The sequence below is a fragment of the Pandoraea sp. genome (genome assembly GCF_041919235.1).
Lineage (GTDB): Bacteria > Pseudomonadota > Gammaproteobacteria > Burkholderiales > Burkholderiaceae > Pandoraea.
Genome location: NZ_JAYRUC010000026.1, coordinates 1 through 57,671 on the forward strand (window position 1 = coordinate 1; position 57,671 = coordinate 57,671).

The 57,671-nt window shown below is 60.2% G+C and carries 52 protein-coding genes and 1 pseudogene (1 of these 53 running past the window's edge); 25 read left to right on the forward strand and 28 right to left on the reverse strand.

Features of this window, described 5'->3' with window-relative positions; translation table 11 throughout:
* From ACE3UG_RS18835 to ACE3UG_RS18895, 13 genes and pseudogenes are all read left to right on the forward strand, one after another.
* Nucleotides 1–726: pseudogene (locus tag ACE3UG_RS18835) on the forward strand (IS3 family transposase); the annotation flags it as partial.
* A gap of 95 nt (nt 727–821) precedes the next feature.
* Nucleotides 822–1,679, forward strand: a complete 858-nt coding sequence (locus ACE3UG_RS18840) for a DUF5131 family protein (RefSeq protein ID WP_374626718.1) — start codon at nt 822–824, stop codon at nt 1,677–1,679.
* Nucleotides 1,680–1,708: 29 nt separating this feature from the next.
* Nucleotides 1,709–2,980 carry a three-Cys-motif partner protein TcmP gene (locus ACE3UG_RS18845; protein WP_374626720.1) on the forward strand — a complete coding sequence of 424 codons (1,272 nt, stop codon included), beginning with the start codon at nt 1,709–1,711 and terminating at the stop codon, nt 2,978–2,980.
* A 387-nt stretch (nt 2,981–3,367) separates the two neighbouring features.
* Complete coding sequence (locus tag ACE3UG_RS18850) at nt 3,368–3,919, forward strand: DUF4433 domain-containing protein (protein WP_374626722.1); 552 nt, start codon at nt 3,368–3,370, stop codon at nt 3,917–3,919.
* A gap of 16 nt (nt 3,920–3,935) precedes the next feature.
* Entirely contained in the window at nt 3,936–5,063 is a 1,128-nt protein-coding gene (locus ACE3UG_RS18855; RefSeq protein WP_374626724.1) for a macro domain-containing protein, read from the forward strand.
* Between the two features lie 466 nt (nt 5,064–5,529).
* Nucleotides 5,530–5,778: a hypothetical protein gene (locus ACE3UG_RS18860; protein WP_150586914.1), complete on the forward strand. Its 249-nt coding sequence runs from the start codon at nt 5,530–5,532 to the stop codon at nt 5,776–5,778.
* Nucleotides 5,779–6,591: 813 nt separating this feature from the next.
* Nucleotides 6,592–6,900 carry a cellulose synthase gene (locus tag ACE3UG_RS18865; protein ID WP_374626727.1) on the forward strand — a complete coding sequence of 103 codons (309 nt, stop codon included), beginning with the start codon at nt 6,592–6,594 and terminating at the stop codon, nt 6,898–6,900.
* Between the two features lie 604 nt (nt 6,901–7,504).
* Nucleotides 7,505–7,750, forward strand: coding sequence for a hypothetical protein (locus tag ACE3UG_RS18870; RefSeq protein WP_374626729.1), 246 nt, complete (start codon nt 7,505–7,507; stop codon nt 7,748–7,750).
* Between the two features lie 422 nt (nt 7,751–8,172).
* Entirely contained in the window at nt 8,173–9,600 is a 1,428-nt protein-coding gene (locus tag ACE3UG_RS18875; protein WP_374626731.1) for a hypothetical protein, read from the forward strand.
* A gap of 7 nt (nt 9,601–9,607) precedes the next feature.
* A complete protein-coding gene (locus ACE3UG_RS18880; RefSeq protein ID WP_374626733.1) occupies nt 9,608–9,907 on the forward strand; it encodes a DUF2523 family protein in 300 nt (99 codons plus the stop codon).
* Between the two features lie 5 nt (nt 9,908–9,912).
* On the forward strand, nt 9,913–10,971 hold the full coding sequence (locus ACE3UG_RS18885) for a zonular occludens toxin family protein (RefSeq protein WP_374626735.1): 1,059 nt from the start codon (nt 9,913–9,915) through the stop codon (nt 10,969–10,971).
* Nucleotides 10,968–12,635, forward strand: coding sequence for a type II secretion system protein GspD (locus ACE3UG_RS18890; RefSeq protein WP_374626737.1), 1,668 nt, complete (start codon nt 10,968–10,970; stop codon nt 12,633–12,635). Before ACE3UG_RS18885 ends, ACE3UG_RS18890 begins: the two co-directional genes overlap by 4 nt.
* A gap of 154 nt (nt 12,636–12,789) precedes the next feature.
* Nucleotides 12,790–13,569: a hypothetical protein gene (locus ACE3UG_RS18895; RefSeq protein WP_374626739.1), complete on the forward strand. Its 780-nt coding sequence runs from the start codon at nt 12,790–12,792 to the stop codon at nt 13,567–13,569.
* A gap of 378 nt (nt 13,570–13,947) precedes the next feature.
* Here ACE3UG_RS18895 and ACE3UG_RS18900 read toward each other — a convergent pair whose 3' ends face one another.
* Nucleotides 13,948–14,949, reverse strand: a complete 1,002-nt coding sequence (locus ACE3UG_RS18900) for a tyrosine-type recombinase/integrase (protein WP_374626741.1) — start codon at nt 14,947–14,949, stop codon at nt 13,948–13,950.
* An 826-nt stretch (nt 14,950–15,775) separates the two neighbouring features.
* On the opposite strand from ACE3UG_RS18900, the gene ACE3UG_RS18905 reads away from it, so the two are divergent.
* The 3 genes from ACE3UG_RS18905 to ACE3UG_RS18915 all read left to right on the forward strand — a co-directional run bounded on the left by ACE3UG_RS18905 (nt 15,776) and on the right by ACE3UG_RS18915 (nt 20,404).
* Entirely contained in the window at nt 15,776–16,414 is a 639-nt protein-coding gene (locus ACE3UG_RS18905; RefSeq protein ID WP_374626743.1) for a type III secretion system chaperone, read from the forward strand.
* A 125-nt stretch (nt 16,415–16,539) separates the two neighbouring features.
* On the forward strand, nt 16,540–17,919 hold the full coding sequence (locus tag ACE3UG_RS18910) for a hypothetical protein (RefSeq protein ID WP_374626745.1): 1,380 nt from the start codon (nt 16,540–16,542) through the stop codon (nt 17,917–17,919).
* Nucleotides 17,920–18,166: 247 nt separating this feature from the next.
* Nucleotides 18,167–20,404, forward strand: a complete 2,238-nt coding sequence (locus ACE3UG_RS18915) for a pentapeptide repeat-containing protein (RefSeq protein ID WP_374626747.1) — start codon at nt 18,167–18,169, stop codon at nt 20,402–20,404.
* Between the two features lie 78 nt (nt 20,405–20,482).
* Here the strand turns inward: ACE3UG_RS18915 and ACE3UG_RS18920 are convergent, their stop codons facing one another.
* The 8 genes from ACE3UG_RS18920 to ACE3UG_RS18955 form a co-directional block, all read right to left on the reverse strand.
* On the reverse strand, nt 20,483–21,283 hold the full coding sequence (locus ACE3UG_RS18920; protein ID WP_374626749.1) for a class I SAM-dependent methyltransferase: 801 nt from the start codon (nt 21,281–21,283) through the stop codon (nt 20,483–20,485).
* A gap of 338 nt (nt 21,284–21,621) precedes the next feature.
* Nucleotides 21,622–22,989 carry an ATP-binding protein gene (locus ACE3UG_RS18925; protein WP_374626751.1) on the reverse strand — a complete coding sequence of 456 codons (1,368 nt, stop codon included), beginning with the start codon at nt 22,987–22,989 and terminating at the stop codon, nt 21,622–21,624.
* Nucleotides 22,986–23,651, reverse strand: a complete 666-nt coding sequence (locus ACE3UG_RS18930) for a response regulator transcription factor (protein ID WP_374626753.1) — start codon at nt 23,649–23,651, stop codon at nt 22,986–22,988. Before ACE3UG_RS18930 ends, ACE3UG_RS18925 begins: the two co-directional genes overlap by 4 nt.
* A 23-nt stretch (nt 23,652–23,674) precedes the next feature.
* Nucleotides 23,675–24,433: a hypothetical protein gene (locus ACE3UG_RS18935; RefSeq protein ID WP_374626756.1), complete on the reverse strand. Its 759-nt coding sequence runs from the start codon at nt 24,431–24,433 to the stop codon at nt 23,675–23,677.
* Nucleotides 24,430–25,026 carry an undecaprenyl-diphosphatase gene (locus tag ACE3UG_RS18940; RefSeq protein ID WP_374626758.1) on the reverse strand — a complete coding sequence of 199 codons (597 nt, stop codon included), beginning with the start codon at nt 25,024–25,026 and terminating at the stop codon, nt 24,430–24,432. The genes ACE3UG_RS18935 and ACE3UG_RS18940 overlap by 4 nt, the downstream gene beginning before the upstream one ends.
* Before the next feature lie 369 nt (nt 25,027–25,395).
* Nucleotides 25,396–25,956: a cytochrome b gene (locus ACE3UG_RS18945; protein WP_374626760.1), complete on the reverse strand. Its 561-nt coding sequence runs from the start codon at nt 25,954–25,956 to the stop codon at nt 25,396–25,398.
* 165 nt (nt 25,957–26,121) lie between these two features.
* Nucleotides 26,122–26,532: a DUF4148 domain-containing protein gene (locus ACE3UG_RS18950; protein ID WP_374626762.1), complete on the reverse strand. Its 411-nt coding sequence runs from the start codon at nt 26,530–26,532 to the stop codon at nt 26,122–26,124.
* Between the two features lie 276 nt (nt 26,533–26,808).
* A complete protein-coding gene (locus ACE3UG_RS18955) occupies nt 26,809–27,060 on the reverse strand; it encodes a hypothetical protein (RefSeq protein WP_374626764.1) in 252 nt (83 codons plus the stop codon).
* A 357-nt stretch (nt 27,061–27,417) separates the two neighbouring features.
* Here ACE3UG_RS18955 and ACE3UG_RS18960 point away from each other — a divergent pair, with 357 nt between their 5' ends.
* A complete protein-coding gene (locus tag ACE3UG_RS18960) occupies nt 27,418–27,966 on the forward strand; it encodes an aspartate carbamoyltransferase (RefSeq protein ID WP_374626766.1) in 549 nt (182 codons plus the stop codon).
* A gap of 66 nt (nt 27,967–28,032) precedes the next feature.
* On the opposite strand, the gene ACE3UG_RS18965 is transcribed toward ACE3UG_RS18960, so the two are convergent.
* Complete coding sequence (locus ACE3UG_RS18965) at nt 28,033–28,584, reverse strand: antibiotic biosynthesis monooxygenase (RefSeq protein ID WP_374626768.1); 552 nt, start codon at nt 28,582–28,584, stop codon at nt 28,033–28,035.
* A gap of 557 nt (nt 28,585–29,141) precedes the next feature.
* Between ACE3UG_RS18965 and ACE3UG_RS18970 the strand changes: the two genes are divergently transcribed.
* Genes ACE3UG_RS18970 through ACE3UG_RS18985 form a run of 4 tightly spaced genes read left to right on the forward strand, consistent with a single transcriptional unit; the run spans nt 29,142 to nt 32,602 of the window.
* Nucleotides 29,142–29,963 (forward strand): alpha/beta fold hydrolase, encoded by an 822-nt coding sequence (locus ACE3UG_RS18970; protein ID WP_374626770.1) that lies wholly within the window; start codon nt 29,142–29,144, stop codon nt 29,961–29,963.
* An 8-nt stretch (nt 29,964–29,971) separates the two neighbouring features.
* Nucleotides 29,972–31,828 carry an amidohydrolase gene (locus ACE3UG_RS18975; RefSeq protein WP_374626772.1) on the forward strand — a complete coding sequence of 619 codons (1,857 nt, stop codon included), beginning with the start codon at nt 29,972–29,974 and terminating at the stop codon, nt 31,826–31,828.
* 31 nt (nt 31,829–31,859) lie between these two features.
* The gene (locus ACE3UG_RS18980; RefSeq protein ID WP_374626774.1) at nt 31,860–32,324 is read left to right on the forward strand and encodes a DoxX family protein; all 465 of its coding nucleotides are present in this window, start codon (nt 31,860–31,862) and stop codon (nt 32,322–32,324) included.
* A complete protein-coding gene (locus tag ACE3UG_RS18985; protein ID WP_374626776.1) occupies nt 32,321–32,602 on the forward strand; it encodes a DUF1427 family protein in 282 nt (93 codons plus the stop codon). The genes ACE3UG_RS18980 and ACE3UG_RS18985 overlap by 4 nt, the downstream gene beginning before the upstream one ends.
* Before the next feature lie 136 nt (nt 32,603–32,738).
* On the opposite strand, the gene ACE3UG_RS18990 is transcribed toward ACE3UG_RS18985, so the two are convergent.
* The 12 genes from ACE3UG_RS18990 to ACE3UG_RS19045 all read right to left on the reverse strand — a co-directional run bounded on the left by ACE3UG_RS18990 (nt 32,739) and on the right by ACE3UG_RS19045 (nt 46,247).
* Entirely contained in the window at nt 32,739–33,686 is a 948-nt protein-coding gene (locus tag ACE3UG_RS18990) for an electron transfer flavoprotein subunit alpha/FixB family protein (RefSeq protein ID WP_374626778.1), read from the reverse strand.
* A 23-nt stretch (nt 33,687–33,709) separates the two neighbouring features.
* On the reverse strand, nt 33,710–34,459 hold the full coding sequence (locus ACE3UG_RS18995; RefSeq protein WP_374626780.1) for an electron transfer flavoprotein subunit beta/FixA family protein: 750 nt from the start codon (nt 34,457–34,459) through the stop codon (nt 33,710–33,712).
* Nucleotides 34,460–34,498: 39 nt separating this feature from the next.
* Nucleotides 34,499–37,165 (reverse strand): aconitate hydratase AcnA, encoded by a 2,667-nt coding sequence (gene acnA / locus ACE3UG_RS19000; protein ID WP_374626782.1) that lies wholly within the window; start codon nt 37,163–37,165, stop codon nt 34,499–34,501.
* Nucleotides 37,152–38,015 (reverse strand): citryl-CoA lyase, encoded by an 864-nt coding sequence (locus ACE3UG_RS19005; protein WP_374626784.1) that lies wholly within the window; start codon nt 38,013–38,015, stop codon nt 37,152–37,154. Before ACE3UG_RS19005 ends, acnA begins: the two co-directional genes overlap by 14 nt.
* Nucleotides 38,012–39,214, reverse strand: a complete 1,203-nt coding sequence (locus ACE3UG_RS19010; protein WP_374626787.1) for a CaiB/BaiF CoA transferase family protein — start codon at nt 39,212–39,214, stop codon at nt 38,012–38,014. The genes ACE3UG_RS19005 and ACE3UG_RS19010 overlap by 4 nt, the downstream gene beginning before the upstream one ends.
* 135 nt (nt 39,215–39,349) lie before the next feature.
* Nucleotides 39,350–40,066 (reverse strand): IclR family transcriptional regulator, encoded by a 717-nt coding sequence (locus ACE3UG_RS19015; RefSeq protein WP_374626789.1) that lies wholly within the window; start codon nt 40,064–40,066, stop codon nt 39,350–39,352.
* A 70-nt stretch (nt 40,067–40,136) separates the two neighbouring features.
* Complete coding sequence (locus ACE3UG_RS19020) at nt 40,137–40,838, reverse strand: ABC transporter ATP-binding protein (RefSeq protein WP_374626846.1); 702 nt, start codon at nt 40,836–40,838, stop codon at nt 40,137–40,139.
* Nucleotides 40,822–41,583, reverse strand: coding sequence for an ABC transporter ATP-binding protein (locus ACE3UG_RS19025; RefSeq protein WP_374626791.1), 762 nt, complete (start codon nt 41,581–41,583; stop codon nt 40,822–40,824). Before ACE3UG_RS19025 ends, ACE3UG_RS19020 begins: the two co-directional genes overlap by 17 nt.
* The gene (locus ACE3UG_RS19030) at nt 41,568–42,557 is read right to left on the reverse strand and encodes a branched-chain amino acid ABC transporter permease (protein ID WP_374626793.1); all 990 of its coding nucleotides are present in this window, start codon (nt 42,555–42,557) and stop codon (nt 41,568–41,570) included. Before ACE3UG_RS19030 ends, ACE3UG_RS19025 begins: the two co-directional genes overlap by 16 nt.
* Complete coding sequence (locus tag ACE3UG_RS19035) at nt 42,557–43,414, reverse strand: branched-chain amino acid ABC transporter permease (protein WP_374626795.1); 858 nt, start codon at nt 43,412–43,414, stop codon at nt 42,557–42,559. The genes ACE3UG_RS19030 and ACE3UG_RS19035 overlap by 1 nt, the downstream gene beginning before the upstream one ends.
* A gap of 80 nt (nt 43,415–43,494) precedes the next feature.
* On the reverse strand, nt 43,495–44,700 hold the full coding sequence (locus ACE3UG_RS19040; protein WP_374626797.1) for an ABC transporter substrate-binding protein: 1,206 nt from the start codon (nt 44,698–44,700) through the stop codon (nt 43,495–43,497).
* Between the two features lie 41 nt (nt 44,701–44,741).
* A complete protein-coding gene (locus tag ACE3UG_RS19045; RefSeq protein WP_374626799.1) occupies nt 44,742–46,247 on the reverse strand; it encodes an FAD-dependent oxidoreductase in 1,506 nt (501 codons plus the stop codon).
* Nucleotides 46,248–46,389: 142 nt separating this feature from the next.
* Between ACE3UG_RS19045 and ACE3UG_RS19050 the strand changes: the two genes are divergently transcribed.
* Nucleotides 46,390–47,889 carry an aldehyde dehydrogenase gene (locus ACE3UG_RS19050; protein ID WP_374626802.1) on the forward strand — a complete coding sequence of 500 codons (1,500 nt, stop codon included), beginning with the start codon at nt 46,390–46,392 and terminating at the stop codon, nt 47,887–47,889.
* A 539-nt stretch (nt 47,890–48,428) separates the two neighbouring features.
* Nucleotides 48,429–49,253 (forward strand): response regulator transcription factor, encoded by an 825-nt coding sequence (locus ACE3UG_RS19055; RefSeq protein ID WP_374626804.1) that lies wholly within the window; start codon nt 48,429–48,431, stop codon nt 49,251–49,253.
* Between the two features lie 74 nt (nt 49,254–49,327).
* On the opposite strand, the gene ACE3UG_RS19060 is transcribed toward ACE3UG_RS19055, so the two are convergent.
* The 6 genes from ACE3UG_RS19060 to ACE3UG_RS19085 form a co-directional block, all read right to left on the reverse strand.
* On the reverse strand, nt 49,328–50,746 hold the full coding sequence (locus tag ACE3UG_RS19060; RefSeq protein WP_374626806.1) for a cytosine permease: 1,419 nt from the start codon (nt 50,744–50,746) through the stop codon (nt 49,328–49,330).
* A 77-nt stretch (nt 50,747–50,823) separates the two neighbouring features.
* Entirely contained in the window at nt 50,824–51,897 is a 1,074-nt protein-coding gene (locus ACE3UG_RS19065; RefSeq protein WP_374626808.1) for a porin, read from the reverse strand.
* 244 nt (nt 51,898–52,141) lie between these two features.
* Nucleotides 52,142–52,642: a nuclear transport factor 2 family protein gene (locus ACE3UG_RS19070; protein ID WP_374626810.1), complete on the reverse strand. Its 501-nt coding sequence runs from the start codon at nt 52,640–52,642 to the stop codon at nt 52,142–52,144.
* Nucleotides 52,643–52,712: 70 nt separating this feature from the next.
* Nucleotides 52,713–53,054 carry a hypothetical protein gene (locus tag ACE3UG_RS19075; RefSeq protein ID WP_374626812.1) on the reverse strand — a complete coding sequence of 114 codons (342 nt, stop codon included), beginning with the start codon at nt 53,052–53,054 and terminating at the stop codon, nt 52,713–52,715.
* 14 nt (nt 53,055–53,068) lie between these two features.
* Complete coding sequence (locus ACE3UG_RS19080) at nt 53,069–54,271, reverse strand: SRPBCC family protein (protein WP_374626814.1); 1,203 nt, start codon at nt 54,269–54,271, stop codon at nt 53,069–53,071.
* 58 nt (nt 54,272–54,329) lie between these two features.
* Nucleotides 54,330–55,670: an acetamidase/formamidase family protein gene (locus ACE3UG_RS19085; protein WP_374626816.1), complete on the reverse strand. Its 1,341-nt coding sequence runs from the start codon at nt 55,668–55,670 to the stop codon at nt 54,330–54,332.
* 216 nt (nt 55,671–55,886) lie between these two features.
* Between ACE3UG_RS19085 and ACE3UG_RS19090 the strand changes: the two genes are divergently transcribed.
* Together ACE3UG_RS19090 and ACE3UG_RS19095 are read left to right on the forward strand one after the other, a co-directional pair.
* The gene (locus ACE3UG_RS19090; RefSeq protein WP_374626818.1) at nt 55,887–57,443 is read left to right on the forward strand and encodes a PAS domain S-box protein; all 1,557 of its coding nucleotides are present in this window, start codon (nt 55,887–55,889) and stop codon (nt 57,441–57,443) included.
* A gap of 167 nt (nt 57,444–57,610) precedes the next feature.
* Nucleotides 57,611–57,671 carry the 5' portion of a non-heme iron oxygenase ferredoxin subunit gene (locus tag ACE3UG_RS19095; protein WP_374626820.1) on the forward strand. The gene runs 269 nt beyond the window's last position, so only the first 61 of its 330 coding nucleotides appear in the window; its start codon is at nt 57,611–57,613; the stop codon falls past the right edge of the window.

Consider the following 57,671-nt stretch of genomic DNA (forward strand, 5'->3'; position numbering starts at 1 on the left):
GGCAAGAACGCGCCCGTGATCGAAGCTATGCAAGCGTTGTCAGGGCAGTTTCCGCGCTTCGGTTCGCGCCGCATCCGGGTATTGCTCGGGCGCGAAGGCATCTTCATCGGCCGTGATCGATGTGCCTCGCTCTGGGCGCAGGCGGGGCTGCAAATACCGAAGAAGCGACGCAGGCGCCGCGTGGCCGGCAGTCGTCCACGGCCCCATGCGCCGACAACCCGCAACTCGGTGTGGCGCTATGACTTCGTGCTCGATGCTTGCGCGAACGGCCAGCGAGTCAAATGTCTGACCGTGGTCGACGAATACACGCGGGAATGCCTGGCGATCGATGTGGCGGGATCGATTCGCTCACGCCGAGTCATTGAAGTGCCAAGTCGGTTGATAAGCACGCACGGAGCGCCCCGTTAACTTCGGTCAGACAATGGACCGGAATTTGTTAGCACGGCGCTGTTGAAATGGGCGGTCCAGGAGCAGATCGAGACAGTGTTGATTGATCCGGGAAAGCCTTGGCAAAACGGCACCAACGAGAGCTTCAACGGAAAATTTCGTGATGAATGTTTGGCGATGGAGTGGCTTCGAAACCGGATCGAGGCGAGGGTTGTAATCGAAGATTGGCGGACTCACTACAACGAGGTACGTCCACATTCGAGTTCGCAGTACTTGACACCGACAGAATTTCGCCGGGCTAGCGAAGTTGTTACAACCACCGGGGCCATAAATCTCTAGACACCAGTGGTACGAAAAAAGCAGTCACGTCAGACCTTTTACCGGAGAATGCTGGCGAGTACAATGCTGCTTGAACAAGCAACAGGCCGCCACCAATGGGAAAAGACTCTCGCATCGAATGGACTCACCATACATTCAATCCGTGGTGGGGTTGCATCAAGATTTCGGCAGCCTGCGACCACTGCTATGCGGAGACGTGGGCTAAGCGACTTGGCGAAGACCTTTGGGGCCCGCACACTCCTAGGCGCTTTTTCAGTGATGCTCACTGGAAGGAGCCACTGAGGTGGGACAGGGATGCTGCACGAGACAAGGTCCGCAGACGCGTATTCTGCGCTTCAATGGCTGACGTTTTCGAAAACAGGCCAGACCTTGAAACGGAGCGGCAGAGATTACTGGATTTGATCGATCAGACACCGAATCTGGACTGGCTTCTACTAACCAAACGTATTCACCTAGTTCGAAAGCAACTGCCCAAAGGATATAAGTTCCCCAGAAATGTGTGGCTCGGAACCACAGTGGAGGATCAAGCGACGGCAAGAAAGCGAATCAAGCACTTGCTCGAGTTCTCATCACCATCCGTCAGGTTCCTGTCATGCGAACCACTGCTGTCCGCAATAGATCTCTCCGAATATCTCGTCAAGAACGAGAAGGGCAATCGTGTTGACTGGGTAATCGCCGGTGGCGAATCAGGTCCGCACTCAAGGCCCATGGACCCCGCTTGGCCGACCTCGTTGCAGAGGCAATGTGCAAGAGCTAAAGTGCCCTTCCACTTCAAACAATGGGGACACTGGGCACCAGTCGAACTCGTCATCGACTCCGTAAGAAAAAGCACTCCGATCCACGTTATCCGACAAGACGGCTCTGAGGTTTCCGTCGCCGCCATTGGAAAAAGTAAGACCGGTAGAACGCTGGCAGGAAAGCATTGGGACCAGTTCCCACATACGATGCTCTAGGTAACTCCTATTTCTCCCGAGATCGTCACTTGGCAAAACGTCACTACGATTGGAGCAATGGCCCTGCCGCGCTCGAACCGCATAGCCTGACCAAACATCAGGTCTTAGTCGACTATTTGATTCGTTATTTTCAGCAACGCCTGCTGAATGCACGCGGCCGCGACAGAATCCGAATCACACTGGTCGACGGTTTTTGCGGCGGCGGACTGTATCACCTCGAAGACACTGGCGAACTTGTGGTCGGCTCGCCTCTTCGCATTTTGGGCGCTGTTGAAGATGCATCGGCTGCGATCAATCGAGAACGCTCGAAGCACATTCTTTTTGACGTTCAGTTCGTCTTCATTGATAGAGACAGAAAAGCTCTCAATCATCTACGGGCTGTTTTGCGAGAACGTGGCTACGAAAACGCGATAGGAAAAACGATACACCTCGTGCATGCGGAGTTTGGTAGCGCCGTTGGCGAAGTACTTGCTCGCATCTCCAAGCATACGCCACGTTCCGGTACTGCTATTTTTTTTCTGGACCAGTACGGGTACACCGAAGTGCCTGCTCCCCTGATCGAGCAGATTTTCGCAAGTGCTCGCGATGCAGAGATCGTTCTGACATTTCATGTTTCGTCGTTTGCAACCTATACAAACGATGAGCTTGCCAAAAAGATATCGTCAACACTGCGCGTCGACATATTCAAGCATCTAGGCGGTCGCTCGATAGAAGATATCAAGCGCGATGAGACCGATTGGAGGCGGTTCATTCAAGCTGCTCTGTATGAGGCACTTGTTGGCGGCTGCGGTGCCGCATTTTTCACGCCATTCTTTATTCGAGGTACAGGTTCTGGGCACGGCGAGTACTGGTTGGTGCACTTGTCACAGCACCATCGAGCCCAAGATGTAATGAAGCAAGTTCACTGGCAGCACGGCAACCATTTTGTGCATTACGGCGGCGCCGGCTTGCATATGCTGGCCCCGCAAACTATGGGGTTCTTACAAGAGTTTGACGGGGGTTTTAGATTCGATGATGTCGCCCGAGCAAAGTCAGACAAAGCATTGGTTACTCAGCTCGCTCGGCATATCTTTGATGCTCCTGGGCCGAAGTCCTTTTCACGGCTATTTGCCGAGACGTGCAACGGATCCCCCGCCACGGCCTCAATGTACAAGGACGCTCTCGCATCACTTATCGCGGAGGGCGATGTTGCGGTTCGATCGCAAGACGGGAAGCCCCGTTATCGAGCGAGATACGTCTCCGACACTGACCTCGTGGACAGGTCAAACCAACTCAGGCTCTTCTTGCCGAGAAGCCCATGAACCCGTAGCTCAGACTTGAGTGTGGTTCAAGTCTAGAGACTGGTGACGTCTCCATGTTTGTACCGCACACCAGATGCTGATCCCTCTACGTGGTGAGCAGCACGAGCCCTTCGGGGAAAGCGTCCCAGCCGATGTACGGCAATGGAGGTTGCATTTCCCGCAAAAATACTGTACATATATACAGTAAGCGTCAATTTAAGACACGATCTCAGGGCCCGAGTAGACTGCTCGGCGGGGCAGACTTAAATATCGGACCTCGCTAGCGTGCAGCCCCCAGGGATAGCCACACGGCACTAAGAGAACCATTTGACTTGGCAGCGCGTTTATAAAATATTGAAAAGAGACTGTTGATTTATGGACCCACGGGTAACGGAACTTCATTGCATTATGCCAATTGAAAACCTACCGTCAGTCGCAAAACATGGCCTAGTTTCGTATGAGAGAGCGGCCAAGCTGCCGCATCGGTCGGTTGCACTACAGCCAGTGCAGGACCGCCGCGACATAATCAGCGTGCCGCAGGGACTGCGTTTGCACCAGTACGCAAATATGTATTTCCATGCGAGAAATCCAATGCTCTTTAAGAGACTTGGTGAGGCGGACAGTCTCTGCATACTTCGAATTTCAACGGACGTCTTCGACATCCCGAGGACCGTGATTACCGACCAAAATGCCGCCAGCAAGTACGTACGATTTTACGCTCCGAATCAGTGGAGAAATCTCGATTTCGACAGAATTTACGCGGAAAACTGGCAAGATCCAAACGAGATTCAATATTGGCAAAAAAAATCTGCAAAATGCGCCGAAATATTGGTTGAAAAATTCGTCCCGCCGAATTTAATCTTCAGCGCATTTGTTCGCAGCAAGAAATCTCGGGATTTATTTGAATCCATGGAAACTGATATTCACTCAGAAATCAATGGATACATGTTTTTTGAATAACAAGGAGGTCACAATCATGTTTAAAGTGATGATTGGTGACATGTTCACAAGCAATGCCAATGCAATCGTCAATACAGTTAACTGCGTTGGTGTGATGGGAAAAGGTGTTGCGCAAGAATTTCGCCGACGCTACCCGGCAATGTTCGATGATTACAAGGCTCGATGCGATCGCGGCCTGGTCAACCTTGGCGAACCCTATTTGTACCAAGACCTTTCAGGCCTATCAATAATCAACTTCCCCACCAAGGATCATTGGCGCTCCCCATCCAGGCTCTCCGACATAGAAGCCGGATTGGATTACCTTGCAGAACATCTTCCGATGTGGGGCGTTTCAAGCATTGCAATGCCACCGCTTGGCTGCGGCAATGGAGGCCTCGAGTGGTCTGAAGTGGGTCCTTTGATTTATAAGAAGCTGCGAGACATTCCCGTTGACATAGAGCTATTCGCTCCATATGGAACGCCAAAATCAGAAGTTAGCATTGAATTTTTGCAGCAGCCCGCTCAATTGAGTTTGGATGGCAAAGGAAGAAAATCCGATGCGCTCCGCGCGGAATGGGCAATTCTTCTAGAAATCCTTAAAGAACTCCAGACACAACCATACGCCCCCCCTATTGGGCGAACAATTTTCCAAAAACTCTGCTACGTCGCGACAGAGATGGGCATTCAAACGGGATTTGAATTCAACAAAGGTAATTTTGGCCCCTTCTCTGACGACGTTAATAAAGCAATTCATGTTTTCGCAAACAAAAACTGGCTACAAGAAGAGCGTCTCGGCCGAATGATCGCGATGAAGGCAACCGATCAATACGTAAAAGACTCCAAAGAATACAGCGCCACCATAGAAAAAAATAAACAAAAAATAAAGAAAGCCGTTGATCTTTTTAGCAGAATAAAATCCACAGAACAGGCCGAAGAAGTATTCACTGTTTTATTTTCAAGCCGACGAATCAAGAGAGAAATACCGAACTCAGAAATTAGTGAACAACAATTATTTGACTACATTCTCGACTGGAAGAAAAGTTGGTCCACCAAAGAAAAAAAAGAGTCGGTTGGAGAAGCAATTCGACAACTGGTGATTTTAGGATGGATGCGAGTCGCCCCCAGCGCGAATATGATTACCTCATCCGATTATCATCGACAGTAATTGACATTGGCCCTCCACCGAGGGCCTTTTCTTTATCTTGTGCAGCACACGTCGCCAGCTTTGACGAACCTAGAGTATTCAGTCCTACTGATTTCGAACGGACACAAGGGAAATCCCCCTATGCTCCCCTAAGATCAATCCGAATTCGCTGGCATCCAGCATAATTCTCTGTCGGTGTTATTGCCGTATGCGAGTGGCCTATGTAAGCTTGTCCTCGTCACGCCCCAAACGTGGCCGGGCTTAGCGGCCCGATTGTTCTGTAGGGCACACAGCCGCATTGCATCGCGGCTTCGTGTGCGCTCTCATGCATGCCTACATTTTCAATGGGCAGGCCTGGGTTGGGACACCTTCGGGTGTGCCGCCCAATCCTACTGAACAAGCGGTCCGCTAACCCAGTCCAGTGCCTGCCCACCCCCCTCTCGTCTTGCGAGGGGCAGGATTGAAACGGTTAGCATGAGGACACAGCATGACCTCTCTCGTATCTACTCCCATCGCTGTTCGCGATTCTCTCGACAAACTGCACTGTCTTTCCGAACGCCTCGTCGCACTTTGCATGGTGGCGGCCAATCAAGAAAGTGCGGAAGCCATTCCCTCCGAATTCGCAAACGCATACTTCGAGCAACTGGGAGACCTCGCGGACGAAGTTCTCGACGTGACCCAACGGTTGGACGATGATCTGAGTTTTGCAGGAAACCCCACACTCCTGCTGTCCTGACGTTGTCGCGGGCTCTCAGCAATTTGGTGCCTCTCATTGCGAGAGGCACTTTTGCTTTCTTCGTCTGTGACGAAACCCGTGGCGAGTTGCCTACCACCGTGACGACGAGCGCCCGAATGGTGACCGTGAAGGCTTACGAAATTTCTTACCGGCGCTTTGCCGGGAGCCGATGAACGATCTTGCTGTTTTCCTTAGCGGCTCAACCGCATAGAACGCCGTGATATCGCATTGCTGCCACCACATTGCGTTCGCCGTGCACCTTCCAACGTAAAGCGACGACATCAAGTAAAACAACTGCCGGTCGCCCCCAGTACCTGATTGGCGCTCTTCACCTCAACGAGGTAACGGGGACACTTCCATGAAACGTTCTCGCGGCTTAACGCCGCTGCAGCCATCGGCTTAGCACCTTCGCTGCGACTACCCAGCCTTCCGGATTTTGTTTAAGTCCCGAGCCACTCGCTCCAGGGCAGGCGAGATATGCCCGCTGGCCTCGTCAGTACGCCCTGTCACCAACCAGAAAGCAAACCTCGGCCAGACTTCGCCAATAGCTTCAATCATCTCGGACGTCGGGCGCTGCAAACCACGGGAGACGTTCTGCCACCGCTTCGACGGAATGCCCGTGAAGTCCTCCATCTCTCGCCAACATCGGTCGGCGTCGGCGACGTGTTCAATGAGTTCGCAGATACGCTCGCGCATCTCGGAATTTCCCCAAATACGTTCCAGACATGGAAACCTATACTTTAGGCATGTCTAATTTCTAGGCATCGGCGGCTCGGATTCCCCTGCTGCCGCTCACATGCAACCGGTGACCTTATGACCAGCAAACAAAAGCTCATCATCATCGACGTCACGCGACTCGAAGGCATCTCAAGCAAGACGGGTCGTCCCTACGACATGCGCACCGCACAGTGCGTGCTCTACCAATCGACGAGCGAAGGCGATCAAGCCGTCGTCGGCCGAGTCATGCTGCCGGACGGTCTCAAAGAAACAACCAAAGGCGAATACCTCGCGGAATTCGCCTTTTCACAGTCGATGGATGGTCACCTAGTCCCGCGCATTGTAGCCCTGCATCCCTGCACGAACGGCGCGCGCCCCGCAACTTCCGGCAAATCCACAACCTGATTTTCCAGCCTTGCGTCGCGTCTTCATGTAGACGCCGATAACTCATCTTCTATATCCGGCCCCCCGCCAGATTCTTAACACCGTCACAGCTCAATAGTGTGATGGAGATTGGGGGTTGCGATGTTCCGTCAGTTCTCACTCAGCCTACGCGACGGCCTCGGCCCAGCACGCGCCAAACAAAAGCCTTCACTCGTCGCCCGAATCGTGGGCTACGACGGCCATCCACGTCATAAGTGCATTAGCGTGGCGAAGGACCAGCAACGCACATCCGGGGGCTGCGTGTGACAGACCACACGATCCGCCTGCTGGCCTGCCAACCCATTCGCCCACCGATGTCGGTTACCGCCATTGACCGAGAATTCTGCCCGCCAGAGAGCGGCCAGCAATTCGCGTTGGTCTCAGTCGCCCCCGCAATCGCGCTAACACATACGCCCGCCACCTCGCTCGACACCGTGCAGATGGCGGGATTTTGGACATTGGCACTCACAACCGTCGTCGGTCTTTGGTTTGTGAGTGTCCATGTAGGCGCACTCCTCGGTTTCGTCCGCCGAGGTTGAGCCAGCGCGCCGGGCGCATCCCGGCATCTCAATCGGAGTAAGCAACCATGAAAGATGCGCTTCAACAAGTTCGTTCGATTGCCACGCGTGCGAGTCTCGCTATCACGTTGGGTACGGCGTCCTGCCTGGCTAAAGCGGCAGACAGCGGTGGCGGCCCCGACCTGTCGTCCTTGACCAACGGCATCAGTATGGGCTCAACGACCACCGCAATTCTGGCGGTCGCGTTATCGCTGGCGACCGTGTACGCCACGCTTCGCGGTGCCAAGATCGTGCTCGGGGTCATCAAGGGCTAATCGTTGAGTCAGGCCGAGTGCTCTATCGCGCGTGTCGAGCGCTCGGCCGTAAGCAAGGTGCACTACGTCTTTCACAAACGCTCGCAGGAGAACTTCATGCCGACTCAAGCACTATGGGATCTGACCTTCTTCATCTGGGGAATCGTATGTGGGTGGGCGGTCGTCCAAGGTCTGCGGGGATAACGATGAAACGAACGATGGTGGCCGTAGCCCTACTGACGCTCCTCGCACAACAGCCGGCGACACCGCAAGCCCTCCCCGTCGCGAACTTCGTCATGAATCGCGCTATCGCAGGCGTCATCACACGAATTGCCGCCTCCCGAGGCTTCGCTGCCAACGACGCTCGCATTATCGCAACGCTCGAAGCGATCTCGTCAACGAGCACAACGCTAAACGTCGTCTCAACTGGCGCAGGCATTGGCTTGTCGCTCGTTGGTGCGCCTGTCTGGCTGACGATTCTCGCGGGCCTCGGCATCGTTGGCGTGGGTAGCCATTTGATCGCAACGTTGGGCGACGCGGAGATCGCCATCGGGCAAACGTACGACGGCTCCGTCGCGCTGGTGAGCAAGCTCCCGCGCAAGGAATCCGACACCTTACCGCCCTACCCGGATTTCAGGACATCTCCCTCCGACGAACAGCTTTTCGAAAATCTCAGACGCCTCGGGGCGCGCGTGTATCGAACAGATGAATGTTCCCCGACGTACACCCGCGTCGCATGTCACGAATTTCCGCCGTTGCCGCAAACATCTACCGGCATCGCCCTGTCATATCCAGAGTATGGGATTCGCATCCCCTTCACGTCGATGTCCGAGCTGGAGCAACTGCGCACGCGATGGTTGTTCCAGCCCGGCGATCCGGATCCGCAACTGAAGATTATCGAGCTGTTCAATGACTATGGCGAGTTCGCGGGCTTTGCCGAACGAATGTGGACGAACAAGCATCGGCGCTGCTACCCCGACACCCCGCCGCCTTGTCCCGCGCCGCATGAATGGGTAACGTTCGAACTGAACCCCGCTGTGTTTGACATCAGCCGCGACGCCTTCTATGGACTGAACCGGATTACGACGGAAACGGTATACGCCGATCTGGATGCGGCACGGGCCGGCATGAGTCGGGACCTCATGAAAATGCCGATCAGCCCCAAGACGCTCGCCGACATCGTCGATGAGTCGTGGCAGCGGGCAGCGGAAGCGCCTGACTATATCGGACTCCCCTATCGAGACGCCGAGCCGGTCACCGAAGAGGACGTGGAGATATGGGTCAAAGAGAATCCCAAGAAGATGCCATACATCGGCGACGTATTCGAGCCCGCCAGTCCGCCGGACGAAAAGAAGGTACCGATCTCTCCTCGAATCCGCCCACGCGAAGACCCGAATCCGCAAATCGACCCCGAAGCAGATCCGCGCGTCAAACCTAAACCCATTCCGCAAGTCGATCCAAGCGTCGCGCGCGATCCCGATGAAGAGGCAGAGACCGGCTCCAACCGCAATAAGAACACCGATGGTGTTCGCGACGTCAATGTCGTCAACCGACCAATGGTCGATATCGGCAACCGGGTCAAGGTCGATATCGATCTAGGCGCTGTCCCCGAAATGGATAAGCCCGGACTCGAAGAGACGCCCACCGCGAAGATGATCATCGATCCGATTTTGAGCCTGACGTCCGATTTCAACGCTTGGACGATGCCTTCGCACGGCGGTGCTTGTCCGCGCACGACGCTCCAGGTGTTCGATTATGCCGTTCCGATCGACACGCACTGCGAGATTGCCGAGCGCGTTGGGCCGCAACTTCGCCAAGTGATGATCGCCGCATTCGCCGTCATGGCGCTCTTGATTGTCCTTTCCGCCTGAGGTCCTTATGCCACTGTTTGCCATCATTGCGAGCGTTCTCAATGCCGCACTGGGCTTTGTGTTCCGCGCGTCGGTAGTCAAGTGGGCGACGTTCTTCGCGCTCTGGTACGTCGTTACCGAATTCGTCGTCGCCATCAAATCAAGCAGTTTCTTCCCGCAGGTCTCCAAGCTCAACGAGGCGTTTTCGGGCATCCCTTCCGGAGTCTGGTATTGGCTCGACCTGTTTGCCGTCTCGGAAGGTACGCCCATGATCGTCAGTGCCGTAGCCGCGCGCTTTCTGATCCGACGTTTGCCGGTCATTGGGTAACCACTATGGCTATCAACGCGTATACCGGCTTGATGGGATCAGGCAAGAGTTATGAGGTCGTCAGTAGCGTCATCGTGCCTGCGGTTTTGGCCGGTCGACGTGTGGTGACCAATGTCGATGGCATCAACGCGAACGCGATTCACGCTTACTGCACAGACGTGAAGAAAGCAGACCCGACAACGCTTGGCGCGCTGATTCCTATTTCAAACGCAGACGTTCTCAAAGCCGACTTCTTTCCCGACGAAACGAGGCCGGATCTCGACTCGCTCGTCAAAGCAGGCGATCTGGTGGCGATTGATGAGGCGTGGGAGTTCTGGTCCGTCTCGCACAAGATCAGCCCCGAGCACATGCGCTTCTTCCGCATGCATCGACATTACGTACATGCGGAAACGGGCGTTTCGTGCGACGTCGCGTTGATGATCCAGTCGATCACGGATCTCCACCGGCAGTTACGCTCGGTGATCGAAGTCACGTTCGTCACAAAGAAGCTCAAGGAATTGGGGCTGGGCAATCGCTATCGCGTCGAGATGTTCGGCGGCGGAAGGATTACCAAGGCGGCACGACTGGGGACCACGACCACAACATACGACAAAGCCATTTTCCCGCTGTATCAGTCGTATGCCGGCGGCAAAGGGAAAGAGCGCGCCATCGACTCCCGGCAAAACATGCTGCGTAATCCCAAACTGTGGATGATCGCCGTAATTTTCGTGGGCTGCTGGATCGGCGTCGGGGTGTTCCTCTGGCGATTCTTTCATCCGAAAACAGAGGCATCACCGTCCAATACGGTCGAATCGAACGCTAGCCTGTCGGCCTTGGCGAACACAGCATTGGAGTCTGCACCCCGCCTACCGCAGCTCAGCGAAAGATGGCGTGTCGCAGGGCAGTATTCAGTCGCCGGGAGGCGTTACGTCGTGTTGAGCGATAACGCTGGACGCTTACGCGTCGAGCCCTCATCTGCATTTCGCAATCGTGGCCTCGCGATCATCGGTGAGGTCGACGGTCAACAGGTCACTGCATGGTCGGGACAAAAGCCCGCATCCCGGCTCTTCGGAGAAACGCGATGAGGCCCCTGTTCGCCGGCGCGATGTTGATCGCTGCAGCCCAATCGTTTGCGGACGAGCCGCGCATCGTGCTCGCTCCCATCGATTACCGAGGGCCAGCCCTTCACGATGACGGCCCGGAGACTCGGGACAATATCGAGCGCCGCCCCTCGCCCGAACGGACCCGTGAAGGTATCCCGTCGCCTCGACTGGGCCTACGCACCTCATCCGGGAAATTCGACTTCCAGTTCGTCAATGTGGCGCAGCTCGTCTCGTTGCTCTATGGGGAAGCCATTAAGACGCCTTACGTCATTTCCCCCGAAGTGCTCGATGACCAGCGGATGGTCTCGATGCGGTTCGATACGAGGCGCGGCGACCTACGTGCATTCCTGATCACGTTTCTTGAATCGCTCGGGTTCGGCATCGAAAGACGCCAGGGTGTCGACTTCGTATTCAAGCGATCAAGCACTGGCATAGACGCGGAACCGCAATCCACCTACGTTTATCGTCCCCAATATCGAGATGCAGCCTATCTCGCCAGTCTCGTCAGGCCGGTGTTTCGAGGACAGTTCACCGTGAACCGCGAGGTCCCCGCCGCACCTGATGGACGAGCAGGCGGCAATGCTCCCGACGGGTCTGCGGCGATGCTCATCGACCAGAAAGGCGACACGCTCGTTTTCCGTGGGACGCAAGCTGAAGTTCTGACGCTCCAGGAGTTACTACCGCGCGTCGATACGCCGGTCGGTGAAGTCGCTGTGCGAGCAACGGCTTACGAGGTCACCCAAAGCAGCGAGCACGGTTCAGCGTTTCAACTCGCCCTGGATCTGCTCTCCAAAGGCTTAGGGCTATCCATACAGGTGACAGGAGAGAAGCTGAGCAACGCTGTACGCATCACAGCAGGAGATCTCGACACGGTGTTCTCGGCACTATCGAAAGACACTCGGTTTCAGGTTATCAACAGCCCGAACCTGCGGATTCGATCCGGCTCGCGGGGAAAGCTCACCGTCGGGCAGAAAGTCCCCGTGCTGAAATCCGTCTCCTACCCACGTGGCGGCGGCGAACCGGTTCAGTCGGTCGAATACCACTCGTCAGGCGTCATCTTCGAGCTACGACCGACCGTAAAGGATTGCGTTATCGATCTGCACGTCTCGCAGCAAATCAGCGACTTTGTGAAGACTACGACAGGTGTCAATCAGTCGCCTACGCTGAACACTCGGGAGGTGAGCACCGAAATCAGTTCGCGGGACGGCGACATCATCCTCATTGGCGGACTGACAACCAACAAAGCGTCCGACAACAACATGGGACTGTCTTTCCTGCCCCGATTCCTCGATAGCCACGCCGATGCGGCCTTGAACACGGAGATCCTTCTCGTCCTCCAGGTGGAGCGCGTCAGGACGTCTAGCGTCGGGAGTGTCGGCGCCGATGCCGAAGCCAGGGATGCCCACGGACGTACCTGCAACGTCCGGGCCGTTGACGCGCGACTCAGCGCGGCCCGCGCGACCGAGCAGCGGGTAGCACCACAGACGCAGCCCGAAGCGCCGCCGCCTGCCTTACAACCCTTCACTGGAAACCGTCTTTCCGCCCCCGACGACAAAGTGGCGCGGATCGAAGAAGGAACGACGCTTCGCGCGACCGCCGCCGCCCGCAGGGTCGAGGACGGCGGGGGCGCGCGAAGCGCGCCCTAAATTTATATCCGTAACACTTAACGAGAAAGGAACTAGCAAAGCGCATCCAGCCAGGACGAAAACACTTCGACTTCGATCCGGATGAAGAAAGGCCCCGATGCAGAACACCGGGGCCAACGCCTTCTCCGCGATGACACATGACAAAGGAGCTGCCATGCAAGAACCGAGTTTAGTGAACGATTCCGCATTCCGACGAGAGTGGATCATTAGGGGACGAAATTTTGGAGAGGGTCAGGTAGAGGTCACCGTCACCCGATTCGACCGCTACATGGGCGCTCAGAGGCTTCACACCCTACCAAAAGCGAAGCGCGGCGAATCAGAAAACTCGGAAGATAACCAAATGGCAGCGGCCAAACGAGCCAAACAACAAGTCAGATTGCGTTGTAAGGCCATTGGCGCGGATCGCATGATTACGTTGACCTACCGGGAGAACATGCAGGACAAGGAACGCCTGAAGCGCCATTTTGACGCTCTACGCCGCCGCTTGAACAAGATTCAGGATTTCCAGTACGTCGCAGTCCCGGAACGTCAAAAACGGGGCGCGTGGCATCTACACATCGCGGTAAAGGGACGGCAGAACTACCGGGTGCTCCGCGTGATCTGGATATCCATCGTCGGCGCAGACAACGGCAACGTCAATGTGCGCAATCCGTTTCGTCAGAAAGCTCAGCAGCACAAGCTAGCGGCCTACCTGGGCAAATATCTGACCAAGGACTTCGCCGAACACAAGATGAACGAGAAGCGCTATTGGTCGAGTCGAGGAATCGTGATCCCTGAGCGCCATCCCATTGACCACATTCTGAGTGACGACCCAGTGAAGGCCATCGTGACTGCGTTCGAAGCGGCGCAGGAAGTCGGCGCAAGCTTGGCCCACTGTCAGGCATTTTGGAATCAGGATCTCGGAAGCTTCTGGTTAGCCACAAGGGGGGACTAAGGATGGAAGCACTTTTATCACCCGAACAGATTCAAATTTTGCTCGGGCCACATGCGACGCAGGGGAGAGGAGAGCGAGCCGACGCAGCACCATATGACGGCGGAGACGTCAGCGCTCTGATTGATCGGCTCGACAAGCTTGTGGGGGTAATGGCGTTGAAGAAAGCTCCTGAACTGTGGACCGCAAAGGACATTGCGGCATGGATGGGACTATCAGAAAGTACGGTCGCACTGAGAGTCGTATCCCGCCCTGGCTTCCCGAGTCCCGTCGTGCCGACAGGATCATCGGAAGCCAAGCGGCGATGGTTCGGAGATGAGGTAATCGAATGGGCTCGAACGAATCGGGGTAGCCTTCCAAAGGGACGCCGCAGTTGAGCCTTTACCCAAGTCGACCCGCGATGTCTGACGCCGTGGCGTTGTAGTAGATCATCAGACTACGCGGGTCGCGGTGCCCAATCATCCGCGCCAAGTCGAGCACATCAAGTTTTCGAGCAAGCCGGGTTATTGCCTCATGGCGAGAGTCGTGAAAACGCAAGTCGGCTACTGACGGAACAATTCGGCTCGCCTTGGCGCGCGCCTTTCGCCAAAGCGCGTCGATAGAGGGCGCATTCACCCCGAGGCACGGTCCACCGTTTTGCGGCAAGAGTTCAAGGTATTCCACCGCGTTAGATGACAATGGCACATCACGCGCGTCGCCGTTCTTCGTATTCGCCAGACGCACGTATCGCTTATTCAGAAATACACGCCCCCACTCCAGGCCAGCAATCTCTCCCTGTCGCATACCGGTCTCAAGCGCAATAAGGAACGCTAGCGCAACCCTCTGACTGTGCGTTTCAGGAGTCCGTCCCGGAACGTAGCCGAGGGCTGCGATCATAGCTTGGGCTTCTTTCTCGGCAATACGCCGATCACGCGGCTTCGGATTCCGTGGCCGCCGCACATCTCGAATGGGATTCTTTTCGCACCACTTCCATTCTCGGCGAGCCGTTTCAAAAACCGCCGAAAGTAGATTCATGTCGCGATTGACCGTGGATGGGGCCACGGAAGCCAATCGGCCGTCGCGCCACGAGCCAATCTGATCGGGAGTAATTCGCCCCAAAAGATCGCCGATGAAATCGAGTTGCCGGGTCAACGCGTTAAATCTGACCAACTCCCACCGCGCCCCTGCTTTCGTTGGTGATACTTCCGTCGCGTAGCGAAGAAATGCATCGCGTAGAGTCTTGCCGCTAACCACCGCCTCAACACGGCCGGAAATTACCTTGGCCTCAATCGACGTTGCCCAAGCGACCGCTTCCGCCTTCGTATTGAACGTTCCCGACGTGCGAACTCCAGCCTTAGCAACTTCTGCTCGCCAAGTCGTTCCGCGCCTCCTGTACGTCGCCATGCCGCCTCCTCCTGTTGGCGTAAATCTGGCGTAAAGGCTATCACCGAGAACCTTAAGTTTGGAGTCCTCACAGTGGATTTCGGAAGTTGCTGATCGGCCGGAAACCCGCACAAACATTGAGATGCGGGCAAACGCTTATCGTTGACGGAGTTTGACGAATTCGCTTGAGCTTCCCGCCCTGGGCACCAAAAGTTCTACATCCAGTAAAGCATTCCGAGCGATTTGGCATAGACTCACTGCAACGTGGCATCCATATCGTGCCGGGATCTCAAAACTAGCATCGGTTATGTCCACGCTGAACCCTTGGGGCGTCATAATTTCCCGGGGATAGGGGCAGTTGCGAGACACCTCGATCCTAAGGCGCACGAAGCTGCTGCAATCGCTGCAGCAGCGCACGGACAGAGCCTCAATCAAGTGGGTAGCGGACACACTTGAACACGCCGCCTGCGCATGATAGGCAAGCCATGCTGCAAAACGCCGATCACACAGCGCGTTGACACACCCATATCTACCCAGCCTTGCCGGTCGTCCCATCCCCGATCGGCCCCTCGCTCGCCGAACACCTTCGAAAATTCACCACCCCGATCGCGCGACAACCGAATCTCGACTCGGCGCACCAGTCCAAGGCAAGTCCATGATGCGCCTAGGGCGCAGATGCGCGCTTGAATTGACGTCGATAACTCCAGCCCTGAGCTCTGGAAATTCCAAAGGCAGACGCGCGTAACCGCTTCCGACTCTTCTCTTTGTATTGCAGTCCGATGTAACTGCAAACTCTTTCCGCGACAAAGCGGCGAAAGTTCCGCATTCCTACATAACTCAACGGCAAATGCGTCGTAAGCCGCCAATCTCCATGGGGAATGGATCAAACGGATTCTCACGGGGAGCGAATTCAAAAGAGTTCCATCTCAGTGCATCCATCTTCAAGCGGGCAATGCTGCGCCAAAGCACCGCAGCGCGTTGGCCTTACAACCCGATACCCGGAAGGAGCGAAGTGACCGACAAGTTTCACGATGCAATTCTGCGCGAGTTTGGAGAGATGATCGGCATCCCGTCTCTCACATTCGACGATCACGGCGCCTGCTGCTTCGTTGTCGACGAAGAACACGAGCTGGCCATCCTGCGGACCAACGATCGGTTGGTGTTGACGCTACCGCTGGGCATACCCGAACGCGTCCTGGAGATGCCTGCAAGGCATCTGCTCTCAAGCTTCCCGCAAATGACTATCGACACGTTGCGTGGCGAAAAGCCCATGATCGGCTGGCACCCCCAGTCGTCGCGCGCCGTCGCGATCGCCCCCCTGCCTCGGCATCTGACAAGTGCCGAGCAGCTGGCGGCTGCCACGGTCGAGCTCCTCGAATGGAGCACCCACTGGCGCGATTCGATTCAGCGCGACTTCCCGACTTCCCCCGAAGCGAGCCCCGACGCCCAACGCAACGACCTGGCCCACATGCTCGCACTGTGCTGAACCCATAAACAACAACCCAACGCCGCCTGGAGGGCGCCGCGTACGACGGTGGGGAGCAGCAAGTCCGGTACGACGAAAACGCGTCGTGCCTGAACCGATTAATGCAGGTTATCTACAGAAGATCCATGCCTTTAGGAAATAGCGTTTCGCAACAGAATCCCAGTTCCATTCTGCGGGGCATCACCGCCCAATCCTCGAATCAAACAGATCCCGCCACCGGGATACTGAGCTACCGGGGGAACTCGCATGCGCTCAAGCAAACGTCGGCATCCGCCAGGTTTCTCGACTTCAACAGTCGGCGGGCGAACGGCCCCGATATCGATCTGCTGCGGCCCAAATTAGGTCATCCGGAAGTCATGTCGGCGCTGGATGCGCGCGCCTTCGTCGGCGCTACCGCGTATTTCCTGAGCGAAACGCAAGTTCGCGCCATTCCGCGCCCTGAGATCCCCGTGCCGCAGAGCAAGACATACGTCGGGTACAACCGCGTCTCGCAACAACTCTCCCACATTGCGACCACGCTGTACCACGTCATGACCAACAAGGCATTCTTCGACAAGTGGGATGAAGCCGAGCGTGGTGCAATCAATCCCATTGAGATTCAACTGGCCGTGATCGGCGACAAGCTTCACGTCTCCTCCAACTTTCACAGCGACAAGCTCGTCAGAGCCCTGCATATCGCGCTCAATGCCGAGGCGCCCGACCACCCGAAGTCGCTGGAGCGGGCGTCGATTGTCGACAAACATGCCGTTCGTGCAGCAACTTGCTTGCGTCATTTCCGAAAGTTCCATGACCTCGCCAGTGCAAAGCCGAGTCAGTTGGCACGCACCCAAACGCGCCTCACCCAAGAAATCAACCGTGGCATGGGTGTACCAAAGGGTACCGAAGACGTCCCGGCGAACATCGTCATTCGGCAAGGCGCTCGAGCGCTCGAAGCGATTTCGCGAGTCCTCACGGAAGAAGGCGGCAAGGGCTTCCCAAGTTTCGTTGTTCACGCGCCCCCGCGAGTGGTACGAGGCCCAGACAATGCGCTTCCACCAAGCGTCACCGAAACGCGTCACGCCGAGCAGAACATTGAAGACGATCTGGCGCTCAACGCCGAAGCGCAGTACGAACAGGTCATCTCAGCCTTGGGTTTGTCCAAATCGGATGCCGTCATCGTGCCGATAGCGGGCAAGTTTGTCGCCTGTGCGGTGTGTGCCGAGGCCGAAAACGCCATGCAAACCAAGGGAGAAGGCGGCGTGTTCTCTCCGGACAACGAGTCGTACCGTTACGTCCTGCATCGTGCGGGGGATCGGATCGGGCATGCGTATGCGAATGAGGTGCAACAACTGGCCACACACGCGCTGAACCCGGACGAGAAGCGTGGCACCGAGCGCGCCCGGACCATCAGCGAGAACTTCGTATCGGCGCCGGACGAGACCATGGCGTGGCAGGCACCGGTCGCCACAGCGATGATCCCCAACCGGACCGACAGTGAAAGCGAAATGCTGACAGACTCTCAATAAGCGCCACCAGCGGCACCGCCATCCTCTTGGCCCGCGCGTCGGCGACGCCCCTCGTCGACGCGGGATTTCTTGCATTCTCCTAATCCGGTCTTCCGGTATCCGTGTCGCGTGGATACAGACATACGATAACGGCTTCCGCCATCGTGGCCCGGTCGGCGTTTCCGACTACGGCGCGACACCCAAGGCAGGTTGACTCAACACGACGATGCCTGCCGTCCCACTGTCGAGAATTCCCAAGGAATCCAACGTGTACTCAGCTCGTCAATCCGGTCCTGCCGATTCATCGAATGTTCTTTGGGCAAACAGCCCTCGACGTCCGGACCGCCCCCCTCAGGAAAAGCTCTCCAAAGCCCGCACCGACGCGATGTCGGCCATCCAGCATCTCGATGCCGCAGCGGCAGTGCGCATCGCGGGCATCGGCTTTGCCTATGCTTGCGCCGGCCAGGAGATGTACAAGCGATGGGAGGATGTCAGGCTGGTGTTCTTCCGCGACCATCGGCGGCGCGACGTCATGAACGCGCTGCTGCGGCAGGAGCTCAGCGCCGCCCCGCAGATTCGCACCGACATGATTCCCGCCTATCTCGACGAATTGGCCCTGTCGTTCGACAACGCGTCTCCGGAGGACTGGAACGAGTTCGGAATTTCGATGGACAACGTCAGTGAGTTCGCCCAGTTGCCCACGGCGTTGCAACGCGACCTGCTTCGATTCACTGACGCCAGCGTATCCGATCTCCGGGCGCTCAAGCTGCACGAAGTCGATCTGCGCAGTATCGACTTTCGGTCCGGAGACTTCAGCCGTGCGGATTGGTGCGAGGTCGATGCCAGGTACGCAGACTTCACCGGGGCCAATCTGTCCCGCGCCCGCCTGCGTGGCGTATCTTTCGGGAACGCTCGGCTCAGAGACGCACAACTCGAAGGTCTGCAACGCATGAACGTGGACTTCAGCGGCGCAGATCTTAGCAATGCCACCTTGTCCTTGGACACCGATTGGTTGGTCGGCACGCCAGAGGCCGTCAGTCAGGCAATGGAGCGTATCAATCATCTCCTGACAGAGGACAACGGCTGGGAATTCCTGGCGAGCATTGCCTCCATCGAGAATTGCCATGGCGACCTGAAGCGCGCGGTCATGTGTCAATTGATCGAAGCGCTGGAAACGCTTTCGATTTCGGAGGAGACCGTTTGGAATTTCATGGCGTCCTGGGTGTCGGTGCTCTCCGACCCCGTGTTCTGGGAAAGCCCGCTGATCTCTGCGTTCATCAACGCTTATTTGCCCGTCGGCATTCAAGCGAAGTGGAACCACCATCCGGTGCCGAAAGATCTCCGCGTCGATCGCTTGTGTTTTCATATGAGGTACCTCCTGGAAATGTCGGACCATCCGCAATGGGCTGTCCTCCATCAAGGTGCCATTCATCAACTTGTCCTCAGAGCCCGCGAAACGCCACAGCTCGGCGCGTTGGGCAACGAGTTGCTCGAACATTATCTTCGACACCCCAGCATCGCGTCGGCTGCACGCGCCCTTGAAAACGTGCTGCCGGACACGTCTCGCGATACCTGCATCTTCCTGTCGGAAGATACGCACAGCGTCGTCGCGTGCACGCCCGGCCTACTGAAGGCGGTGATCGACAACGAGGACGATATCTCCTGGCATTCGTTTTATGTGCTCAGGCGAGCCGCCCCCGAATCGCCCTATGTCATCGAGTCCGCCGTATCGCCTGAGGCTGCGCTTCGCCCGATTCCGCTGCTGCACGCCGCGTATCTGGCGGCGTCGGGCGTCGAGCAGCGGCGCTTCGGCCACCTGTTGGACGCGTACTGGAGCGGCGACGAAGTGGATGCAAAGCCAGCAACGCCGATTGCCGCGAGCGCGACGACAGGCGAGCACGCCGACGACGCTTCTCGGCTGGCTGATCGCGAGTCGTATCGGCAGCATGCACTGGCGATGACGACGCGAGTCTCGTCCAACCATGCAGAACACAAGCTGACGACGATTCCTTGGCAGATGCGTCTGCAGCGTCTGTTTGCGCACGCCCTGTGCGATCCCGAGTCGCCTCACCCGCGACCGGCCGATGCCCGTGCCACCGTACGATTGCTACCGGAGGTGAAAGCGGCACTTTGGCGCGCGTGTTCGTCCGAAGTCGCTGGAATGGAAGAGACTGCGCAGAATTGGGCTGCGTTCGAGATGATCGAGGCGATCAAGCAGACGCAGTTGGCATCCAGTCTGCTGTTGGGTACGGAGACCGAGTCGCCCGTTGCCTTGCGCTACCTCGCATGTGCGCTGCTCAATGAAGTCTGCGTCGACGATCCGGACATGGTTCCGCAGGAGACGCTCGCGCAATGGCGGGCGCGCCTTGTCGGGGACAGCAAGGAACTGGCGACGTGCACCGCGACGCTGGCCGACGAAATGATGGCATTCGTTCTGGCCGCACCCCCGCATTCACCGCTGCGCGTGCTTTACGACACGCTTCTGCCGCATGCATGGCGCCGGTAAGTCACGACGGTGATGCCGGGTGGCGCGGGGTACCTGGGCCACGCGCCACCGGCGTCGCGGGTTGAACGCTTGCTTGCGTCAGGGCTTGATCGCGTAGGTCGCCAGAAACGACGGCAGAAAATGCTCGATGACGAATCGAGGCTTCGGCTGTTCGTCTTCGTAGAAGCCTTTGAGCACGAAACCTGCTTCCAGTTGCCCCCCGATCTGCTCGCTGAGGCTGTGCCCGAAGACCAGGGCTTCGCTGTTCGATCGCCTTTTGGCGAGTTCCGACGATGTCAGATCACGCACGTCCGAGTAGGGCACCTTGAAGCGCGGACGGATGATGCCTTGGGCGGCATACTCCGGACTGCGATCCGCCACGAAGACGACCGGATTGAAAAAGCTGCTGAGCAGTCTTCCACCTTGGCGCAACACCCGAAAGCACTCCGCCCATACCGGGCGAATGTCCGGCACGTACAGGTTGGAAATCGGATGAAGGATGCAATCGAATGCGGCATCCTTGAACGCCGAGAGATCACGCATGTCGCCCTGGACCGTCGTCAACGTGAGTCCGTCCCGGCGCGCGACCATGTCGTCTTGCGCCAACTGTGCGGCGGAGGCGTCCAGTACCGTGACTTGTGCACCTGCGGCGCTCAGTACCGGCGCCTGCTGACCGCCACCGGAAGCAAGGCACAAGATGCGTTGGCCTCGGACATCGGGCAGCCAGCCCTCGGGGAGCGCGGACGGTGTTAGATGGACGGACCAGTCACCGTTGCGCGCCGACGCAATGACTTCCGCGCTAACCGGACGCGACCACTCACACTGCGCCGCCGCCTGGCGATCCCAAGCGGCGGCGTTATGTGCGAGCACGTCGGCAGAGTGAATCCGAGAATCGGGCATGGTGTCTTCCTGTCATGAACGTGGAAAGCCGCCTACAGAAACGCAAAACGCACGTCGACGCGAAACTGGCAGGTTGTGGTGGCTGGTGAGTCAAACGCCGGCTCGGACGCGATCGTCGGCACGGCGAGCCATGCGCTCGCACAGCAGGCAGCGAGTGGACGAGATGCGAACACACATCCGGCATGATGTGCTTATTTCGACGGATTATCGCCCGTTTCCCATTGGCTCAGGCCAGCATTCGCCGCCCTGGATCGTCAATCGCAAAAACGTAGGGGCGACGACGTTATCGCCGCTCGCGTAGCAGGACCGTGTCGTCACCGCCGGTACGGCCAGCCACGTCACGCCACGCCCCCCACCTGCCCAGACTTCGATACGGCCGGCACGACGACGGTCACGCTCAATCCGGACTGGGCGCGTTCATCGGTATAGGCGAGGCGTACGTCCGCCCCAACCTTCTCTGCAATGGCCTTCACGATGGACAGGCCGAGGCCCGAGCCCACTTCACTTGTCCCAAGTCCTCGGTAGAAGGCGTCGAAAACACGCTCGCGCTCATAGGGTGCGATTCCGGGACCCGTGTCCATCACGCGCAAAACGGTTTGGTGCTTTCCCGGCTCGAGCACCAAATCCACACGGCCACCCGCCGGGGTGTAGCGAATCGCGTTATCGACCAGATTCTTCATCAGTACGCTCAAATCCGCCTCGCTCATCGGCAGCGATGTATCGTCGCCCGCCTCGATGCCAATGTCGATTCCCTTGGCTTCGGCGAGCGGGTAAAGCGTCTCCAGGGTTTGACGCAGCACACGCAAGACCGAGTCGGTGCTCGCTGCGGCGTCGCTCGTTGTCGCCTGAACGCTGGACAGCGTCAACAGATGATCGAGCATGTGCCGCCCCCGCTCGATGCCGAGACGCAACTCGGCAAGCCGCTCACGCGCGGTGGCCGACATATCGGCCTCGGCAAGCCGCTCAGCTTGTAGGGACAGCGCCGTCAATGGCGTGCGCAACTCATGGGCAGCATCGGCAACGAACCGGTGCTGCGCGTCGACGGAAGTGGCCACGCGCGAGAGCAGGTTATTGATGGCGCTGAGGAACGGACGGATCTCGTTGGGAAGGTGTTTGGTCGACACCGGATGCAATTCGCCATATTGGCGACGGTCGATCTCTCCAGACAAACTCGCGACCGGACGAAATATCTTGCGCACCAGCCACCCGACCACGAGCAGCAACACGGGGGCAAACGCCACCAGCGGCATGACGGTGCGCAATGCACTGGTGCGGGCGATCTCGTCGCGAACGTCGGTCTCCTGTGCCACCGCGATGCGCTCGCCGGATTTCAGCGTCTTGACGAGTATCCTATACGGCTCGCCGCCCACGACCACGGTCGATAGGCCATCGAGCATGGTCACCGGCAACGGGAGTGGCAGCTTGTCGCCACCGTCGCCCGCGCCGGGCGTCGTGACAATCCCCAGCCGCTGAACGACTACGCGTGCTTCCTCGTCACGCGTTTGGGACGCCTGAATATTGCGAAACTCGCTGGTCGGCAGATTGTTGTTGTCGACGAGTGCGGCGACCTGGCGCAACACATCGTCCTGCAGCTCGTGCGCTTCGTCGAACGCTGCGGCGAACGAAATTACCCCGGCGATCACGGCAAAGACGAGGATCGCCACCGAGAGCCACAGACTCAGGCGCAGGCGAATGGAGTCGTTCAATCGCCTTTTAATACCATCCATCCTGCCCCCCTCACATTCTTGATGACGCTCGCGCCCAGCTTCTTGCGCAGCGAGTGAATGAGAAATTCGATGGCATTGCTCTCCACTTCTTCGCCCCACCCGTAAATCCGATCCTCCAGGTCGCTCCTGGACAGAATGGCACCGGGCCGCGCCAGCAACGCTTCGAGCAACGCGAACTCGCGATTCGATAACTTGATCGACGCGGCCTCGGTGGTACAAGCCTCCCGCGTTCCCGGATCGAGCGTGACGATGCCGTTCGACATGACGGGGAGCGCCTGTCCCGCCTGACGCCGCATGACAGCGCGAATGCGAGCGAGCAACTCGGCCATCTCGAACGGTTTGAGAATGTAGTCGTCGGCGCCGGAATCCAGGCCCTTCAGCCGATCCGGCAGCGCATCGCGCGCGGTCACGATGATGACGGGAACGCGGTGTCCGCCGGCTCTCAGGCTTTGCAGAACTGCGTGGCCGTCTTTGCCCGGCAACCCCAGATCCAGCAAGACCAGGTCGTAATGCTGACAGTCGGCTGCGGCCTGGGCCGCTTGTCCGTCCTTGACCCAATCCACGGCGAACGTCGCATCCTTGAGCGAATCGCGAACGACACTGCCAATCATGGGATCGTCTTCGACAAGCAGGATACGCATGTCACTTCCTCTCGAACGACGCGTCAGTGTGCTTTCGCTGCGGCGCGCTGCCGGAACAAGAGCAGACTCGTCAGAATAAACGCCAGCAACGCAAACGAAGCCGAATACCGGCTGAGGGCAAGCCCGCCCGCGCTGACCGGCTTGTCCAGAAAGTCGCCGACCACGGCACCCAGCGGCCGCGTCAGAATAAAAGCCGCCCAAAACAAGAAGGTGCGCGAGGTCCGGGTCCACCAATAGGCCCCGACGAGGATCAGCAGAAGCGCGCCGAACACCACGGCTGCGCCCGTATAGCCAAGCCCCGCCGTATCTGCAGTCCAGTCACCCAATGCGGTACCCAGCGTTTGGGAAAACATGATCGTAACCCAATAGAAGGCTTCGGCCTTGGGGGAGTTGATCGTGTGCACCGACACGGAGCCCATCGTCCGGTACCAGATCCAGAGCGAGCCGAGCAGCAAGGCGAGCAAGATCGCGGTGCCGCCGGCATATCCGATGCCAAGCGATCTGTCGGCGAAGTCTGCGAGCGTGGTGCCGACCGTCGTCGTGGCGATGATCGTCGCCCAATACAGCAGCGGCGAAAATGCCTTGGCGCGAATCTGCGCCGAGACCGCAATGGCAAAGACGACGGCAAAAATCGCCGTACCAATGAGATAGCCGAGGTTCATCGACATGGAGACGGCGTCGCCGCCAGTCTCACCCAAAGTCGTGGCCGCGATTTTGATCACCCAGAAAAGAAGCGTGACCTCGGGGACCTTGCTGAGTGTTTTCCTTACGTTTTCGTTCATGCTCTGACCCATCCCAAATCAATCAATCGTGCGAACAACTTTCGATGGACGAACAGCGCGACACGGTACGCTGGCATCAGCACCCAGCGCATGCGTCGCGTTACGAGCCATGCGGAGATCCCGGCGACGACGGCCGAACCGGCCATGTCCATGGGGAAATGAACACCGAGAAAAATACGCGACCATGCCACGGGAATGCCAAGCAATGCCGTGGCAACGCCAGCCATGCGCGTTCGCTGGTCCAACATGAGCGCGCACGCAACCGACCCTATCAGCGAGAGATGATCGCTCGGAAACGAGCTGTCGGCGGCGTGCGCCAGATAGGTGTGACCGATACCTGCGACAAACGGACGCGGATGTTGCCACACCCAGCCGATCGCCTGATTGATTGCCAGCCCCACGGCACCGGCTACGGCGGCAGCAATCAGCGCTCGACGCTGCCCCTCGTCCGAGCGCAGCCACGCCACCCCGATCGCAACCGGCAGCGCCAGAATCAGATACTGAGCAAAGAAGGTCGCGATTGCGAGTACCGGCGGCGAAGGCACAGCCGAAGCATTGAGCATGAGAAACAGCGCGTCATTCAAGCGCTCCATGCCGCGTCTCCGTGATGGGTTTGTCCGTTGTCGTGTCGAGTGCGTTGTGTGTCCATCAAACGGCCTTGTCGTTCGTCCAAGAGAGCGCGACGAAGGTACGCGAGGTGCAGCAGTCCATGAAGGCTCTCCAGATCAGCGCGGATATTCACGCAAGGCGAAGCCTATGCCCACTCACTTAGCCAGGCATTAGTGACGCGGGCCAATCAACCGGGTGCAGCAAAGCGGTCGTTGCCGCCGCACCGCCTCGAACGTGAGCGCACAAAAGCTCACGCCCGCAGTCGCCGGAGACGGCGTGCGGGCGCGTGAGTTTGTCAGGAAGATTTGCGCAGTGCGACTGCCCTCGACGGGGCGTCACACCTGGCGTGCCGATTACCGGGTCGTGCTGGGTTCAGGTTGATTCTGCACGGGAAGCATCTTGTGCAAGGTGCCGTCACGCAGGACCCAGTGATGGTAGAGGGCTGCGCAGATATGCAGCGCAATCGCGCCGAGCAGCACATAGGCGAGGAAAGAGTGCACGTCGCCCATCGAGTGGCCGAACGACGACCCGTTGGCCGATAGCGCGGGCAAGGGCACCACGCCGAGCAGCTTCAGCCCATAGCCGCGCGCCGAGGCATTGATCCAGCCCAACACAGGGACGATTACCAGCAGGGCATACAAGCCCTTGTGCGCAATGCCGGCGAACGTGTGCAGAATCGACTTCACGCCTCGCACCGGCGTGCTGCGGCAACGCGCCCACACCAATCGGATGGCCGTGAGCCCCAGAATCGTGACGCCGAGCGAAAGATGCCACGCGACAAGACCGATGGCAGGCGTCTGCCGGGTGATATCGGGCATCGTCAAGGCGACAACGAATTGCGCAGCCAACAGGGCTGCGGTAAGCCAGTGCAGATAACGGGATGCCGCATCATAACGTGTAACAGTTTGTTTCATCGAAGCCTCTTCGCCACTGATTGGAAACGTAGTCCAGCCGACACAGCCGCCAAGTGCCGTGCCCCTTGGTGAACATTCTGGGGCGCGACACTTAGCGAAAACTTAGCAAGCCCGCCTTCCGCGAAAAAAAGCGTCCTTGCCGAATGGCCAATGTTGCAATAACGATCACGGATGAGCATATTGACGCTCGATGGATTGCTCGCTCGCAACCTGGATGTTATGCGTCCACGCCGCATGTGTGCGCGCCGCGAGGTGAACCACCGGATACTCGTTTCCGGGCCGAGTGAGCAAGCCGCGCTGTTCGGCCCGGCTCAGGCTATTCTCGACGGAAAGCCGCGTGGCGTGCATTTGCGGGCGGTGGCTCATCGCGGCTTCAGGATAGACGGTGTCGCCTTGTTGCAGCCTGCCGCGCTTCTCCGCACTCACGAGTTGTCCATAGACCTGTGCGCGCGTGAGCGAATAGGATGGGGCGCCGCCGGACATCGCGGACGGACTTGTGAGCGCTTGCGCGTTGGCCTGTACTGCACCGAACAATCCCACCACGGCAACTAGCGCAGCAACATATGAGGTCTTCATGATCGAACTCCTAAGGGTGACGAGTGTGAAGGGCCAATGGCACTGCCATTGCACAACCTTCACCTTCATCCTAGGCGCCCAACCTTAGCGAACCCTTAGCGCGATCGCGCTTGCAATCTCGGTGTTTCGGCATGCGCGGACGCGTTCTGTAGGACAACCGAGCGCACGATGCCGCTAACGCGCGATCAGTGAGGACGCCGGAACATCATGCTCTGAAGTGACGCGCGCACGGAAATTGTCGCTTCGGCAATTCGTGACGGCTCATCGGGCGTCACGCTAGAACAGCGCGACGACGACCCGGGCCGCTATCGCGAACGCCACCAATGCGAGTGTCGGGACAAATGCCGACGCCGCGAGTGCCATGACCATATGCCGGGGGTGCATCCGCCACGGCGCACCACTCTCCTTGCGTCGCCGAATCGCGTCAGGATCGTAGCCGGCGGCGCGCAGCAACTCGTCCGAACGCGCCGGCCAGGCGCACGCGTCGCTCGGCAGTGAGACTTGCCGTCGCTCGTCAGAGGCCTTCATTTGAGCAGTTGCCACCGCCATCCCGACTCCGTACACCGGCAAGAGAACGCGAAGCAATCGCAACAACGGCCCATCGCGCCTGCGACGGGCCAGCCCCGTATCGAACCCGCCATCGATACTTAGTGGGAATCCTACGCCCTATTGGCGAGAGTGTGGGCGAGGCTCTCCGATAGCTGAACGAACATCGGATCCACGCCGTACGCCAATGCCCGTTCGACACGTTCAGGTTCGACACCCGCGCGGAACTTCGCCAGGCACGCACCGAGTCAAACGACATTTTGCCGCGTATGATTTCAGTCATATCCGGAGTCGTCTCGTGACGGCAGACTTCGAATGCTCTTTCGATTGGAGTCATCCATGAAACGCTCTTCTGTTGCCCTGATCGGGGCCGCCACCGCCGTCGTGCTCGGCGCTGCCCTTCTCTCTTCGCCCGCCCTTGCCGACGTGACAGCACGCCAGGCGGTCGTGGCGCAACGCGGCGCCGAGGTCATGCCGTTCTCCCTGAGCGCCGCCACCCACATCTTCACGAAGACGGTCGATGGCGGCGTCCAGCAGGTCGTCACGAAGCATCACGATCCGAAGCAGGTCGCGCTGATCCGCGAGCATATGGCGATGATCGCCCAGCAATTCGCGGCGGGGGACTTCGGCGCACCGCAAAAGATCCACGGCAACGAAATGCCGGGCCTGTCGGCATTGCGAGGCGCGGCGCCGGGCAAACTGAAGATCGACTATCGCGACGTGCCCAATGGAGGTGAAATCGTCTATCGCGCAGACGAGCCTCGCCTTGTCGCCGCCCTGCATGACTGGTTCGACGCCCAGGTATCCGATCATGGCCACGACGCGATGACGGGGCACGATCCCGCCAGCATGCATCCTCGTCCGGCGAAGGCTTCGTCAGCCGAATAGCGCGCCCGACGCAGCCGTGGTGGCCGTGGCCACCGTAGCCACCTGACGGCGCGCACCACACCCCCCTCAGCGAAACAGCCAGCTCGCTACGGCCTTCGTATAGCGCGGCATGACCACGTAGACCATCAGCAACACGATGACGGCGGTGCCGCCCATGCGGGCGACGATCGACTCGCCCGCGAACGGCCACAGCGCAAACACCGGCCCCAGCACCCAAGGCACCAATACCGACAGCGGGAAAATGGCGGACCACGTCACCAGCCATTGCTTCCAGGGCGTGGCTGGGTTGTGCGCGGGCGGTGCAAACCAGAACTCCAGGCCCGTGCGAATCTGATAGCGGTCTCCCTTCGGCAAAAACGGCTGCATGCGCTGCAGAAAGTCCGAGCGCTCGGCCGATTCCATCCATCGCGTAAGGTTCGCGAAGCCGTCGAACCGAATGATCACGACGTACGTGTGTTGCTTGCCAAGCGGCCGGATCACGTCGGTCGACAAATAACCCTCGAAGCGTTCACACACCTTGCGAATATCCGTCAGCCATTGTTCATAGCGGGCGGTCGCTTCCGGCAGGATCTCGTGGGAAATGATGCTCGTGACGATTTCGTCGGGCTCGCGGGTCATGATGGGCAGCGCGCAGCGCGGGACGTGAGGAACGCATCTATCAGACCACAAACGCCAGCGACCGCCAATAGCACCAAGGTATGCGAAGGCAGACGCCGGAAGGGCGCCATACGGACGCGCCACGCTGCAATTCGCTCAACGGGGCGTTGCATTCGAGCCCCCCCCTGGGTCGGTGAATGACGCGTACCGTCGGCCGGCGATTCGATCCCGCCAAGCACGGACGCACCGCGATACGCGCAGTCTGCGCCAATCGATTCGCCCGTTTCGGCACGAATTCAAGCCGCAAGCGGGCGCCGTTCCAGCCAGCGATTTCAGCCTTCTCGTCCGCGCTCGGATGCCTCGCTCCTGCTTGGGGGCGAGGGGGTAATACCAAGGGCCGATAGATTCGTCCGCTCAGAGCGATTAGGCTTGAGCGTGATCGGCCGCCGCGTTCCCGCGCCTTGCGCTGCAGAGAAGCTTGGACGCCCCCCTGTCACACAGCCCCCTCACGATTATCCGATCATGACGAAGACGCAACGTCGCAAGCCCGCCATCCCGCCCGCTCAGGAGCTCACACGATGAACACGATCACCACGAAAGACGGCACGCAAATCTTCTACAAGGACTGGGGCACCGGCAAGCCCGTGGTCTTCTCGCACGGCTGGCCGCTCAATGCCGACGCCTGGGACGCACAGATGCTGTTTCTGGTGCAGCACGGCTTGCGCGTAATCGCGCACGATCGTCGCGGTCATGGGCGCTCCAGCCAGTCGGCGCAAGGCAACGACATGGATACCTACGCCGACGATCTGGCGGCGTTGCTCGACACCCTCGACATTCAGGGCGCCACGCTGGTCGGTCACTCAACCGGCGGTGGTGAAGTCGCTCATTACATCGGCCGTCACGGCACCAGGCGTGTCGCCCGCGCCGTGCTGATCGGCGCCGTGCCACCGATCATGGCCAAGACGCCCGCCTACCCGAACGGGCTGCCGCTGGAAGTGTTCGACAACATCCGCAAGGGCGTCGCCGACAACCGCTCGCAGTTCTATAAGGACCTGGCCGTGCCGTTCTTCGGCTTCAACCGTCCGAGCGCGAAGGTCTCGCAAGGCACCATCGACGCCTTCTGGGCACAAGGCATGACCGGCAGCGTCCTCGGCCAGTACCTGTGCATCAAGGAATTCTCGGAAGTCGACTACACCGAAGACCTCAAGAAGATGACGATCCCGACACTGATCCTGCACGGCGACGACGACCAGATCGTGCCGATCGCCAATGCCGCCGAGCTGTCGGTAAAGATTGCCCCGAACGCCACGCTCAAGGTCTACAAGGGCGGCGCGCACGGCATGTGTGTGATCGACGCCGATCAGGTCAACGCCGACCTGCTCGCCTTCATCAATAGCTGAGGCTCGCCATGACCACCCCCGCGCCCGATCTCATACTGGTCAACGGCAAGTTCATCACGCTCGACCGCGCCCATCCGCAAGCCCACGCCGTGGCCGTCACAGACGGCAAGTTCACCGCCGTCGGCACGCGCGACGACGTCATGCGCCTGGCCGGCGCCGGCACTCAGGTCATCGACCTGCAGGGCCGATGCGTCATTCCCGGACTGATCGACAGTCACATGCACATCATCCGCGGCGGCCTGAACTACAACATGGAGTTGCGCTGGGACGGTGTGCGTTCGCTCGCCGACGCCATGCGCTTGCTCAAGGATCAAGTCGATCGCACGCCAGCACCGCAATGGGTCCGCGTGGTGGGTGGCTTTACCGAACACCAGTTCGTCGAGAAGCGTCTGCCGAGCATCGACGAGCTCAATGCTGTCGCCCCGGACACCCCGGTCTTCATCCTGCACCTGTATGACCGCGCGATCCTCAACGGCGCAGCGCTGCGCGCCGTCGGCTATACAAAGGACACGCCCAATCCGCCGGGCGGCGAGATCGTGCGCGATGCCTCGGGCAACCCGACCGGGCTGCTGCTCGCCAGGCCGAACGCGACCATTCTCTACGCCACCCTCGCCAAGGGTCCGAAGTTGCCGCCGGAGTATCAAAAGAACTCCACGCGCCACTTCATGCGCGAAGTGAACCGTCTGGGCATCACCGGCGTGATCGACGCAGGCGGCGGGTATCAAAACTACCCCGAGGATTACCAGATCATCGAGACGCTGCACCGCGACGGCGAACTGACCGTGCGCCTCGCATACAACCTGTTCACGCAGAAGCCGAAGGAAGAGCTCGCCGACTTCAGCCACTGGGTCAAGCAAGTGCGTCCGGGGCAGGGCGACGATCTCTATCGTCACAACGGCGCAGGCGAAATGCTCGTATATACGGCAGCCGACTTCGAAGACTTCCGCGTCGAGCGGCCCGAGATGGCGCCGTCGATGGAAGGGGATCTCGAACCGGTCGTGCGACTGCTTGCGGAGAATCGCTGGCCGTGGCGTCTGCATGCGACCTACGACGAAACCATCTCGCGCGCGCTCGACGTGTATGAGAAAGTCGCGAAGGACGTGCCGTTCGATGGCCTGCACTGGTTCTTCGACCACGCGGAGACGATCAGCGAGCGCAACATCGATCGAATCGCCGCGTTGGGTGGCGGCATTGCCGTGCAACACCGCATGGCCTATCAGGGCGAATACTTCGTCGAGCGCTACGGTGCACGCGCGGCCGAAGCCACGCCGCCGATCCGCCGCATGATCGAGAGCGGCGTGAAGGTCGGTGCAGGCACTGACGCTACCCGCGTTGCCTCGTACAACCCTTGGGTTTCGCTCTATTGGCTGGTCACCGGCAAGACCGTGGGCGGGCTGCGCATGTCGGCGCCGGGCAATCTCATCGACCGTGAAGATGCACTGCGCCTGTGGACCGAAGCCAACACATGGTTCTCGTCCGAAGTCGGCAAGAAGGGGCAGATCATGGTCGGCCAGCTTGCCGATCTCGCCGTGCTCTCGGCAGACTACTACAGCGTGCCGGAAGACGACATTCAGGACATCACGTCGGTCCTCACGCTGCTCGGCGGCAAGGTCGTACACGGCGATGGCGACTACGAACGATACGCACCGTCGCTGCCGCCCGCCATGCCGGACTGGTCGCCGGCACGTCACGGCGTGGGCTACAAGCCGCGCCAGAACGTGCTCAACGTCAATGTGAGTTGCGCCTGCGCAAGTGCTTGCGGCGTGCACGGCCATTCGCATGCGAAGGCGTGGTCCTCAAGCGTTCCGGCCACCGACGAGAGCGGGTTCTGGGGGGCATTGGGCTGCTCCTGCTGGGCCTTCTGAGCACCCTTCGTTCATCCGTTTGGAGTCCGTTATGTCGCCTGGCATCCCCGCTTCTACCGACGCCGCGCCGCGTGCCGGCACCGACGCGTCGCGTCTTCCGCGCTGGCTGTACTGGATCGCCTTGCTGCTGCTATGCAGCGCGTATCTGCAAGGCGGTATCGACAAGGCATGGGACTTTCCCGGTGCGATCGCCGAGATGCAGCACTTCGGCCTCGCACCGGCCGTGCCGATGGCCGTGGCGGTGATCGTGCTGGAATTGGGTGCCTCGGCCCTGATTCTCGCAGGACGCCTGCGTTGGCTCGGCGCGCTCGCGCTCGCGGCGTTTACGCTGGCCGCCTCGTTCATGGCCAACCGCTTCTGGGCGGTACCGGCCGGCGAGCGCGTGATGCTGGCCAACGCCTTCTTCGAACACCTCGGCCTGGTCGGCGGCTTCACGGCCGTCGCATGGGTCGACTTGCGCGCCCACGCCGCGCGTGTCACGCGGAACCCGTCATGAAGCTCTATCTCGTCTCGCTTGCCGTCGGCATTCTCGTCGGCATTATCTACGGCGGCCTCGGCGTGCGCTCACCGGCGCCGCCGGCCGTCGCACTCATCGGCCTGCTCGGCATGTTGCTCGGCGAGCAAGTCGTGCCCCCGGTCAAACGTCTGCTTGCGGGCGAGCCGGTCAATCTGGTGTGGTTCCACCGGGAATGCGTGCCCAAGATTACGGGTCTGCCCGTGTCGACCGATTCCTCCCGTGAGGACACCGCCAAGCCGAATGGACCGCAGGCCTGATCAGCAATGCACCGCCATCCGGCGGCGTAGCCGAGCCGCGGCAGACGAAACGTGAATTCGCTGCCGCCCTCGGGGCACGCCCGTGCGTCGAGCGCGCGCTGTCGCCGCACGCCGGCCGAAATGTCGAACCCCGCCGCTACTGCAAACGTTGGACCAGTTCCGGCACGATCTCAAAAAGATCGCCCGCGAGGCCGTAATCCGCGACGCCGAAGATCGGGGCTTCCGGGTCCTTGTTGATCGCCACGATCACCTTCGAATCCTTCATGCCCGCCAGATGCTGGATCGCGCCCGAGATGCCCACGGCAAAGTACAACTGCGGCGCCACGATCTTGCCCGTCTGGCCCACCTGGTAGTCATTCGGCACGTAACCCGCATCAACCGCCGCGCGCGAGGCGCCCAGCGCAGCGCCCAGCCTGTCGGCCAACGGCTCCAGCAAGCGCTTGTAGTTCTCTGCGCTACCCAGCCCGCGACCGCCCGACACGATGGTGCCCGCGCTTGTCAGTTCAGGGCGGTCGAGCTTCGTCACATCACGGCTCACGAATTTCGATACCCCCGCGTCGGGCGCCGCATCGATGCGCTCGATGGGCGCACTGCCGCCCGCTGATGCGTCCGCTTCGAAGCTCGTCGCTCTGACCGTGATGACCTTGATCGAATCGCGCGATTGCACCGTTGCGATGGCATTGCCTGCGTAGATCGGGCGCTCGAACGTGTCTGCGCTGCACACTGCGGTGACGTCACTTATTTGCGCCACGTCGAGCTTTGCAGCAATGCGCGGCGCGATATTCTTGCCCGACGCGGTGGCGGGCACCAGTATGTGCGAGTAATGCCTCGCGACGCTCAACACCGTCGCCTCGACGTTCTCGGCCAGGCCCGTTTCAAGCTGCGGCGCATCGGCCAGCAGCACCTTGCTCACCCCTGCGATCTGCGCCGCCGCCTCCGCAGCGCCATGCGCGTGATAGCCCGCAATCAGCACGTGCACGCCCTGCTCCGCGAACGCCTCGATCGCCTTCGCCGCTGCCACTGCGCCCAGTGTCGCGGCCTTGACGGTCGCATTGTCGTGTTCTGCGATTACCAGAATCGTCATGTCTTTCCTCTCTTGCCCGTTTGTCAGAGTACGTTCGCCTCAGCCTTCAGCTTCGCCAGCAGCGACGCCACGTCCGGCACCCTCACACCGGCGCCGCGCTTCGCGGGTTCCGCGACCTTGAGCGTTGTCAGCCGTGGTGTGACGTCAACACCGAGATCGTCGGGCTTGATCGTCTCGATCGGCTTCTTCTTCGCTTTCATGATGCTCGGCAGCGTTGCATAGCGCGGCTCGTTCAAGCGCAGGTCGGTGGTGATCACAGCGGGAAGCTTGACCGACAGTGTCTGCGCACCGCCATCCACTTCGCGCGTTACAACGGCGCTGCCGTCAGCGATGACGACCTTCGAGGCAAACGTCGCCTGTGGCAGATTTCCAAGCGCTGCGAGCATCTGGCCGGTCTGGTTCGAGTCGTCATCGATGGCCTGCTTGCCCAGGATGATGAGTTGCGGCTGCTCCCGGTCTACGATGGCCTTCAACAGCTTTGCCACGGCCAGCGGCTGCAAAGTCTCGTTCGACTCGATCAGGATGCCGCGGTCCGCGCCGATCGCCAGCGCCGTGCGCAGCGTCTCCTGCGCCTGGGCCACACCCGCAGAGACCGCGATCACCTCGGTGGCCACGCCTGCCTCCTTGAGCCGAACCGCTTCCTCGACAGCGATCTCGTCGAAGGGATTCATCGACATTTTTACGTTCGCGGTGTCGACACCCGTACCGTCCGACTTCACCCGGACATTCACGGTGTGATCTACCACGCGCTTCACAGTCACGATAATCTTCATTTCCTGTTCCTCATATCACTAGGCAATTCAGTCGTTTACTCAGTTGCGATGGCCGTCTGCGGCGCCCGCGATCTGCGCTTCGTATACGTAGCGAAGCACGCCGCCCGAGCGCAGATACCGAAGCTCGGCAGACGTATCGACGCGCAGCGTCGCCGTCGATTGCGCCACTGTCGTTTCCCCACGGGTCACGACAACGCGCACGGGCTGCCGGCAGGTCAACGAATCGCTGTCGAAATGAATGTCGACCGACTCGTCTCCGTGCCATTCCATCTCGTCGAAATCCGTCGATTCCGGCAACTCGATCGGCATGACGCCCATCAGAACGAGATTGCTGCGATGGATACGTTCAAAGCTACGGGCCAGGACTGCGGACACGCCAAGCAACGACGTTCCGCGCGCCGCCCAGTCTCTCGCGCTACCTGCGCCATACGATTTGCCCGCGACGATGACGCTGGGTACGCCGTCGTGCGCGTTCTCCCGAGCGACTTCGAATACTGTGCGTACCTGCCCATCGCGCGCCGAGCGCGCTAGCGGCCCGACAAGCGGGTGCACCAACGCATTGACCAGGCGCGGGCTCGCGAAGGTTCCGCGCACCATGACGTGGTGATTGCACCTGCGCGCGCCGTAGGTGTTGAAGTCTTCTGGCGCAACGCCTTGCTGCCGCAAATAGCGTCCAGCATCTCCCTCGGCCGCGATGCGCCCGACGGGGCTGATATGGTCCGTCGTGATGGCGTCGCCGAGTACGGCCAGCACGCGCGCCCCGGTAATGGGCGCTGCGCCGATCGCCTGCTTTGTTCTATCGAAGAACGGCGGCTCGACGAAGTACGTGGAGTCGTCCTGCCATCGATAGACCGCGCCGTCATCTGACGCGATTGCGTTCCACGTCTGTCGGGCTGCGCCGCTTGCGTCGGTGATCGACGCGTAATCGCGTTGATCGAGAACGTGCAGAAGCAATGCCTCCACCGTGGCGTCGTCCGGCCACAGGTCGCGCAAATAGACCGGATGCCCGTCACGATCCGTGGCCACGGGTTGCGCGTCGAGATCCGTCAGAACGGTTCCAGCGAGAGCGTAGGCAACCACGAGGGCGGGGCTTGCGAGATAGTTCGCCTTGACCAGCGGATGAATTCGCGCCTCGAAGTTCCGGTTTCCGGAAAGCACGGCCGCCACGGTCACATTCCTCGCAACGATGTCGTTTTCCACGCCCGGTTGCAACGCCCCGGTATTTCCGACGCAAGCGGAGCACCCGTAAGCAGCCACATAGAATCCCAAGGCCTCGAGCGGTGAAAGCAGGCCAGCGCGCTCCAGATACTTCGTGACCGCAAGCGACCCCGGCGCAAGCACGGTCTTCACGTGTTGCGGCACGGTCACGCCACGCGCCACGGCGGCCTTTGCCACGAGCCCTGCCGTCAACATCGCGGCGGGGTTGGCGGTGTTGGTGCACGAGGTGATCGCCGCGAGCACGACCGCGCCGTCGGCGAGCGACGCCATGTCGCCTCGCGGCGAATCAACCCGCAAGGGGTCGACCGGAAGACTTGCCGCAACGTCCGGCAACGACAGCGTCTGATGCGGACGGCGAGGGCCGGAAACCAACCGACCCACGCGCGATAGATCGATTTCGAGCGTCGCGGAATAATCCAGATCGGCGGCTTCCGGGATACCCAGCAAACGCTGCCGAAGGCAGTAAGCGCCCAGGCGATCGACCCGTTGCTTCGGGCGGCCTGTGTCGAGAAAGTACGCCAGCGTGCTTTCGTCGGTCGCGAAGTAGCCGACCGTCGCACCATACTCTGGCGCCATGTTCGCGATCGTGGCCCGATCGGGAACGCTCAATTTGCGCGCCCCCTGTCCGACAAATTCAAGAAACTTGCCAACCACACCGTATTCGCGCAGCACGCCCGTCAGGTAAAGCGCCAGATCGGTGGCATTCGTCCCCGTCTGCCGCGATCCGGAGAGCGCGACAGCGATAACGTCCGGTGTCGGCACGTAAAGCGGCAGTCCGAGCACGGCCAATTCGGCCTCCAGCCCCCCCACTCCCCAGCCGAGAATGCCGAGTCCGTTCACCATCGTGGTGTGCGAGTCGGTTCCGACCAGGGTATCGGGGAAGGCGAATCCGTCGCGCTGCACGAGCCCTGTTGAGAGGTACTCCAGATTGACTTGATGCACGATGCCGTGCCCGGGGGGAACAACGCGCAGGCCATGGAACGCTTGCTCCGCCCATTTCACGAACCGATAGCGCTCGTCGTTGTTCTTAAACTCGCGCGCTAGGTTTTGGGTCTGCGACAGGGGTGTTCCCGAGAAATCCGCGACGACCGAATGATCGATGACGAGGTCTACCGGAATGCGCGGCTGAACACACTCGGGCGCAATGCCATCGCGCCACGCGGCTGCGCGCATTGCCGCAAGGTCGCTGAGCAGTGGAATGCCCGAAGCATCCTGCAGCAACACGCGCGAGAACCAGGCCGGAATTTCGTCGCGCACCCCGCTGTGCCACGCGAGCAGATTGCTGAGATGCGCACCCGTTGTGTGTTCGCCGTCGAAGCGCCGCACCACGCCTTCGAGCAGGATCCGGATCGACATCGGAAGGCGTGCAACGGCCGGGAACGCCCGCTCGATCTCGCGCAGCGACACGATGCGACTTCGCCCGCCGTCGGCCCAGTCGATCGGCTGGACGAACGCGTTGGCGTCCATCATCGCTTCAATGCTGGTCATCTGCACACCGATTGATCGAAGCGGGAAGGTCACGTCGCGCCGGTCCCGTATAGGTATAGGGAACGCTGGGCGGCATCGGACCCTTGATGCGCTCTTGCGCCTGCGACTGTTCGTACGCGTGCGCGAGGATGCCAACCGAGCGCGAAAGAATGAACAGCCCGCGCCCCAGCGCCGCCGAAAAACCCAGCTCGCTATAAATCACCGCCGTCGCACCGTCGATATTGATGGGGATCGGCTTGTTTGCGCGCCGGGCAAGCGTGGCCTCGATCGCCCTTGCCGCAGCAAGGTACTGTCCAGTCACCAGGCCTTCGCACCGCGCTTGCTCGACAAGCCCGAGCAAGCGCGTGGCGCGCGGGTCCACGGGGTGAAAGCGATGACCAAATCCGGGAATCATCTTCGACACATTGCGCTGGTGATCGCCCACCACGGCATCGCTCGCGTGTGCGATGTCGCACGGCTCGGCGCTCGCGCATTCAAGCACACTGCGGAACAGATCCATGCATTGCTGCCCCGCCCCGCCATGGACGTCGCCCAGCACATTGATCGCGGATGCCATCGCGTTATTGATGCCGACGCCACACGTCATGCTCATGCGCGCAATCGCAATCGACGGTGCCTGAGGTCCGTGGTCGACTGCCGCGACAAGCGCGGCCTCGAGCAGCGCCGCCAGCGGCTTCGACGGGACTTCGCCGCGCAGCATCAGCCAGACCATTTGCGCGTAGCTCAAATTACCGATGAGGGCTTCGATCGGGTAGCCGCGAATACCGATTGCACCGGGCTGAATGTCGATGATCGACGTCTTCCACCATTGTTCGGGCGGCGTCGATGGCTTTCCGGTTGTCTGTTTCATACCGCTCCCTGATTCTTGAGCTGTTCAATTTCGAGACTCGTGTACCCGAGCTCGCCCAACACCTGAGCGGTGTGTTCGCCCAGCGCGGGAGGTGCACAAGCGACGTCCGGCTCTGCTTCGCGCATCTTGAATCCGGAAAGCACCACCGATACGTCTCGCTCATTCCTTACGGCGCGTCGAAACGATTTCACCAGCCGGCGTTGCTTCACCTGCGGCTCGGCAAGCGCGCTCGCCACATCGAGCACCCGCCCTGCGGGAATGCCTGCCCGGGTCAGCACCGGCTCCCATTCGACAGCGGCCTTTGCCTTCAAGGCGGCCTCGATGAGCGTTTTCAGTTCCGCCCGGTTCCGCTTGCGCGCCTCGCGCTGCGCAAAGCGCGCGTCGCTGGCGAGTTCGGGAATGCCGAGGAGCGCTACGAGCGCAACGAACTGCTCCTGCTTATTCGCAGCAATGTTGAGGAGGCCATCCGCCGTTTCGAAAGTGCCGGAAGGGGCGGCCGTGAAGTTTTCGTTCCCCATCGGTTGAGGCCGCTGTCCCGCAATCAAATAATTGGAGACGACCCACCCCATCGACGCCAGCATGCAATCGAGCATCGAAACGTCAATGGACGTCCCCACTCCCGTTGCCGCCCGGCGCACCAGCGCCGCGCTGATCGCAAACGCTGCGGTAACACCGCCCAACGTGTCGGCGACCGGGTAGCCGACGCGCATCGGCACGCTCCGTTCGTCGCCGGTCACACTCATTACGCCCGACATGCCCTGAACGATCTGATCGTAGGCGGGGGCATCCTTGAGCGGGCCCGTCTGACCAAAGCCGGAAATCGCGCAATAGACGAGGCGCGGATTGATGTCGCGCAGATCGTCGTAGCCGACACCAAGGCGATCCATGACGCCGGGCCGGAAGTTCTCGATGACAACATCGGCAGACGCAGCCAGTTTGTGGAAGATGGCTTTGCCGGCCTCACTCTTCAGATTGACGGTGACCGACCGCTTTCCAGCGTTCTGTGCGAGAAACGATGTGCCCATCAACTCGGCGTTCAGCGCCGGATCGGCACCAAGCTGCCTCGCCAGGTCGCCGGTGCCGGGGGTTTCGACCTTGATGACGTCGGCCCCCAATAGCGCCAGCTGATAGCCGCAGAACGGTCCGGCCAGGACGTTCGTCACATCGAGAATCCTGATTCCTTCCAATGCTTGAGTCATTTTTACCTCGATTTCAGAATTATTTTCTGAAACATTGACCAAAAATGGTCAAATTAGGTCTGTCCAATAGAACATCGTTCTATCGTAATTTTAAAAAATAGGCGGTCTTCTTGCAGTACCGCCTAGTGCCTTGGGTTATCTCGGCTGCGCAGCCTTTAGCAGACGTGTCTCGTCGCCTCCGCATTGTTTTGTCAGCTCTGCGGCGAACTTCAACAGCGTCGGTGCGTAAGAGTCCAGCGTCTCGGCTTCGAGCCGATAGCGCGGCCCTGAAATCGTAATCACGCCAACCAGTTGGTTGCGCACGCCGAGCACGGGGCATGCCAGTGCGGCTGTCTCGGGATCGCGCTCCCCCACCGAGGCGGCGTACATGCGATCGCGAATGCGCTCGTACTTATCGCCCGACAAGCCGCTGAACGCAAGGATCACATGGCCGCCCGCCCCAACGTTGAGCGGTAGCCGGTGACCGACATGCACCGAATCACGTATGGCACGATCGGCGTCCTGCCGATGCAGGCAGACACGCGAATCGCCGTCGCGAACGTAGAACGAAGCGCTCTCGTTGATCTCATCGACGAGTCGGCGCAGGACCTGAGGAACGAGATCGGACGTATTGAAATTTCGCTGATACATGAAGCCAAGCGACAGCGTCTTGGGCCCGAGCCGGTAAAGCCCGTCGGCAGTACGCTGAACGTAGCCGTACTTTTCCAGCGAATCGATCAAGCGGAGAATCGTGCTCTTATAGAAACCCGTGCGGCTTGCGATTTCGGCAAGCGTAAGCGCGCCATCGCGCTCGTTGAACGCCTCAAGAATATCGAGTGCGCGCTCAACCGCTGCTACACCGTCTGAACTCATAAGTCTCCCTCTCTGGATCGCCCGTATATTAAACGAATCCGTTCGGCCCTGACCGCTCCTCGCGCAGTGCTCACCCGACCTCCACGGCGAGATACCGATTCCGCACGTCGTCGGCGCCTGCGAACTGGTCGCGGGTACCGTGATAAACGATATGCCCCTCTTCCAGGATATAGTGGCGGTCCCCCAGCGCCATGCAGACATCCACGCTTTGCTCGACGAGCAGGATGGGAATGCCTTCGGCGCGGATCGTGCGACATATCGCCATGATTTCGTCGACGATGACCGGCGCCAGCCCTTCGCTCGGTTCATCGAGCATCAGAAGCTTGGGGCCATTCACCAGCGCACGTGCGATGGCGAGCATTTGCTGCTCGCCGCCCGAAAGCGCCGACCCGCCATTCTTTCTGCGCTCGCGCAAACGGGGAAACAGCGTGTACACCGCGTCGAGCGACCAGATCGAGTCGCGCCGCGCCGCTATGCGCAGGTTCTCCTCGACGGTGAGCATGGCGAAGATGCCCCGGTGTTCCGGAACCAACTTCAGACCGTGGCGCGAAACGACATCGGCGCGTCTCGGCTCGATCGACTTGCCGCCGAGACGAACCTCACCAGCGAACAACGGGAGCGCGCCCGCAATCGCACTTAACGTCGTTGTCTTTCCCGCACCGTTGCGGCCCAGCAGGCAAACAATCTCACCCGCAGCCACTTCGAGCGAAACGTTGTGCACGATACGCGCGCTTCCATACCCGGCGCACAAGCCTTCAACCCGCAACATGATGTCGCTCCCCCAAATAAACGCGCCGTACGCGCTCGTCACGTCTAATTTCGTCCGGCGTGCCCTCGGTGAGCACCTGCCCCTCGAAGAGGACGGTGATCCGATCCGAAAGCGACATGACCAGATGCATGTTGTGTTCCACGTACACCACCGTATGGTCGCGGCTCAAATCCTTGAGCAGCGCGCGCATCACCGGCAGATCGTCGACACCCATACCGGACGTCGGCTCGTCGAGAAGCAACAACTGCGGCCGCCCGGCCATGCTCATCGCCACCTCGATGATGCGCTGCCGCCCATGCGACAGTTCGCCAACGCGGCGGTCCGCCTCCGCTCGCAGCGCCAATCGCTCGATGAGGTATTCCGCCATCTCGGAAGCCTGCGCGTCGCGCTCGCGTCTCGAAATGAAATCGAGCGCACGTACCGAACGGACTCCCTGCGCAGCGAGTCGCAGATTCTCTCGCGTCGTCAGCCCGGGAAACAAGTTCGTAATCTGAAAGCAGCGCGCCATGCCCGCGTGCAGCCTGCGATGTACAGGCACGCGGGTCACGTCGCGACCGTCGAATATCACCCGCCCTGACGATGTCCCTATGCGGCCAGACAAAGCGTTGAAGAATGTGGTCTTGCCGGCACCATTCGGGCCGATCAGTGCGTGAATCGAATTGCGCTTCACACGCAGATCGACGTTCTTGTTGGCGATGAAGTTCCCAAATCGCACGCCGACGGATTGCGCTTCTAGAATGTAGTCCATTGCTTGTCCTTGCGATCGTAAGTTTGGCGGCGCAGGCGCGAAGCAAAGCGCCGCCAGAGCCCCGACAAGCCATCCGGCGCGAAGATGACGAGTAAGACCAGCAGTACGCCGAGCACCATCTGCCACCGCGGCCAGAGATCCGAAAGAAAGTCGCTCGCTACCACGAGCGCAGCAGCGCCGAGCACCGACCCGCTCAGCGAGCCCGACCCGCCGAGAATGGCTGCGATCAGAATGTTCTGACTGGTGCCAATGTCGATATTGGAGAGCGGCACCATGCCGAGCAACAGGGCATCGATCGCGCCCGCGAGACCGGTCAGCGCCCCTGACAGAACGAACGCGAGTGTCTTGTAGTGCCGCACGTTGTAGCCGAGCGGTCCGACACGATGCTCATTCTCGCGAATCGCGATCAAGACAGAGCCGAACGGCGAGCCAATCACACGAAGCAGTAAGCCGTAAGCGGCGATGAAAACGATTGCGATCAGAATGTAGAGCGCGAGGTTGTCGGCCACCGGCAGGCCCTTCACGAATGGCAATAGCGTTGCCAGTCGCGGCAGCCCCTCCATTCCGTTGTCGCCCCCCGTCAACGCGGGCAGCGAATACGCGACGAAGTAGAAAAGCTGGGCGAACGCAAGCGTCAGCATCACGAAATACAGCCCTTTGCGCCGGATGGCGACGGCGCCGATCAAGCCGGCGATAAGGCCGCACCCCGCGATTGCGATGACCAGCGCGGTGAGAACCCCACAATGACCCCGCAGGAGCGCCAGTCCAAACAGATATCCGCCCAAGCCGAAGAACGTGCCCTGACAAAAGGACAACAGTCCGCCATAGCCGAGAAGCAGGTTGCAGGCCATCGCCGCCACCGCATACACCAGCACGGAACCCGCCAGCGTTGGGGATGAGACGACGAACGGCAAGACGATCGCGAACGCGAGCGGAAACAGAACAGGCGATGCGCAATTGATGATCCGGCTCATCACGCTCTCCCCAAAATGCCGCGCGGCGCGGCGATTAACACCAAAGTCATGACGACGTACACCATTAGTTGGGCGCCCTCCGACCAGAGGGTGCTCATCACGCTTTGAACGACCCCCACCAGAATTCCGGCAACAATCGACCCGGTAAAACTCCCCATGCCGCCAATGATGACAACCACGAAGGCAATCCCCAGCGCTTCGCCGCTCATACCCGGGTCAGCGCCGCGTATTGGGGCAATCAGCACGCCCGCGATCGCGGCGATCATGCCGCCGAGCGCAAATGTGAGGCTGGTCAGTGTTCGGACATCGACGCCAAGCAGCTTCACCATTTCCGACGATTCACTGCCGGCGCGAACGAGGGCACCGAACGTCGTGCGCTCGAGCAGCAACCACAGCGCGATCGCGAGCACGGCAGCGACGGCCACGACGAATACGCGATAGAGCGGATACTGAAAGTTGCCGAGCGAGACCACACCGGCCAGCGAATCCGGCACGGACACGCCGCTGCCGAGGGGTCCCCACAGCATCACGACGGCTTCTTGCGCGATCAATACGATGCCGAGTGTTGCGACGATCTGATACTTGTGCGGCAATTTGTAGGTTCGTTCAAGAACCACTCGTTCAAGCGCAAACGCAAGCACTGCGACCACGAGCGGAGCGGCTACCGCCGCAGCCCAGAAGCTGCCACCCCACGAAACGATCTGGAACGTCAGGTAAGCGCCCAGCAGATAGAACATGCCATGCGCGAAATTGACGAATCCAAGCAGCCCGAGGGTGATGCTCAGTCCGACTGCAACGAGAAAGTAGATCATCCCCAGACCGATGCCGTTGATGATCTGAAACAGATAGATGCCCATGACTTGCACCTGAATCGGGTTTGCCGGCGGCGCCCATGGCGGTTGACCAATGGCGCCGTCGTCAGATTATGAAAATGCCTTCAGGCGAGCTTGCACTGCGACTTTCCCTGGTCGGGGAACGACTTCCCGAACGACACGACTTCAGCAAAATCGTCGGCATCGCGCATCTTCGATTTGGCCTTGCCTCGCATCAGAAAATAGTTCTTCGATACTTGATGATCGAATGCGCGCATTTCCTCATCGCCAGTGATGCCGGCCCATTTCATCGACTCAAGCGTCTGCGCCACGCGCTTCGGATCGGTCGTGTTCGCGCGACGCACCGCGTCGAGCATCATGCTCGTGATAGCGAAGTCCGCCGCGGTGAAATAGGTGGGATTCGCCCGGTTGACTTCACGATTGAGCGAGACGAAGGCCCGGTTGGCCGGCGCGTCGTGGCCGTGCCAGTACTGCACGCCGAAGAAGACGTCTTCACAGATATCGGGACCGAGCGTCGCAAACTGGTCGAGGCCAGCCGACCAGGCAACGACGATTTTCATTTTCTTCTTGAGGCCGAAGCTGGCCGCTTGCCTGAGGGTATCGATGCTTTGCTGACTGAAGTTCAGAATCAACAGAACGTCCGCATTGGAAGCCGCCGCGTTGGTTAGATATCCTGAAAACTCCTTGTCCTGCAACGAGTGATAACTGTTGCCCACGTGTTCGATACCCTTTTCCCGGAACACATCTTTGGCGTTGTTTAGCAATCCCTCGCCGAACACATATTGCGGGGTTATCGTGTACCAGCGCTTTGCCTTCGGAAACATGTCTGCCACGGGTGCGACGGTCTGGCGAATTGCGCCATAAGTCGGCACGGCCCAGCGGAACGTCGCGCGGTTGCACGCCGAACCGGTAATCTCGTCGGCGCCGACATAGGTGATATAGACACCGCCAGCGTGTTCGATTTCACGGCTGACGGCGAGCGCCTCGCTCGACAGCGCGCCCCCCAGAAACAGGCGCCCCTGCTTCTGGTTGATCGCTTCTTGAATCTTACGCACTGCCGTGCCGGTATTACCCTGCGTGTCGATGGTGTGATAGGCAACGCTGCGGCCCATCGACGGCGACAGGCTCTTGACCGCGAGGCGGCCCCCCATTTCGCCGAACTTGCCGTTTGCGGCAAATGGGCCGGAGAATGCGCTGAGCATAAAGAGATCCAAGCCGTCGGCGGCAAGCGCCCGTTGGATGTCGGCCACACCGAACCCGCCTGCCAATCCGGCAGCGGCGCTCAACCGAAGAAAATCGCGACGTTTCATGAGTTGTCTCCTCGCTTCATTCGTTTAATGCAGCTGTAGTTTCAGGCGCGCTCTAGCGCTGCCGTCTGCCCCGCACGGCGGCCAAACACGATGCCGCGCAGCACGGAAGTCGATCCCGTGTACACCTGGTGATAAATGCCGACCGTCTCGCCCGCAGCGAGCAGGCCCGGGATGGCACGCCCATCGGTATCGAGCACGCGCGCGTGCGTGTCCACCTTCAATCCACCGAACGTGAAGCAGTTCGCCGAAATGATGGGATAGGCAGAAAATGGCCCTGCTTCGATGGTGCGCGCGTGATTCGACTTGGCCGGCCAGACGCCCTTGGTGCTCAGGCCGTCCAGAGTCATGCCGCCATCGAACGCGTCCGGTGCGGGACAAGCTGCGTTGTAGGCGTCGATCGTCGAGATGAAGGCGTCAACGGGGAGCCCGAGCTTCCGGGCGAGTTCCGGCAGCGAATCGGCCTGAATGGCAGGCTGATCGCTACGAATGCTGGTTTGCCAGCGAGGAATGTCGTTGACCTTGTTGTCGAAGATCACATATGCCACGCCGCCCGGCTGCTCGCCGATCGCACGGGTGATGTTGTCGTAGTGGGCGTCTACCGTACCCGGTGCTTCATCGACGAACCGGCTGCCGTTACGATTGATCAGCACGCCGTACGGATAGATGAAGACAACGGCTTCGGCCATCGCTGAGCGCGGGTCGACCGGTTCGGCGTGGTACGAACCGAATTCCCCTGCGGGTGCGGCGCCGAGATCGAGCGCCATGCGGATGCACTCACCCTTGTTGTAATACCCGCCGCGCGCCACTGGACGAATGTTGCTCGCTTTCGGACCGAGGTACTGCGTCAGCATTTCCTGATTGCCTTGATATCCGCCGGAAGCAAGCACGACGTTTCGCGCGTGGAACGTCAACGGGCCGACCTCGGTGGACACCGCACGCACGCCGGTCACGCAGCCGTCGCCGTCCTGCAGCAATGCCTTGGCCGTGGTGTTGTAGTGGAACTCGACACCCAACGCCCGGGCTTGCTTGAGCAGCGCCTCGAGAATCGCGAGACCGCCTCCCACCGATGCGATGCGCGTCGTGTTCTGGGTGAGCAGGTAAATGGGCATGGGCTCGAATCGGCAGCCGAACTGCTTGAGCCAAGCGAGCGCGGGCGGGGCCTCGGCGGCGAAGAACGAGATCAATTCGGGGTCGGGGAACCCATGTGCCTTGACGATCGATGGCCAGTGCGAGTATTCGGATACCGCCTCCGAGAGAATCATCGGATCCGGATTCGACCCCGCGTTCTCAGCGAAGTGACTCTCGAAATCATCGCTGACCTCGCTGTCATTTTTCATACGCATGTACGCTTCGGTCCAGCGGCTGTTTCCGCCGAAGTCCTCGAAAGGTGCACGCTCCAGCACCGCAACTGCAGCACCGGCCTGCGCGGCGGACACCGCTGCCGACAACCCCGCGACGCCGTGGCCAACCACGAGAACGTCGACATTGCTTACCTTCGCCATCATCTCCTCCAGAACATTGAGACCTTCACGAACCGGCCGCAGCATCAGGCTGTTATCTGTCCTTGCAACCCGGCGGCTTTTGACAAATAATAGAACTGCGTTCTGTTTAACGCAACGAATTAGTCCCTAGGGTTTCACCCTACAGAATTTACAACCGAATTACGCAAGTCCGATTGGAGACATCACCATGGATCAGCAGCTCTGCGAAACCGATCTCCCGCGCTATGGCAACTTCATTGGCGGGCAGGAGGTTGCGCCATCGACGGGGGAGTATTTCCCGACGGAGAACCCCTACGACGGGAAAGTCTGGGCAGAGATTGCCCGTAGCGATGCGCGCGACGTCGACGCCGCCGTGACGGCTGCGCACGCGGCGCTGAACGGCGCGGCTTGGGCGTCGCTCACGGCGACCCAGAGAGGCGCGTTGCTGCGGCGTCTTGCGGATCTCATCATCGAAAATGCGCCGCGTCTGGCGGCGATCGAGATGCGTGACAACGGCAAGCTGGCGGCCGAAGTGACCGGTCAGGTGCGCTATCTCGGCGACTATTACCATTACTACGCAGGCCTCGCCGACAAGGTTCAGGGCGCTGTCATCCCAACCGACAAGAAGGGCGTATTTGCGTATACGAAGTACGAGGCGAAGGGGGTGGTTGGGATCATCACGCCGTGGAATTCGCCCCTTGCACTGACGAGTTGGAAGCTTGCCCCGGCGCTGGCGGCAGGATGTACTGCGGTCATCAAGCCATCTGAATTCACATCTGCGTCCATGATCGAGTTTGCGCGCCTGATCAAGCAGGCGGGCTTTCCTGACGGGGTCGTCAATGTCGTGACCGGTTTCGGGCCCGAGGTTGGCGAGCCGCTCGTCACGCATCCGCGGGTGGCACACATTGGTTTCACCGGCGGCGGGAGTGCTGGTCGCAAGATTTACGAACTTGCGGCGCGCGGCCTGAAGACGGTGACGCTCGAGCTTGGCGGCAAGTCGCCCAATGTTGTTTTCGACGATGCGGATCTCGATCAGGCGGTGAAGGGGGTGGTTTCCGGCGTATTCGCGGCGTCCGGCCAGACGTGCATGGCGGGGTCGCGGCTGCTCGTGCAGCGCAACATCCAGGAGGCCTTTGTGCAGCGGCTTATCGACTTTGTGCGGCAAGCGAAGATCGGCGATCCGTCGCAGATGGATACACAGATCGGTCCTATTGCCACGCGGCCCCAGTTCGAACGCATCATGGCATGCATCGAAAACGCCAAGCAGGAAGGCGCGACCTGTGTGCTGGGTGGGCGCGCACGGTCGGACTTGGGCGCCGGCCAGTTTGTGGAGCCGACCATCTTCACCGATGTGACCAACGCCATGCGCATCGCGCAGGAGGAGGTATTTGGGCCGGTGCTCGCCGTGATTCCGTTCGACGACGAAGAGGATGCCATCCGGATCGGCAACGACGTTGCCTATGGTCTTGCTGCGGGTGTGTGGACACGCAGCCTGCACCGCGCGATGGTCATGACCGACCGCTTGAAGGCCGGCACGGTTTGGGTCAACAACTACCGTGCAACGAGCTTTACGTCACCGTTTGGCGGCTACAAGCAGTCCGGCATCGGCCGCGAATCGGGTGTTGAAGCGATCAAGGAATATCTTGAGACGAAATGCGTCATGATCTCCACGAACCTCGACGTTCCCAATCCCTTCATTCGACGATAGCTTGAGCGTGCGTGACGGGCGAATTCGCCGGGAGAGGCTCACGTCATCGTGTCGCCGTCTCCTGGCGAACGCCGGTTGCTGTGACTGGTTGTGGCAACGGTCGGGCTTGCGAGAAAGCGGTGGCGTCGAAATAGGAACAAGCGGCGCTGCAAGAGCGAAAAGCACGCACCTTTCTGTGGCCTAACAGCCAGATCTCTCGTCAGACGGTCAGCGGGCCGTGAGTGGCTCGAACATTCGACCTGCCTGACACGGTTCGGCAGCTCGAAAGCGCCAATACCCCATTGTCACAAGAGCCTGTACCAGTCGCACACAGTCTGCGCGATTGCGCAAACACCGATCGATGCATGGTCAGCCGATCGCCGTCATATTTGTAGGCCCACCCGGTCGTCAACGTAGCGAACGCATACGCCCGGTAGTGTTCGCTCGATTTTTGAATAGCTCGCGAAGTTTGCCGATGGCGAGCAAAATGGATCGTCAGCCAAAACATCTCGGCTCGCCCGCCAAAGATCGGTGCCGGCGAAATGCGCTGAATTTCCGAGGTGGGTCGCGGCACCGCTTCCCAACAGTTCAAGCTCGAATTCGGTGGTTGGCACTATGGCTGGCCGTCGAGTGCGGAGTTTCCCGGCTACCTGCGCGCGCGCGAAAACGATAGAATTTTCTGCATTCCGGTCCACCCGCCACCGCCCTCACAGCAAGCAAAAAGGAACCCGATGGACAGCCCCCGCCCGCCAAATGCCAGCCCCGCTGCGCCGGAGCCGGTCGTCTATGTCGTCGACGACGACGAGGCAGTACGGGTTTCCATGCGCTGGCTGCTCGAATCGGTCGGCCACAAGGTGCAAGTGTTCGCCAACGGCCGTGAGTTCCTGGCGGGTGCCGATCCGCGCGGTCCCGGTTGCGTGCTACTCGATATCCGAATGCCATACATGGGCGGCTTCGAACTGCAAGACAAACTGCAGTCCGCAGGATTCCGCCTACCCATCATCTTCCTGACGGCTCACGGCGACATTCCAATGACCGTGCGCGCGATGAAAGGCGGGGCCTATGATTTCCTGGAGAAGCCTTTCAACGACCAGGAACTTATCGACAAGGTCGGCGACGCGCTGCAGGTCGGCCTGCGCGAACACGCCCAGGCGCAAGCCAGTACCCAGAGGCGCGACCTGCTGAAGCTCCTGTCGGTGCGCGAGCGCGAAGTCTTCGACCTGCTCATCGAGGGCAAAGCGTCCAAGGTCATCGCCGCAGAGCTGAACATCAGCTACAAGACCGTCGAGGTACACCGCGCCCACATCCGCGACAAACTCGGCGCCACCTCTGTGGCGGAGCTCGTGCGACTCGGAATGAGCGAAAGCGGAAAGCGCTCCGATTGAGGCCGGCCCTCAAAAGAAAAAAAGCGCCCCGGGGCGGGGCGCAAGGAGATACACAGGGGTGCGGCAATGCCGAACTAGCTACGCGCGGTCTTCATACGACTCAGTGCCCCCAGCCGCAATACCGGATACAGCACAAACGACACCACCAGCGACGTGAAGAATTCGATCGGCACCAGTCGATTGAGTACGTAGTGCGCAAGAACGAAACCCGTCACCACCGTTATCACGCCGGCCCAATTCACTTCCTCTGCGCCGCCGAGTGAAGCACCCGCACCACGCTTGACGACGAAGTAATCGGCAATGATGATCCCCGCGAAGCCCGTGGTCAGGATGCCAAGCACAGTGATGAACGAATTGAACCATTCGAGAATCGAACCAATCAGCATCAGACACGCGATCACGTTGGCCAGTACCACGAACACGAAACGACCCGGGCGCCACCCGAACACGGCATCCGCCAGGTTGGTCAGCGACAGCGACGCGCTGTAGGTGTTGAGTACCTGAGCCTTCGATTGGGCGAACACCATCAGCAGCGTTCCCAGCACCCCGCCGAACACAATGAATGCGGCCGCCACGCTGTCCGGACTTTGCAGCGCCAACGCGCGCGCCGCCGCTTCCGTCATGCCGCCGACCTTCACGTGATGCGCCACCAATTGATCCATGCCGGCATACATCACAATGCCCCCCACGGCGACCATCACCACGTCCATGAAGATGTTGCCGATGACCGCCGCGATCGCGATGTCGCGCGACGACTTCGCGTATCGTCCCAGGTCGGCATCGATGAGCGCGAGCGCTCCCGCCGATCCGATGAGCACGTTCACGCAGAAGCTGAACTTGCCCCAGTCGGTGGTCGCGCCCATCGCCTTGAGCGCCTCCGGTGGCATTTGCGCACCGAACTGCATCACCGACGACCAGCTCTGGCCCGAGGTCGTGATCACATCGACCATCATATAGAGCAGCACGGCAAGGAATGCCACCAGCGCCAGCGACGAGACGCGCGATACGAGCGAAAAGCCGAACGCCGTGAGCAAGATCCACGCGATCGTCAGCGTGCCGTAGACGGCGACCCGCATGCCCAGCGTGTCGGGCTGATTGAGGTAGAAAAGGAATCCCTTGTAGAGCAGCACGTTCTCGAGCGCGATGAAGCCGGTGATCATGAAGCCGAACACCAGCGCCAGCAAAGCCGAGCCGCGCTGCCCCAGCCCGTGCTCACGTGACAGTACCGTGCTCGCCAGTCCCGTGCGAAACGCGATATGCCCCGCCCCCCAGCCGAGCAGCGCGCCCACGATCGCCACGAACACACCGGCAAGCAGCCCAATTCGGATGCCGGCAACGAAGGTGACGAGCGCACCCACGAACAATTGGATCAGCGTCGTCACGATACCGGCGGTGCTCCACGACAACTGCAGCCAGTTCTGACGCTCCCCCTCGGGCACTGCCTCGAGCGCATGGTCGTCGGTACGCGTCGAGATTTGCAATTCACTATGCATGTTTGTCTCCAGGATGCAAGAGACCGACTTGCGCTAAGCGGCGGCGCAAACAGTCACGCCGACGCCGCGCCTACCGGTCAGAAGAAATGACGCAGGCCCAGACGAACAGCGCCCTGGTTCGAACCGTCGGCCGATCCGGGCAATCCCGAGATCCACGCCATCGCCGCTGCATTGCCGCTGGCGCGCTGGTAGACGAGGTTCGCGTAGACGTCCGTGCGCTTCGAGAATGCGTAGTCGAGCGTGAGGCCGAACTGGTGGGCCTTGTTGTCGCCAAGCTGCGCGTTCCCCTTCATGAACTGGTAATCGCCACGCAGCGTGGTTGCCGGACTGATCGAGTAGTTGACGCCGACCTGGTAGACGTCGACGTGCCCGCCCGTGAACGTGTTGCGCGTGTTGGTGTAGATCGCGTCAAACTGCCATTTATCGAGCTGGTAGCGTCCGCCCACCCCCCAGTTGCGGATGCCGTCGTTGCCGTTGTTGATCGTGGCGTCCTTCGCGTACGTATACGCCGCGTTCAGGCTCAGCGGCCCGTTCGCGTAGTTGATGCCTGCACTGGTCGTGCTGCTCTGGCCGAAGGAACCGGGTACGCCGCCAAGACCGTACATCACGCCGGCGTTCAGGCCACGATAGTCGGGCGTCATGTACTTCACCGCGTTGGCAACACGGAACGCGCCGCCCACTCGGTTGAAGTCAAGGCCGCCGAAGGGCGTGCCCAACCCCTGAAAGGGTCCCTGCTGAAGGTTATAGAGGCTGACGTAGGCAAGCGACGGGCCGAGGCGCTGAGCCGATAGCGAGTCGAACATGAACTCGTACTGATTGCCCAGCGTAACCGTACCCCACGGCCCGGCCAAGCCCACGTAGCTCTGTCGAGCGAACGTTCCGCCGCCGATGGATGCGCCATTGTCCAGCGCAAACTGACCCTCCAGCTTGAACACGGCCTTGAGTCCACCGCCCAGGTCCTCCGAGCCTTGCAGGCCGAACAGGTTCGGCGTTTGCATGCCAGTGGCCAACACGGTGTTGCGCCCGCCATGCTGGTTCGTCACGTAAGTCACGCCAGCATCGATCACGCCGTACAGGTTCACGTTGCCCTGCGCCGAGGCCAGCGTGGGCATGCTCAACGCAGCCATACAGATCCATCCGGTTCGCTTCACAGCCATCTCCTTGAATAGTCGTTTCCTTCCCCGATTGATGACGAGCGGCACCTGCATCTCACCGGCCCGACCATCATGAAAAGAGCTTATGAAGACGAAAATCGCGTTGACATTGGGTCGTTCATATAAGCGAATAGATGGGATTACCTATTCGGGCGACTGCCAAGCGCGTGACGAATAAAAAAAGCGCCGCTGATGTAGCGGCGCTTCAAGCACTTTCCCGGCACGCGGTTGCGTTATTGCGTTAAGACGCAGCAGGCCCCGTCGGCATCCAATTGGCGTCGTGTCGATGCATCAACTGCAGGTCGAGCAGCACGCGCGCGAAACGCCACTGCCCGTCTTCGAACACGACGTTGCTCTCATACCAACCCCCGATCCAGTGCGCTGCAGGAGGCGCATGGTCGGCGCGATCCTGACGCACTTGCGCCAGTTCCCACAGGTACCACCGGCACGTCCCTGTGCACAGATCCTCATTGATCTCCACGAGAGGCGAGACCATGTAGTGCAGGGTCCAAACGATCTGCTCCTCGCCTATGCGGGCGAGTTCCTTCACGATGGCATCCCTCCCCTCATAACGGCCGAAGCCTCGCGCTTCCCATAGGGCATCGCGGCTGAACAGCGGCGCCATGATGACAGGATCATTGCGGCGGTCCGCCCCCCGGGCGTAGTGCCCAACCAGTTGCGTCACGGCGACCACGGCTTCGAGCCGAGCGATGCGCCGCGAAAGCGTCGATGAAGATGCCACCGTACCTCCCAGCAGATGCGTCCGGTGACGCCGCTCCCCCCGAGCGATGGCACCGGACGCGGTACATGCGTCAGTTGACTAGATCGCCGTGCTCGGCCACAAAGCGCGACTCGTCGAAGCTGTGCGGCACTTTCGGATCTCCGCCGTAGAGTTCGATGTGCGGCGCGATTTCAGCGAGCGACAACGCGAGCGAGGACAGTCGTGCAGCCTCGTCCGGCAATTGGCCCAACGGATACCGATCGATGTGCGCGAGGATCGCCGAGAGATGCGGCAACATGTTGTCGTAGAAATAGCGCAGCTCGCCGCGCGACGAGTTGATGCGGCGATGCTGGCGCTCATTCTGTGTCGGCAACGCCCAGTCGGCGACGAGCGGCTCGAGCATCTCGAAGCCCTTGGGAAGTGTTTTTTCCATGACGTGCATCTCCTTCATTGTTCCATGTACTTTTCGAGCACCTTGTACCCGTGGCGCAGGAGAATCTCTTCGTCCTGCAGGAACATGTGCTGCTTGGCGCCAGACTCGAGCGCGGCGTGCGTGTCTTCCATCGTCGCCGTGTCTTCCAGCCACGCGTTGCGCTGGAGCACTTGCGCGAATTCGATGGCCCAGCGCTCACTGTTGGTCTTCGGCGGCTTTACGTAATATTTGCCTTCCCACATCGTCTTGTTATGCGCGACCGGCCAGAACTGGTGCGTGAACCAGATACCTTCCGAGATGTGGATCAGGATGTTCGGGAACACGACGCTGAGTTCAAACGAGAAGTCGTCGCGGCGGCCCGGGTTGACGCCGGGCGGCAACATCGACGAGCTGCGCTGCGACACAAGCGATGCCCCGGAGATTCCGTTGGCGATGCCGGCCACCGGCGTCGGCGTGGCGTTAAGCGTGAGACAGATGCCCGTCGTTCGATGCTCGCCAAACAGAGCGACGTCCGACAGCCCTGTCGAGAACACGTTAGGGAACGACCCCGCGTGGATTGTCGAGACGTGATATGCCTCCGAGAAGGCATCGAGCGCAATTTTCCAGTTGCAGTCCAGCATCGTGTTGTAGCTGAAGCACTGCGACATTTCGCTGTAAGGGTAGCCGCCCAGATGCTGGCCGATGCCGCCGAGGTAGTCCTGCAGCGTACGGTCCGGCTGCGCCGCGAGGTTGATGAAAATGAAACCTTCCCACACGTCCGTGTGCACCGACGTGAGCCCACCTGAAGACTTTTCGAAGCAAGGCGGGAAGCGCTCCTCTTCAGGCACCTGGATCAACTTGCCCTCGGCGTCGTACACCCAGCCGTGAAAGCGACACGTTACTACCGCGGCCTTGTTGCGGCCGTACGTTTCCTCGCCGTGTTCAACGATCACCTTGTTGCCGCGATGGGAGCACGTATTGTGAAAGCCCCGGACCTTGCCATCCTTGCCATGAATCAGAATCACCGACGTCTTGGCGAAGTGAATCTTCTTGACCTTGTAGTCGCCAACGTTCGGGATTTCCTCTATGCGGCCCACCTTGAGCCACGTATTCATGAACACGCGCGCCTTCTCGCGCTCGAAGAACGCCGGCGACACGCAGGGTTCGACGGGAATCGGTTCGGTGCCGAGCTCTGGGTACTTCGCCGCCCAGCGCAGTGTGTTCTCTGATGTTTCCATTACCGCTCCTTCTGATGAATGATCGACTCGTCGTCGTAGTAGGTTGGCGCAAACTGCCTCATTCGCTGGCCACGCCGTCCTCGTCGAGTCCGTATTGCGCGCGTGCGAGATGGGCGATACCGAGGCGTTCGAGAATCGGCATCGGGCATAGGAACGTGACGCGCACCACGCCGGGCAGGCGGCTGATCTCGATGGAACCGGCGATCGTCGCGCGATTGAGGATTTCGTTGTACGGCAGGCCCGTGACGCGTGCCGCGCGCTCAAGGCCGACCTTGGTCGCTTCGTTGAGCGTGGGCGCCGAGCCAATGAACGTGATCGGGGCGTTCGCCTCAATCGTCGTCTGACCGTAGCGGTCACCGAGTGCGCGCACGTGGGCACGCTGCGCGGCGGTCATGGGGCGGGCCATCGGCGGCAGGTCGTCAGGGCGCTGAAGCAGGATCGGCCCATCGATCGCCAGCCCCTTGATGACTTCGACCTGCAGCTCGACCTCGCCAGCGACATCCGTCGCATGCCCGGCGACCTCGCCGTTGCCCTGCTGCGCATGCATATCGCCCATGTACACGCCCGCACCGGGCACCTTCACCGGACAAATGACGATGGCCCCTTCGCGCACGCTGTTGGTGTCCATGTGGCCATCCGTCTTGTGGGCCTCCAGCGCTTCGCGCGACAGACCGAAGGCGTGCGGCGCATCGACAAGGAACGATCCGAAGTCGCCGGCGTTGTGCGAATCGGGAAGGTCTTGCGACGGCATCGTTCCGATGTTCCCAAGGAACGGCTGCATGTGGGCCGCCACGCCGCTCATGTCCGCGCGGGCGAGCGACAGGATCGAGTGCTGCTCCGAGAGCTCCGGCAGCCGCGCGAGCTGGCTAGGCATGCGGGCGATTCGCTGGGCCACTTCCGCGTCGACCGTGAGCGAGACGCGGTGCTCGCGATCGAGCACGATCACGTAACCGTGGCTGAAGCGAAACGCGTTGACCTCGGCGCCGCAGACGTCGCAGCGAATCGCCTCGTCCCCGGTGCCCTCGACATGGCTCGACGGGGCGGGCGTTCCGCATGCGGAGCAGAGCTTCGCCACGAACGGGTCGCCGACGTATCGACCCTCGACGAACTCCATGACGCCGGACGACGTCGCGAGCGACGTGACCTCGCAGCGCACGATCTTCAGCGCGACGGCATCGCCAACCTCCGCCCCTTCGACGGCGACCGGCTGTGTAACCTCGTGCCCGCCCTGGAAAATCGGCGTAATCATCGGGCCCCAGCAACCCGGGGGGGTGCCTGTGACGATGCGTCCGCCGTCGCGGACCGGGCCGAGCATGGCTTCGCGCGGACCGATCACGCCGCGGGTATAGGTATTGACGGATACCACGGCCTGGGGCGCTACCGGCTGTTCGTGACTCATGGGGGTGTCCTCTATCCTCGTCTGTGGCGCCCACCGGCGACTGAACTCCGGTGGCTGGCGCGCATTGATGTCGGATTCAAGCGTACGGAAATCGCCGTGATGCGGTTATCCGGTCGGATAGTTACCGGGTTAGGGGATAACACTTATCGCTGCGCGCGATACGAATGGACGAGAGGGCGGGTGCTATCCTGAATGCGACATTGCGAGGCCACGACCATGAAATTCGTCAACTACTTGAGCCGGACCAACTACCAGGAGGTCTTCCTCTACGCGAACGACATCATGGTGATCCACAACAAGGACACGGGCGAAATTCTCGACGCCAACCTCAATGCCTGCCAGATGTATGGCCGCACGGTTGAAGAATTGCGCGGAATGTCGATCGGCGAACTCACGCGCAACCATTTTCCCTACGACACCGAAGCGGGTCTTCGCCGCGTGTGGGAAGCGCGCGACTCGAAAGGCGGCGTGATCTTCGAATGGGTCATTCGCAATGCCCAAGGGCACGAGACGCCGGTCGAAGTCAGCCTCAAGCGCATTTCGCTCAATGGCGTGGAGCGCGTGATCGCGATGGCGCGCGATATTACCGAGCGCAGACAGGCTGAAGTTGCGCTCAGGGAAAAGGAACGCTATTACCGCAAGCTTATCGAGAGCTCGTCCGACGGCATCGCCATCTTGTCGGCGAGCGGCATCATCCGCTTCGTGGGCCCGTCCATCCGTACCCTGCTTGGCGTGTCCGCACGCCTGCTCACTGGTCGCTCGCTGTACTCGTTCATCGCGCCAGAGGAGGCGGAATCGATTCGACACGCGTTGAGTTCCCTAGCACCGGGCGCGAGCACCAATTTCAGCTACCGGTTGCAGCATCGCAATGGCGAGTGGCGCATTTATGAGGCCCGCTGTCGCAATTTGCTGAACGATCCATCGGTGCAGGGCATTCTCGCTAACTTTCGCGACATTACCGAGCGCGTAAAAGTCGAGGAGATGGCCCGCGCGCGCGAGTATCAACTGAGCCGCATCGCGCGCATCTCGACCACGGGCGAGATGGCGACTGCGCTCGCGCATGAGTTGAACCAGCCGTTTTTTGCGATCGTCAATTTCGTCGCCGGCTGCCGCAGGCGTATCCAGGCGGGGCAATATTCCAGCGATGACTTGCTGAAGATTCTAGAGCTGACCCAGCACGAAGCGGAACGCGCGGGGAAGATCATCAACAAGGTACGAGAATTCACGTGCAATCGGACCTATCAGCGTCAGGTCATCGACTTGCGTGATCTGGTGCACGATCTGGCCGACCTCATCGCAATCAAGGCACAACAGAACGACGTCACGGTGAAATACCACATGGACGACGCGCCATGCCTGGTCGAGTGCGACGAAGTACTGATCCAGCAGGTCGTGATCAACCTCGCGGTCAACGGCATCGACGCCATGGCAAGCGCGCCGCCGGACTCGCGCGAGCTTTGCATTCGCGTGAATCGACGTCCGAACCAGCGTATGGAAATCACGGTGGCCGACAGTGGCCCGGGTCTGCCTCGCATCAGCCCCGATCAGATTTTCGCGTCGTTCTTCTCGACCAAAAATGACGGCCTTGGCATCGGCCTCTCGCTGTGCCGGTCGATCGTCGACACGCACGGCGGGCATCTATGGATCACGAGTTCGGTATCGCCGATGCAGACCCGCGTTCATGTGATGCTGCCACGCACACGCCCCGACAGCGATGCCGTCTCGCCGTCCTACGGGGTGGCCAGCGATCTCGCGCTTCCTTCGCCAGAATAAGCAAAAGCACTTATTCGATAAGCAGTCGATCCAATTTTCCGCTCCACGGCGCGACGCTACCCTGATTCCACGATTCAAATGGTCGCACGCAAACGCAGACGCCTCGTGCATCACTGATGCCCGCATGGCCGCGTACTGCGCGTGCGCGGGCATCAGGAGACGCCATCATGACGGTAGCCGAGCAAGTCATTCATTTTCTCTGCAAGACCTCCGACGTACCGGAGGGAA

Bases quoted from the DNA above. Each gene is read 5' to 3' on its own strand.
- ACE3UG_RS18840 (WP_374626718.1), top strand. From the start codon at position 822: ATGGGAAAAGACTCTCGCATCGAATGGACTCACCATACATTCAATCCG.
- ACE3UG_RS18850 (WP_374626722.1), top strand. From the start codon at position 3,368: ATGCCAATTGAAAACCTACCGTCAGTCGCAAAACATGGCCTAGTTTCG.
- ACE3UG_RS18855 (WP_374626724.1), top strand. From the start codon at position 3,936: ATGTTTAAAGTGATGATTGGTGACATGTTCACAAGCAATGCCAATGCA.
- ACE3UG_RS18860 (WP_150586914.1), top strand. From the start codon at position 5,530: ATGACCTCTCTCGTATCTACTCCCATCGCTGTTCGCGATTCTCTCGAC.
- ACE3UG_RS18865 (WP_374626727.1), top strand. From the start codon at position 6,592: ATGACCAGCAAACAAAAGCTCATCATCATCGACGTCACGCGACTCGAA.
- ACE3UG_RS18870 (WP_374626729.1), top strand. From the start codon at position 7,505: ATGAAAGATGCGCTTCAACAAGTTCGTTCGATTGCCACGCGTGCGAGT.
- ACE3UG_RS18880 (WP_374626733.1), top strand. From the start codon at position 9,608: ATGCCACTGTTTGCCATCATTGCGAGCGTTCTCAATGCCGCACTGGGC.
- ACE3UG_RS18885 (WP_374626735.1), top strand. From the start codon at position 9,913: ATGGCTATCAACGCGTATACCGGCTTGATGGGATCAGGCAAGAGTTAT.
- ACE3UG_RS18890 (WP_374626737.1), top strand. From the start codon at position 10,968: ATGAGGCCCCTGTTCGCCGGCGCGATGTTGATCGCTGCAGCCCAATCG.
- ACE3UG_RS18895 (WP_374626739.1), top strand. From the start codon at position 12,790: ATGCAAGAACCGAGTTTAGTGAACGATTCCGCATTCCGACGAGAGTGG.
- ACE3UG_RS18900 (WP_374626741.1), bottom strand. From the start codon at position 14,949: ATGGCGACGTACAGGAGGCGCGGAACGACTTGGCGAGCAGAAGTTGCT.
- ACE3UG_RS18905 (WP_374626743.1), top strand. From the start codon at position 15,776: ATGCGTCGTAAGCCGCCAATCTCCATGGGGAATGGATCAAACGGATTC.
- ACE3UG_RS18910 (WP_374626745.1), top strand. From the start codon at position 16,540: ATGCCTTTAGGAAATAGCGTTTCGCAACAGAATCCCAGTTCCATTCTG.
- ACE3UG_RS18920 (WP_374626749.1), bottom strand. From the start codon at position 21,283: ATGCCCGATTCTCGGATTCACTCTGCCGACGTGCTCGCACATAACGCC.
- ACE3UG_RS18930 (WP_374626753.1), bottom strand. From the start codon at position 23,651: ATGCGTATCCTGCTTGTCGAAGACGATCCCATGATTGGCAGTGTCGTT.
- ACE3UG_RS18935 (WP_374626756.1), bottom strand. From the start codon at position 24,433: ATGAACGAAAACGTAAGGAAAACACTCAGCAAGGTCCCCGAGGTCACG.
- ACE3UG_RS18940 (WP_374626758.1), bottom strand. From the start codon at position 25,026: ATGGAGCGCTTGAATGACGCGCTGTTTCTCATGCTCAATGCTTCGGCT.
- ACE3UG_RS18945 (WP_374626760.1), bottom strand. From the start codon at position 25,956: ATGAAACAAACTGTTACACGTTATGATGCGGCATCCCGTTATCTGCAC.
- ACE3UG_RS18950 (WP_374626762.1), bottom strand. From the start codon at position 26,532: ATGAAGACCTCATATGTTGCTGCGCTAGTTGCCGTGGTGGGATTGTTC.
- ACE3UG_RS18955 (WP_374626764.1), bottom strand. From the start codon at position 27,060: ATGAAGGCCTCTGACGAGCGACGGCAAGTCTCACTGCCGAGCGACGCG.
- ACE3UG_RS18960 (WP_374626766.1), top strand. From the start codon at position 27,418: ATGAAACGCTCTTCTGTTGCCCTGATCGGGGCCGCCACCGCCGTCGTG.
- ACE3UG_RS18965 (WP_374626768.1), bottom strand. From the start codon at position 28,584: ATGACCCGCGAGCCCGACGAAATCGTCACGAGCATCATTTCCCACGAG.
- ACE3UG_RS18970 (WP_374626770.1), top strand. From the start codon at position 29,142: ATGAACACGATCACCACGAAAGACGGCACGCAAATCTTCTACAAGGAC.
- ACE3UG_RS18975 (WP_374626772.1), top strand. From the start codon at position 29,972: ATGACCACCCCCGCGCCCGATCTCATACTGGTCAACGGCAAGTTCATC.
- ACE3UG_RS18980 (WP_374626774.1), top strand. From the start codon at position 31,860: ATGTCGCCTGGCATCCCCGCTTCTACCGACGCCGCGCCGCGTGCCGGC.
- ACE3UG_RS18985 (WP_374626776.1), top strand. From the start codon at position 32,321: ATGAAGCTCTATCTCGTCTCGCTTGCCGTCGGCATTCTCGTCGGCATT.
- ACE3UG_RS18990 (WP_374626778.1), bottom strand. From the start codon at position 33,686: ATGACGATTCTGGTAATCGCAGAACACGACAATGCGACCGTCAAGGCC.
- ACE3UG_RS18995 (WP_374626780.1), bottom strand. From the start codon at position 34,459: ATGAAGATTATCGTGACTGTGAAGCGCGTGGTAGATCACACCGTGAAT.
- acnA (WP_374626782.1), bottom strand. From the start codon at position 37,165: ATGACCAGCATTGAAGCGATGATGGACGCCAACGCGTTCGTCCAGCCG.
- ACE3UG_RS19005 (WP_374626784.1), bottom strand. From the start codon at position 38,015: ATGAAACAGACAACCGGAAAGCCATCGACGCCGCCCGAACAATGGTGG.
- ACE3UG_RS19010 (WP_374626787.1), bottom strand. From the start codon at position 39,214: ATGACTCAAGCATTGGAAGGAATCAGGATTCTCGATGTGACGAACGTC.
- ACE3UG_RS19015 (WP_374626789.1), bottom strand. From the start codon at position 40,066: ATGAGTTCAGACGGTGTAGCAGCGGTTGAGCGCGCACTCGATATTCTT.
- ACE3UG_RS19025 (WP_374626791.1), bottom strand. From the start codon at position 41,583: ATGGACTACATTCTAGAAGCGCAATCCGTCGGCGTGCGATTTGGGAAC.
- ACE3UG_RS19030 (WP_374626793.1), bottom strand. From the start codon at position 42,557: ATGAGCCGGATCATCAATTGCGCATCGCCTGTTCTGTTTCCGCTCGCG.
- ACE3UG_RS19035 (WP_374626795.1), bottom strand. From the start codon at position 43,414: ATGGGCATCTATCTGTTTCAGATCATCAACGGCATCGGTCTGGGGATG.
- ACE3UG_RS19040 (WP_374626797.1), bottom strand. From the start codon at position 44,700: ATGAAACGTCGCGATTTTCTTCGGTTGAGCGCCGCTGCCGGATTGGCA.
- ACE3UG_RS19045 (WP_374626799.1), bottom strand. From the start codon at position 46,247: ATGCTGCGGCCGGTTCGTGAAGGTCTCAATGTTCTGGAGGAGATGATG.
- ACE3UG_RS19050 (WP_374626802.1), top strand. From the start codon at position 46,390: ATGGATCAGCAGCTCTGCGAAACCGATCTCCCGCGCTATGGCAACTTC.
- ACE3UG_RS19060 (WP_374626806.1), bottom strand. From the start codon at position 50,746: ATGCATAGTGAATTGCAAATCTCGACGCGTACCGACGACCATGCGCTC.
- ACE3UG_RS19075 (WP_374626812.1), bottom strand. From the start codon at position 53,054: ATGGAAAAAACACTTCCCAAGGGCTTCGAGATGCTCGAGCCGCTCGTC.
- ACE3UG_RS19080 (WP_374626814.1), bottom strand. From the start codon at position 54,271: ATGGAAACATCAGAGAACACACTGCGCTGGGCGGCGAAGTACCCAGAG.
- ACE3UG_RS19085 (WP_374626816.1), bottom strand. From the start codon at position 55,670: ATGAGTCACGAACAGCCGGTAGCGCCCCAGGCCGTGGTATCCGTCAAT.
- ACE3UG_RS19090 (WP_374626818.1), top strand. From the start codon at position 55,887: ATGAAATTCGTCAACTACTTGAGCCGGACCAACTACCAGGAGGTCTTC.